56 protein-coding genes (1 of these 56 running past the window's edge) are annotated in these 57,296 nt (G+C 48.5%); 38 read left to right on the top strand and 18 right to left on the bottom strand.

The window, feature by feature from the left end; all coding sequences use genetic code 11:
* Positions 1-990 carry the 5' portion of an HDOD domain-containing protein gene (locus EHO60_RS11110; protein WP_135768451.1) on the bottom strand. Its footprint begins 492 nt before the window's first position, so the window shows 990 of its 1,482 coding nt (coding positions 1-990); the start codon lies at positions 988-990; its stop codon lies off the left edge, out of view.
* Here EHO60_RS11110 and EHO60_RS11105 point away from each other — a divergent pair.
* Together EHO60_RS11105 and EHO60_RS11100 are read left to right on the top strand one after the other, a co-directional pair.
* Positions 989-1,414 (top strand): hypothetical protein, encoded by a 426-nt coding sequence (locus EHO60_RS11105; RefSeq protein ID WP_135768271.1) that lies wholly within the window; start codon positions 989-991, stop codon positions 1,412-1,414. The genes EHO60_RS11110 and EHO60_RS11105 overlap by 2 nt on opposite strands.
* Before the next feature lie 82 nt (positions 1,415-1,496).
* Positions 1,497-1,742, top strand: coding sequence for a hypothetical protein (locus EHO60_RS11100; RefSeq protein ID WP_135768270.1), 246 nt, complete (start codon positions 1,497-1,499; stop codon positions 1,740-1,742).
* Positions 1,743-1,826: 84 nt separating this feature from the next.
* On the opposite strand, the gene EHO60_RS11095 is transcribed toward EHO60_RS11100, so the two are convergent.
* The 3 genes from EHO60_RS11095 to EHO60_RS11085 form a co-directional block, all read right to left on the bottom strand.
* On the bottom strand, positions 1,827-2,675 hold the full coding sequence (locus EHO60_RS11095) for a hypothetical protein (protein ID WP_135768269.1): 849 nt from the start codon (positions 2,673-2,675) through the stop codon (positions 1,827-1,829).
* A 179-nt stretch (positions 2,676-2,854) separates the two neighbouring features.
* Positions 2,855-3,211 (bottom strand): aspartate 1-decarboxylase, encoded by a 357-nt coding sequence (gene panD / locus EHO60_RS11090; RefSeq protein ID WP_135768268.1) that lies wholly within the window; start codon positions 3,209-3,211, stop codon positions 2,855-2,857.
* A gap of 13 nt (positions 3,212-3,224) precedes the next feature.
* The gene (locus EHO60_RS11085) at positions 3,225-3,758 is read right to left on the bottom strand and encodes a type II toxin-antitoxin system antitoxin SocA domain-containing protein (RefSeq protein ID WP_135768267.1); all 534 of its coding nucleotides are present in this window, start codon (positions 3,756-3,758) and stop codon (positions 3,225-3,227) included.
* 12 nt (positions 3,759-3,770) lie between these two features.
* On the opposite strand from EHO60_RS11085, the gene EHO60_RS11080 reads away from it, so the two are divergent.
* From EHO60_RS11080 to EHO60_RS11055, 6 genes are all read left to right on the top strand, one after another.
* Positions 3,771-4,433: a lipoyl protein ligase domain-containing protein gene (locus tag EHO60_RS11080; protein WP_135768266.1), complete on the top strand. Its 663-nt coding sequence runs from the start codon at positions 3,771-3,773 to the stop codon at positions 4,431-4,433.
* Between the two features lie 70 nt (positions 4,434-4,503).
* Positions 4,504-5,574 carry an LIC_12071 family protein gene (locus EHO60_RS11075; RefSeq protein ID WP_135768265.1) on the top strand — a complete coding sequence of 357 codons (1,071 nt, stop codon included), beginning with the start codon at positions 4,504-4,506 and terminating at the stop codon, positions 5,572-5,574.
* 6 nt (positions 5,575-5,580) lie between these two features.
* Entirely contained in the window at positions 5,581-6,327 is a 747-nt protein-coding gene (locus EHO60_RS11070; protein WP_135768264.1) for an STAS domain-containing protein, read from the top strand.
* Positions 6,328-6,336: 9 nt separating this feature from the next.
* Complete coding sequence (murJ, locus tag EHO60_RS11065) at positions 6,337-7,926, top strand: murein biosynthesis integral membrane protein MurJ (RefSeq protein WP_135768263.1); 1,590 nt, start codon at positions 6,337-6,339, stop codon at positions 7,924-7,926.
* Between the two features lie 23 nt (positions 7,927-7,949).
* Entirely contained in the window at positions 7,950-8,183 is a 234-nt protein-coding gene (locus EHO60_RS11060; RefSeq protein WP_135768262.1) for a DUF167 domain-containing protein, read from the top strand.
* Positions 8,180-12,847, top strand: coding sequence for an LA_1737 family protein (locus tag EHO60_RS11055; RefSeq protein ID WP_135768261.1), 4,668 nt, complete (start codon positions 8,180-8,182; stop codon positions 12,845-12,847). The genes EHO60_RS11060 and EHO60_RS11055 overlap by 4 nt, the downstream gene beginning before the upstream one ends.
* A gap of 62 nt (positions 12,848-12,909) precedes the next feature.
* Here the strand turns inward: EHO60_RS11055 and groL are convergent, their stop codons facing one another.
* Positions 12,910-14,547, bottom strand: a complete 1,638-nt coding sequence (gene groL / locus EHO60_RS11050; protein ID WP_135768260.1) for a chaperonin GroEL — start codon at positions 14,545-14,547, stop codon at positions 12,910-12,912.
* 21 nt (positions 14,548-14,568) lie between these two features.
* Complete coding sequence (gene groES, locus EHO60_RS11045; protein ID WP_135768259.1) at positions 14,569-14,856, bottom strand: co-chaperone GroES; 288 nt, start codon at positions 14,854-14,856, stop codon at positions 14,569-14,571.
* A gap of 297 nt (positions 14,857-15,153) precedes the next feature.
* On the opposite strand from groES, the gene EHO60_RS11040 reads away from it, so the two are divergent.
* Complete coding sequence (locus tag EHO60_RS11040) at positions 15,154-15,489, top strand: Mpo1-like protein (protein ID WP_135768258.1); 336 nt, start codon at positions 15,154-15,156, stop codon at positions 15,487-15,489.
* A 104-nt stretch (positions 15,490-15,593) separates the two neighbouring features.
* On the opposite strand, the gene EHO60_RS11035 is transcribed toward EHO60_RS11040, so the two are convergent.
* Positions 15,594-16,871, bottom strand: a complete 1,278-nt coding sequence (locus tag EHO60_RS11035) for an adenylate/guanylate cyclase domain-containing protein (protein WP_246028274.1) — start codon at positions 16,869-16,871, stop codon at positions 15,594-15,596.
* Between the two features lie 197 nt (positions 16,872-17,068).
* Here EHO60_RS11035 and EHO60_RS11030 point away from each other — a divergent pair, with 197 nt between their 5' ends.
* Positions 17,069-17,770 (top strand): oxidoreductase, encoded by a 702-nt coding sequence (locus EHO60_RS11030; protein ID WP_135768256.1) that lies wholly within the window; start codon positions 17,069-17,071, stop codon positions 17,768-17,770.
* A gap of 66 nt (positions 17,771-17,836) precedes the next feature.
* Here the strand turns inward: EHO60_RS11030 and lipL32 are convergent, their stop codons facing one another.
* Positions 17,837-18,661 (bottom strand): major surface lipoprotein LipL32, encoded by an 825-nt coding sequence (gene lipL32 / locus EHO60_RS11025; RefSeq protein WP_135768255.1) that lies wholly within the window; start codon positions 18,659-18,661, stop codon positions 17,837-17,839.
* A gap of 292 nt (positions 18,662-18,953) precedes the next feature.
* Positions 18,954-19,352 (bottom strand): ParB N-terminal domain-containing protein, encoded by a 399-nt coding sequence (locus EHO60_RS11020; protein ID WP_135768254.1) that lies wholly within the window; start codon positions 19,350-19,352, stop codon positions 18,954-18,956.
* Between the two features lie 197 nt (positions 19,353-19,549).
* On the opposite strand from EHO60_RS11020, the gene metK reads away from it, so the two are divergent.
* The 3 genes from metK to EHO60_RS11005 are packed head-to-tail and all read left to right on the top strand — an operon-like array spanning position 19,550 to position 22,046.
* Complete coding sequence (metK, locus tag EHO60_RS11015; RefSeq protein ID WP_135768253.1) at positions 19,550-20,710, top strand: methionine adenosyltransferase; 1,161 nt, start codon at positions 19,550-19,552, stop codon at positions 20,708-20,710.
* Entirely contained in the window at positions 20,710-21,669 is a 960-nt protein-coding gene (locus tag EHO60_RS11010; RefSeq protein ID WP_135768252.1) for a transketolase family protein, read from the top strand. Before metK ends, EHO60_RS11010 begins: the two co-directional genes overlap by 1 nt.
* A gap of 59 nt (positions 21,670-21,728) precedes the next feature.
* Entirely contained in the window at positions 21,729-22,046 is a 318-nt protein-coding gene (locus EHO60_RS11005; RefSeq protein ID WP_135768251.1) for an ATP-dependent Clp protease adaptor ClpS, read from the top strand.
* A 75-nt stretch (positions 22,047-22,121) separates the two neighbouring features.
* On the opposite strand, the gene EHO60_RS11000 is transcribed toward EHO60_RS11005, so the two are convergent.
* Entirely contained in the window at positions 22,122-23,300 is a 1,179-nt protein-coding gene (locus EHO60_RS11000) for a MaoC family dehydratase (protein ID WP_135768250.1), read from the bottom strand.
* A gap of 67 nt (positions 23,301-23,367) precedes the next feature.
* A complete protein-coding gene (lsa23, locus tag EHO60_RS10995) occupies positions 23,368-23,982 on the bottom strand; it encodes a surface adhesion protein Lsa23 (protein ID WP_135768249.1) in 615 nt (204 codons plus the stop codon).
* A gap of 102 nt (positions 23,983-24,084) precedes the next feature.
* Here lsa23 and EHO60_RS10990 point away from each other — a divergent pair, with 102 nt between their 5' ends.
* A complete protein-coding gene (locus EHO60_RS10990) occupies positions 24,085-26,049 on the top strand; it encodes a M3 family metallopeptidase (RefSeq protein WP_135768248.1) in 1,965 nt (654 codons plus the stop codon).
* 62 nt (positions 26,050-26,111) lie between these two features.
* On the opposite strand, the gene EHO60_RS10985 is transcribed toward EHO60_RS10990, so the two are convergent.
* Both EHO60_RS10985 and EHO60_RS10980 read right to left on the bottom strand, forming a co-directional pair.
* Positions 26,112-26,348, bottom strand: a complete 237-nt coding sequence (locus EHO60_RS10985) for a hypothetical protein (RefSeq protein WP_135768247.1) — start codon at positions 26,346-26,348, stop codon at positions 26,112-26,114.
* A 144-nt stretch (positions 26,349-26,492) separates the two neighbouring features.
* On the bottom strand, positions 26,493-27,146 hold the full coding sequence (locus EHO60_RS10980) for a glutathione S-transferase family protein (RefSeq protein ID WP_135768246.1): 654 nt from the start codon (positions 27,144-27,146) through the stop codon (positions 26,493-26,495).
* 165 nt (positions 27,147-27,311) lie between these two features.
* Here EHO60_RS10980 and EHO60_RS10975 point away from each other — a divergent pair, with 165 nt between their 5' ends.
* From EHO60_RS10975 to EHO60_RS10955, 5 genes are all read left to right on the top strand, one after another.
* The gene (locus EHO60_RS10975) at positions 27,312-28,088 is read left to right on the top strand and encodes an SDR family NAD(P)-dependent oxidoreductase (protein WP_135768245.1); all 777 of its coding nucleotides are present in this window, start codon (positions 27,312-27,314) and stop codon (positions 28,086-28,088) included.
* 30 nt (positions 28,089-28,118) lie between these two features.
* Complete coding sequence (locus EHO60_RS10970) at positions 28,119-29,330, top strand: sterol desaturase family protein (RefSeq protein WP_135768450.1); 1,212 nt, start codon at positions 28,119-28,121, stop codon at positions 29,328-29,330.
* A gap of 147 nt (positions 29,331-29,477) precedes the next feature.
* Positions 29,478-30,656 (top strand): acyl-CoA dehydrogenase family protein, encoded by a 1,179-nt coding sequence (locus EHO60_RS10965; protein ID WP_135768244.1) that lies wholly within the window; start codon positions 29,478-29,480, stop codon positions 30,654-30,656.
* A gap of 65 nt (positions 30,657-30,721) precedes the next feature.
* Positions 30,722-32,893, top strand: coding sequence for a 7TM diverse intracellular signaling domain-containing protein (locus tag EHO60_RS10960; RefSeq protein WP_246028273.1), 2,172 nt, complete (start codon positions 30,722-30,724; stop codon positions 32,891-32,893).
* A 111-nt stretch (positions 32,894-33,004) separates the two neighbouring features.
* Complete coding sequence (locus tag EHO60_RS10955; RefSeq protein ID WP_210409359.1) at positions 33,005-33,652, top strand: START domain-containing protein; 648 nt, start codon at positions 33,005-33,007, stop codon at positions 33,650-33,652.
* Positions 33,653-33,699: 47 nt separating this feature from the next.
* Here EHO60_RS10955 and EHO60_RS10950 read toward each other — a convergent pair whose 3' ends face one another.
* Positions 33,700-34,563, bottom strand: a complete 864-nt coding sequence (locus EHO60_RS10950; protein WP_246028272.1) for an LIC_11366 family protein — start codon at positions 34,561-34,563, stop codon at positions 33,700-33,702.
* A 127-nt stretch (positions 34,564-34,690) separates the two neighbouring features.
* On the opposite strand from EHO60_RS10950, the gene asd reads away from it, so the two are divergent.
* The 19 genes from asd (at position 34,691) to EHO60_RS10855 (ending at position 53,831) form a co-directional block, all read left to right on the top strand.
* Complete coding sequence (gene asd / locus EHO60_RS10945; RefSeq protein WP_135768241.1) at positions 34,691-36,913, top strand: archaetidylserine decarboxylase; 2,223 nt, start codon at positions 34,691-34,693, stop codon at positions 36,911-36,913.
* 6 nt (positions 36,914-36,919) lie between these two features.
* Positions 36,920-37,249 carry a DUF971 domain-containing protein gene (locus tag EHO60_RS10940; RefSeq protein ID WP_135768240.1) on the top strand — a complete coding sequence of 110 codons (330 nt, stop codon included), beginning with the start codon at positions 36,920-36,922 and terminating at the stop codon, positions 37,247-37,249.
* A gap of 177 nt (positions 37,250-37,426) precedes the next feature.
* Positions 37,427-38,497, top strand: a complete 1,071-nt coding sequence (gene fliN / locus EHO60_RS10935) for a flagellar motor switch protein FliN (RefSeq protein ID WP_135768239.1) — start codon at positions 37,427-37,429, stop codon at positions 38,495-38,497.
* The gene (locus EHO60_RS10930; RefSeq protein WP_135768238.1) at positions 38,494-39,279 is read left to right on the top strand and encodes a FliO/MopB family protein; all 786 of its coding nucleotides are present in this window, start codon (positions 38,494-38,496) and stop codon (positions 39,277-39,279) included. Before fliN ends, EHO60_RS10930 begins: the two co-directional genes overlap by 4 nt.
* A 113-nt stretch (positions 39,280-39,392) precedes the next feature.
* The gene (gene fliP / locus EHO60_RS10925) at positions 39,393-40,124 is read left to right on the top strand and encodes a flagellar type III secretion system pore protein FliP (protein ID WP_246028291.1); all 732 of its coding nucleotides are present in this window, start codon (positions 39,393-39,395) and stop codon (positions 40,122-40,124) included.
* Entirely contained in the window at positions 40,121-40,384 is a 264-nt protein-coding gene (fliQ, locus tag EHO60_RS10920) for a flagellar biosynthesis protein FliQ (RefSeq protein WP_135768237.1), read from the top strand. Before fliP ends, fliQ begins: the two co-directional genes overlap by 4 nt.
* Positions 40,385-40,393: 9 nt before the next feature.
* Complete coding sequence (fliR, locus tag EHO60_RS10915; protein WP_135768236.1) at positions 40,394-41,176, top strand: flagellar biosynthetic protein FliR; 783 nt, start codon at positions 40,394-40,396, stop codon at positions 41,174-41,176.
* A complete protein-coding gene (flhB, locus tag EHO60_RS10910) occupies positions 41,173-42,363 on the top strand; it encodes a flagellar biosynthesis protein FlhB (protein WP_246028271.1) in 1,191 nt (396 codons plus the stop codon). The genes fliR and flhB overlap by 4 nt, the downstream gene beginning before the upstream one ends.
* A 17-nt stretch (positions 42,364-42,380) precedes the next feature.
* Positions 42,381-44,498 carry a flagellar biosynthesis protein FlhA gene (locus EHO60_RS10905; protein WP_135768235.1) on the top strand — a complete coding sequence of 706 codons (2,118 nt, stop codon included), beginning with the start codon at positions 42,381-42,383 and terminating at the stop codon, positions 44,496-44,498.
* 31 nt (positions 44,499-44,529) lie between these two features.
* The gene (flhF, locus tag EHO60_RS10900; protein ID WP_135768234.1) at positions 44,530-45,804 is read left to right on the top strand and encodes a flagellar biosynthesis GTPase FlhF; all 1,275 of its coding nucleotides are present in this window, start codon (positions 44,530-44,532) and stop codon (positions 45,802-45,804) included.
* 39 nt (positions 45,805-45,843) lie between these two features.
* On the top strand, positions 45,844-46,752 hold the full coding sequence (locus EHO60_RS10895; RefSeq protein WP_135768233.1) for a MinD/ParA family protein: 909 nt from the start codon (positions 45,844-45,846) through the stop codon (positions 46,750-46,752).
* Complete coding sequence (locus tag EHO60_RS10890; RefSeq protein ID WP_135768232.1) at positions 46,749-47,240, top strand: hypothetical protein; 492 nt, start codon at positions 46,749-46,751, stop codon at positions 47,238-47,240. The genes EHO60_RS10895 and EHO60_RS10890 overlap by 4 nt, the downstream gene beginning before the upstream one ends.
* 127 nt (positions 47,241-47,367) lie before the next feature.
* Complete coding sequence (whiG, locus tag EHO60_RS10885; protein ID WP_135768231.1) at positions 47,368-48,168, top strand: RNA polymerase sigma factor WhiG; 801 nt, start codon at positions 47,368-47,370, stop codon at positions 48,166-48,168.
* Positions 48,169-48,290: 122 nt separating this feature from the next.
* Positions 48,291-50,276 (top strand): FapA family protein, encoded by a 1,986-nt coding sequence (locus EHO60_RS10880; RefSeq protein WP_135768230.1) that lies wholly within the window; start codon positions 48,291-48,293, stop codon positions 50,274-50,276.
* Positions 50,277-50,342: 66 nt separating this feature from the next.
* Complete coding sequence (locus EHO60_RS10875) at positions 50,343-50,648, top strand: hypothetical protein (RefSeq protein ID WP_246028270.1); 306 nt, start codon at positions 50,343-50,345, stop codon at positions 50,646-50,648.
* A gap of 70 nt (positions 50,649-50,718) precedes the next feature.
* Positions 50,719-51,885 (top strand): hypothetical protein, encoded by a 1,167-nt coding sequence (locus EHO60_RS10870; protein ID WP_135768228.1) that lies wholly within the window; start codon positions 50,719-50,721, stop codon positions 51,883-51,885.
* On the top strand, positions 51,885-52,166 hold the full coding sequence (locus tag EHO60_RS10865) for an extracellular matrix/biofilm biosynthesis regulator RemA family protein (protein ID WP_135768227.1): 282 nt from the start codon (positions 51,885-51,887) through the stop codon (positions 52,164-52,166). Before EHO60_RS10870 ends, EHO60_RS10865 begins: the two co-directional genes overlap by 1 nt.
* Complete coding sequence (gene gmk / locus EHO60_RS10860; RefSeq protein ID WP_135768226.1) at positions 52,167-52,730, top strand: guanylate kinase; 564 nt, start codon at positions 52,167-52,169, stop codon at positions 52,728-52,730. It abuts the gene before it with no gap.
* An 18-nt stretch (positions 52,731-52,748) separates the two neighbouring features.
* Positions 52,749-53,831, top strand: coding sequence for a DUF3089 domain-containing protein (locus tag EHO60_RS10855; protein ID WP_135768225.1), 1,083 nt, complete (start codon positions 52,749-52,751; stop codon positions 53,829-53,831).
* A gap of 22 nt (positions 53,832-53,853) precedes the next feature.
* On the opposite strand, the gene EHO60_RS10850 is transcribed toward EHO60_RS10855, so the two are convergent.
* The 4 genes from EHO60_RS10850 to EHO60_RS10830 all read right to left on the bottom strand — a co-directional run bounded on the left by EHO60_RS10850 (position 53,854) and on the right by EHO60_RS10830 (position 56,983).
* On the bottom strand, positions 53,854-54,210 hold the full coding sequence (locus EHO60_RS10850; RefSeq protein ID WP_246028290.1) for a TOBE domain-containing protein: 357 nt from the start codon (positions 54,208-54,210) through the stop codon (positions 53,854-53,856).
* A 35-nt stretch (positions 54,211-54,245) separates the two neighbouring features.
* Positions 54,246-54,887 carry a periplasmic-type flagellar collar protein FlbB gene (locus EHO60_RS10845; protein ID WP_135768223.1) on the bottom strand — a complete coding sequence of 214 codons (642 nt, stop codon included), beginning with the start codon at positions 54,885-54,887 and terminating at the stop codon, positions 54,246-54,248.
* Positions 54,888-55,045: 158 nt separating this feature from the next.
* Complete coding sequence (fliJ, locus tag EHO60_RS10835) at positions 55,046-55,615, bottom strand: flagellar export protein FliJ (RefSeq protein ID WP_135768221.1); 570 nt, start codon at positions 55,613-55,615, stop codon at positions 55,046-55,048.
* Positions 55,616-55,618: 3 nt separating this feature from the next.
* Complete coding sequence (locus tag EHO60_RS10830) at positions 55,619-56,983, bottom strand: FliI/YscN family ATPase (protein WP_135768220.1); 1,365 nt, start codon at positions 56,981-56,983, stop codon at positions 55,619-55,621.
* Positions 56,984-57,296 lie beyond the last annotated feature (313 nt).

Genomic DNA, 57,296 nt, shown 5'->3' with positions numbered 1-57,296 from the left:
ACTGGTGAGATTGGAGTGGTTCCAGACTTCCTGGAGCTTCGTGTATCTTCCCTCCATGATTTTTCTGACTCCGGAAACGTAGAGAAGATTCCTCACGTTCTTCAGGCCCACCACTTTTACGGCCTGCACGATTGTATTCACTTTATTCCTACTGGCAAAACCCGCGGAATTGGAAAGCTTCAGTAAGTCCGCGCTCAAAGCGGGATTTTTTTCTATTTCGTTTGCGATCACCCCTAGGTCGGAATCCGCGTTGTTACACAGACTGATGATCCGAGTCAGAGTGTTCGGTAGGGGGGGAATCCCTTCTATCTCCGTAAAGATCCGATCCTTCAACTTGGTAGTGACTTCCAGAGGGACGATCTGTTTCGGCACGACCAGGGTAGCCCGGGTAAGCTTTCCATCCGTCTCTATCTTGAATTTATCCATTCCGATTCCGGAGTTTTTCAGTAGGAGCTGTATGAGAACCAGACCGAGTCCTGCGCTTTCCTGGCTGTCCGCCATGGTTAAAAACGCTTCCGAAAGATCGTTGAATTTACTGGCGGATTCCAATCGGGCCTTGATCCGGTCCATTTCCTGGGGAAGGAGGGGGGCATCGTTTTCCACGAGGAAGATCAGATTCTGGTTCAAGATCTTGGCTCGCAATCTGACGGAAAAGTTCGAGCCTTTCAGGACGGATTCCTGCTCGTCCCATTTGTGGATGATCTCCTCCAAAAACCGCTTCATCCCCTTTTGGTACTGGGAAGGTTCGTTGATATTCAGACCTTCGGACAGAAAAAAGATCCGTTTGGCGTTTGCCTTATTCGCGTTCATCAGAAGCTCTTTCAGGATCGTGGAAATCACTTCCGTGAGGAAAAGACGGTCCAAATGACCTAGGATCTGTAAGAGCAGGAGGTAAATTTGCTGGTGGTCTTCGTCGGATAGGAATCGATATTCTATGTCGATTTCTTTCCCTGATGCAAGGGATTCCGCGGATTCGGGGACGTTCAACATGCCCTTCAAATGTAAGTCTCAACTCCTGATTCGCAAGAAAAAAATTTCCGCTCTGACCCTCCGACTTCCGAACCGTTTGTCCGGGAGCGGAGATATACTTACCGCTGTCCGGAGGTCGAAAGAGATGGAGATGGAACCGAACCGAGAGAATTCCAAAGGAAGATCTGCGGAAAATAAAACCGATCTAGGCCTCCAGGAGGAACTCCAGTTTTTTCTGGAAACGAGACTGAACGAACTCTTACGGGAAGCGGAAACGATGCGTACCGCCAAAAGCGTTCGGAAGGGAAGAAGGAAGAAATTCGGGGAAAAGGGACTTTCCGAAGGCAAAGAGCAGGAATACTTGCCTTTTCTGTGCCCTAGGCAGGAAGGAGAAAGTGAGGATCCCTCTTTTTCTCCGGCGGTAGGTCAGGGAAACGAAAATTGACCTCGGTCGGCGGTCTTTTTTATATTCTTATTTGTTAAATAAGGATAGACATTGCCGTGGAACCAGGATAAGCTTGAGAGGAATGGATAGCAGCTTCTACTACGAAGACGCCCCACAGGATGAACCTGAAAAACGCGATATTTTAGATATCATGGATTCCTACCGGTTCATGAATTCCTCCTATTTCTTCGATTTCCTGTCCGACGGCCGTTGGGACCACGGAAAAGGCTGGGTGGAAAAGAATATCAACCGAGACCAATGGGCCACCCGATTCGTACCGGGAACGATTGATCGTTATAAAAAGCCCAGAGATTCTTCCCCGTTTTAAAAAATTTCCCGCTTAGAGAGAGAGGATAGCAAAAAGGACCTCGTAGGAGGCCCTTTTCGTTGCTTACGAGCTTTCCTTCTTTCGTTAATCCACCAATTTCAAACCATCGATGTTGATGATCCGCCGGAAAACCAATTTGTTTTTTTCCTTTTGGGGATTGAAGATCAAAACAGCGATCTTGTTGAAAGTAAAATACCCCGGACGGTATTCCGTATAGTGGTGGGAAAAGATCGTAGTCTTGTATTTCGCGTTGTATATCGTGTAAGTGTGTTTGTTCAAGGAGTCGTGACGTTGCTTTTGCAGATCTTCTGCCGTCTGAGGAACGTAATTGCTGACGAGTACCTTATCCTTTGTCGGACCCGTCTCTCCGTATAGAGTGATCGGAAGAGCGGTTTGGGGATTGTTCGTCAGGTAATGCACAAGCTCGTTAAAGGAAGGGTTTCCTAGTTTCGCTTTTTCCCCTCTGGTGATCTTGTCGTCGTATTTCTTTTTGATTTCTGCGTAACGTTGGTCTCCCCAAACGGCCTTATTATCCAGCAGAGTCGGCATTAGGTTCTGGAAGTTAACCACCTTCGTATCATCTTCCAGGTCGTAGGTGCGCCATCTAGGAAACGGAACCAATTCGCGGTGTTCGTTCACTTTTGCAAGAGAGCTTTCGTTCACCGCAAGAATGTAAACCGAAAAATTCGCCGCATCGAAGTCGCGATTTTCCAGTTCGACCATTACGTCCACGAATTCCCCTTTTCCGTTGTCCGCGTGTCTGCGAAAGAAGGAGACTTCTTTTACGACCAATCGATCATCGTAATAGGCGAGAGGGTAGAACTCGACTCCCCCCTGGTTCGAAGCGGCCGGTTTTTCCGCATTTTGTCCTGATGCGGCGGTTCCCAAGATGAGTAGGAGTAGGGCGAAGGAAAGCTTTGCGAAGGATTTCATGCGTGTACTTGATCCCAATACGGTTCTTCTAAATAAATATCGACCGGAACCCCTCCAAACTTAGCCGGTCCGGAGGTTTTTTCGGGAAAAACCGCAAAGATTGCCGTTTTTCCAAGAACTGTCCGGGTATTGTCCTCCGAAAAGGCGGTTTTGTCCAGTCCTACCGAGGGAAAAGAGGACTATCCCTTTTTGATGTGGTTTTTCTCGTCTACGAGCACGACGTGGGGTTTGTATCCTTTCGGAAGGTCTTTTTCCTCCAAGGATCCGTAGGAGATGATGATGACTTTGTCACCCTTCATCCCGAGGCGAGCGGCGGCACCGTTCAGACAGATTTCTCCCGAACCGCGTTTGCCTTCTATCAGATATGTCTCAAACCGGGCCCCATTGTTTACGTTTACTACGGAAACTTTTTCATAGGGAAACATCCCTGCGGCATCGACCAGATCCATATCTACGGTCAGGCTGCCTTCATAATTCAGATCGGCGTCCGTTACCGTGGCGCGGTGTATTTTGCCCTTGCAAACTGTAATAAGCATGCTTTCGCCTTACCTACTCGCTAAAAAGTACCTTAAATATTTTGCCGGAGATATTCAAAAGCGTTTTTCTCTTAAAGAAATGGATTTTGGTATTCATCGTTTCCTTGCTGAATTTGATCTCGGAAAACAGGGGAGTGATCACGTAGTTCTCGTATAGGTTCGGATACACCCTGTTTTCGTCGTTTACGCTTCCTTTGAAATTCTCCAATACCTTTCGCAGGATTCTTTTTTCCTGACGGTTTAAATCGACTTCCTCTTCATGGGCCAGACCTACCCAGGTCAGGAGATATCCCGCGATTCCTTTGTCTGTCAATTTCGGCCGTACGTCTATTAGACGGTTTTCTTTCATATGAAGCAACGCTTGGTTCAGTTCCATCGCGTACGGAGAATCCTCTAAATGGATGTATTTTTGCCCGGTAATGATTTTGGCGTATTTTTGAAAGAATACTCCGTCCGCCAAATAAATCAATTTTGCTAGCTCTTGGCGGTTGCGGCCGTTCGGGGATTTTTGTAAGATAAAGGAGATGACTTCGAGCAGCTTTTCCATGGATTTGTAAGCGTGGTACCGTCGGTTTTCCTCAAACACCCCGTCCCGTATGAAAGGTACATTCTTTTTCAGGAGAAGGCCAGGACAAAAAGAAAGGAAACGATTCTATTTTTGGAACACCCTCCCACAATCACCGCGGGGATCAATTATAATATCGGCAATCTACTGCGGGATCCGGAATTCCTGTCCAAAAACGGAATTTCGTTGCATTATATCAAACGGGGAGGGGATTTTACGGCTCACGAACCGGGACAGATCGTGGCGTACTTGCATCTGGATTTGAAGGCCCGGAACCTGAGCATTGCCGATTTTCTACATGCGGTTTTGGGCTCCGCCGCGGAATCCTCCAAAAAAGTTTGGGACTTGGATTTGGTGCAAAAGAAGGAATCTCCGGGTCTGTATTTAGCCGACGATCCGGAAAGAAAAATCCTCTCCATAGGTGTTCTATTCAAATCCTGGTTCACGAGTTACGGAATCGCATTGAACCTTTCCAACGATTTTTCGGCTTTTCGGTGCATTCATCCTTGCGGGGGAGACTGGAGAAATATGACCTCCGTTTCGAAACTCGGCTTGGATACAGGGGAGGACAGACGGAGGGAATGGATGTCCTCTTTTGTGTCTAAGTTTTGGGAAAGAATTTTCGCCGGGAAATCGGAACTGGAGCCTATAAACTAGGCCTGTTCCCGCTTTTTCTCCTTTAGAGAACGGACCGAATCTACCGATTTTAAGGAAGAGAGGTCATCAGGTGCAGACTTTTAAAAACGTACTTTTCTTCCTATTCACTCTCCTGGTTTGCGAAGGAATCGCGATCGGCGCTTCTGCCTGGTCCTTTTTGGAATCCACCTCCGCATCCTTCGAACAATTGAAGATCTCTTCGGATCACAGAGCGAGAGATACGATCAGCTCCCTTTCCAAATCCACCGAGGCTAAATTGGATGTGGAAAAGCTAGCCGATCTGGATTTTACGTTCGCTAGGTTGGTCAAGGTCACTTCGGGAGATACGGACGGATTTTGGATCAAAGAAATTTCCCTGGTAGACGATAGAGGAGTGGTGCTCGCGTCTTCGGAAGAGGCATTTTTAGAAGATCCGGTTCGCAAGAGGAAGCCCGAGAATAAGTTTCTTTCTCCTACTTATACCTTCTCTCACCGTCTTAGAAAATGGCAGGTCGGGACTCCGGTTCTACTGGGGAGTAGGAAAGATCTTTCCGTTCACGAGCAACCTTTGCTGAAATATTTGGTTTCTTATTTTCCGGAGATCGGAGAACCGGACGTTCTACTTTCCATGGGAGTGTATCACCCGGAAAAATTGGAGCGGGTGGCTTCGCTGTTCATGACTTACGAGCGCGGGAATTTTACGAAATTTGTAAGTCATCAATCCGACCTGTTCTTTTGGATCACTCAGAACAACGCTTGGATCGCTTTGATTTGCGCGTTATTCATCTCTTTCATTCATCTGCTCATCAAGAGCGCCGGGCCTTCCTTTTCCGTCCGATCCGAGCCGGCTCGGCCTAGTACTTCTTCCGCCTCCCCTTCCGTCAGGCCCAGCGGTCCTCCGCCTCTGTGGGAAAAGGTGGATTTTACTTCCACCGACGGACCGGTTCGTTGGCAAGGAGGAACTCAAACTTCGGAAGCCTTGCCCGTAGCCTCCGAGCCTCCTAAATCCGTCGAGCCTGCACCCGTACCTAAAGCGATGCCTGCGAGTCCTGTGCAAACGGTCGCTCTCGAGCAGAAGGTCTCCGTCCCTCAGAATCCGGTTCTGGTCTCTTCGCAGAGATCGGAAAGGCCGGAGATTCTGGACGCAATTTATCTAGGATAATTCCTCTTGGAACTGAAAACATCCCGCATTCGTAATATTCTCAGAATCTCACCTGTGGGAATTCTGGATTCGCATTCCTCTCCGGATTTTTTGCGTTTCTTAAAGTCGCGCTGGGAAGAAGGGGAACGACTTTTTTTGGTCGTATGCGATTCGATTCCGTATCTGGAGGAGGAAGGAATCTCCTGTCTGTCGGAACTGAAGTCCTTTTTGAAGGAGAACGGTGGGCAAGTCGCGTTTTCGAATTGGAACAATGAGTGCAAACTGATCCTAGGGCTGTTCGGAATGAGTTCCTCTTTGCCGTTGTTTTCGGAGGAAAAGAGCGGAGTAGAATGGCTTTCTTCCTTAAAAATCGAAGATCGACGTTCGACCAAAAAGACCGCTTCCCTTTCCGAATTGCGGCAAACCAAACCTTTCCAGTTTTACTCTTCGTCCCAGTCGGTTTCTACGGAGGAGAAAACGTTTCCGGAGATCCGTTCTCTTCCGACGGTCGAAGAGGGATCTTCGGAAAACGTTGCCCCCAAAGAGCCGGAGAAAAGACGGGAAGAATCTTTTCCTGCGGAAAACAAGCTGGAACAATCCGTGGAAAGAATCCGATCTACGCAGGAAAGAATTCTGTACTGCGAGTCCTGCCACTCCCGTTTACGGATCCGGTTGCCGGGAAGATACAAGTGTCCTTCCTGCGGAATTCAGTTTGACTTGAATCGGATGGGCGGGGTTCGCTATCTGGAAAGACTCCTAGTCTCTCCGGAATAGAAGGAAACCTTGTCCAAAGCAGCTTCGCGTAGCTTCGCACTATCTTTTTACACGTTACTTTCCAGGATCCTCGGACTTTTTCGGGATCATTTCATGGCGGTTTCCTTCGGGACCGGAATGGTCGCCTCCGCGTTTTCCGTCGCTTATCGTTTGCCGAATATGTTTCGGAATCTTTTAGCGGAAGGAACCTTATCGCAATCCTTCATGCCTTTGTATTCGGAAGCCGGAAAGGAAGGGGAAGAGGCTGCGAGAAGAATGAGCGGTGCGGTGCTCGGATTCCTAACCGTAGTCCTTTCCGCATTCGTTTTGCTGATGTTTTCCTTTTCCCCATTTGCGATTCCTCTGCTTGTAGGCGGATCAGCGGAATATTCCGCATTAGTGATAGAGCTCACGTACATCCTATTTTTTCTGATCGTCACCGCCAGTCTTTCCTCCATATTCATGGCGATCTCGAACGTTAAGAACCGTTTCTTCGTACCCTCCCTTTCTCCCATCCTTTTGAACTTAAGTTATCTGGTCGTTTTTCTCTGCATTTTTCCTTTTATCGATTCCGATCTGCTCGGCAAGGTAAAGATACTCTGTTTCGGGATCATCGCCGGAGGAATCCTGCAATTGCTCGTTCAGGCATGGTACGTCGCCAAGAACGGAGAAGGTCCGATCTTTTCCTTGAATTATAGGCACCCTGCCATTCGAAAAATCTTTAAATTGATGCTTCCTGCCGCTTTGGGCGGAGGATTTTACCAGCTCGGATTGTTAGTGGATATCTTTCTCGCGAATATGGTGCAAAATGATCATCCCGGTTTGGGTGCCGTGGTCAGTCTGGATTATTCGCAAAGGCTCGTGCAACTGCCGACTGGGATCATCGGAGTGGCATTGGCGACCACTACCTTGCCGGCTCTACTCATCGCTTTAAAAGAAAACAGACATTCCGAGGTTCCGGACGAAATGTTAGGAGTCTTGGGCTTCGCTTCCTTTCTGACCGTTCCTGCCGCTTTGGGTATGGGTCTTTTAGCGGGCCCCATACTGGATTCGATTTATTACGGGGGAAAATGGGATCATATCGCGACCGAGACCGCCGTCCTTCCGTTGATTCTATATTCGGTAGCGGTCCCTTTTTACAGCATGAACAAGGTTTTGATTTCTTCCTTTTACGCGTTCCAGGATACCAAGACTCCGCTGAAAGTACAGGCGCTTTCCTTCGGCTTAAATCTGATTTTGAATTTTTCGTTGGTCCATTCGCTGCAACATTCCGCGATCGCCTTATCTTCGGCGGTATCCTCGATCGTTACTTGGTTGATCCTTTCTCGGAGTCTTACCAAACACGGGATCATTTTTCCCTGGTCCGGTTTCCTACGAAAGTCGCTCCGTTTGCTTCTTCCCTTAGCGGTCCTAGCCGCGATACTGATTTTGTACAGATCTTTCCTGCATGAGTCGGTCCTAAACGGACTTCAGGAAGAGGGTTTGGGATACGCGAACTCTTCCCGTCTTTCGCTTTTTTGTGCCATCCTTTTTGGAGGGGGTTCCTTTCTGGGAACGGCTCTCTTATGCAAATTGGATGAGATGAAATTAATCGCTGGAAAATTTAAAAGAAGACGGTAAACTCGTTCGGACTTGGATTTCCGGTGCGTATCGAGGTAAAAGTCAAACCCAATTCCAAAAAAACCTTCGTCCGACAAGAGGACGACGGTATTTGGACCGTAGCGGTTTCGGAACCTGCGATAGAAGGAAAAGCGAACGAAGCCGTAATTAAGGCGTTAGCCCGGGAATTCGACGTACCGAAACGTTCCGTGCGCCTCCTTCATGGAGAAAAGGGAAAAAATAAGTTGATCGAAATTTCCCGTGAAAGTTCCGTATGAATCCTCTTCGGAGCAAGTCTTTCTTCGGGTTCATTCTCGTCGCCTTTTCGTTGTCTGGATTCTTCGAGATTCGGGCGCAGTCCGGGGATTTTTTCGAAGACCTCACTTCGGAAAGAAAGCCGGTTTACGGAAGCGAAAAAGAGGAAAAGTATCCGATCAGAGCGATTCTGTTCAAAATGGAATCCTGGGAGGAGCATTTTTCCTGGGACGCGTTATTCGTTTTCGGGTACACACATTATCCGAAATTCAAAGAATACAATGCCTATCCTTTCTTTTATCACCTGAAGGATAAAAATTCGGATTCTTACCGAAGTTGGTCCCTCCCCCTTTATTTTAGCCAACGTATCGATAGAGGATCGTCCCGGGAAAGTTTTCATTTTTCCCTTTTTCATTCTTATTCCTACGAAGAGACTACGAATCATAGAAAGGAATCGATTCGCTTTCCTTCGTTTTTCCCCTTGGCGGGCAAGACTTCGGAGGATTTTGCCCACGGAAGTAAGAGTACTTTCAGTTACTTTCTTCCGTTTCTTTTTTTCAAGAAAAACGAGGAGGCTTCCGATTGGACTCATTTCCTACTTTTTCATTCTGGAGAGGACCGCGATTCCAAGTACGGCGCAGTACTTCCTCTGCTCTATTGGTCCCAAGGAAAATCCAAATCCCATCTTACCTTATTTCCTCTTTTTTCCTATCGTTCCGATCGGGATGGACTGGAAGGGAATTTTATCTCTCCCATTTTTTTCCGATCCTGGTCGGAGAACCCATCCCTGAACTCTTCCGAAACGAAAGTAGGCTTTCCTTGGCTCCTTTCCTTCCGATCGGAAAGGCGACAATCGGGGGAAGTGATGGAATCGAATTTCTTTAGCCCGATTTTTTTCCGGAATTATTCCAGATCGACCGGAACGAGCAGCAATCTACTGTATCTGATCGGGTGGAAAAGCGATCCCGAAAACGGATTGAAGTCGGCGTATTTCTTTCCTCTTTTGTTCTACCAGAAAGGCTCTCATTTTACGGCTTTCCCGTTTTATTTCTCCGGGTCCTCGGCGGATCGTTCTTACTGGAACATACTGGGATTGGCGGGAGCGGGAGACGACGGGAACGAGAGATATTCCTACGTTTTCCCTTTTTATTATAGAAGCGAATCTCCTTCGGAGAGGTTCGGCTTGTACGGTCCTCTGGAAATCGGCCAAACAGGATCCGCCTCTCAGCTGAATCTGCATCCTTTCTTTTATTCAGAGCGGTCCGATTCGAGTTCCTTTTGGAACGTTTTGGGGTTGGTCGGTCGGGGCAAAACCGGAACGGGGGAACAGAGATACGCGTACGCCTTTCCGCTCTATTTCCATAAAAACGGTGATTTTCGCGTATTCTTTCCTTTCTTTTTCCGTTTCGGATACGAGGAAGAGGAATATTCTTCTTTTGGAATATTCCATTATATTAAAAGATCTGCCGATCTGGACAGGACCTGGGCCTTGTTGTATTATTCCAAAGAGGACAGAAAGGAAAAGGAGACCGCGCGGATCCTGTTTCCGCTGTATTATTCTTGGGACACCCAAACTAGCAAAGCTTCCATTTTTCTTCCGTTTTATCTGAAATACGAGGAAGAGGACAAATCTTTGGACCTGAACCTGGCGGGGTTTTCTTCCTCAAAATCCTTGGGAACCCTACATGGTCTCACTTCGGCTTCGGTCGGAATCAACGATAAGGAAATCTACTTGGACACGGATTTTTCCTGGTTCTATAATCTGGTCCGGGTTTCGTACCGGGAGTCCCTTTCGAAAGATTCCCTCCTTTGGTGGAAAAGAAAGGTACCGGAGACGAAAGAAACCCTTCCATCCTCCGCTTCTCCCTCGGGAGAGGACGGACTTAGGAAATACAAGTCTTTATCCAGGGAAACTTCGAGGTCTTTTTTCGGGTTCAGTACCTTATTCGGGATTTTGAGTTACGAGAGAGGGGATGATCGCAGGCATTTCCGTCTTTTGCCTTTGGCTTGGTATTCCTGGTCGGAAGCCACGAAGGACCAGGTGACGGTTTGGTTATTGCCCCCCATTTTCAAAAGCAGGATCGGAGACCAGGAATACAATGTGATCTTTCCCTTTTATGCAAGGCAGGACGACGGTCCGGATTATCAGGAAGCCTGGATGATCTTGGGGTTCCAGAGGGGCAAAAAGGGGGAAACAAAGGACTACTCCGTTTTATGGCCCCTATTTCGGACCTATTTTTCCCCCGATTCCTGGGGATTCCGGGCCTTGCCCTTCGTGCTCCACGACTCCTCTCCGGAGAGAAGGAGAACGATTAGTATTTTGTATTATAATAATATTAAGATCTCTCCGGAGGGAGAGTCCTCCAGTTTTCACTCCCTTTTGCCCCCCTTGTATCATTCTAAGGCGAATACGAGAACTTTGGCTTCCGGGAATCAGAAATCCGACGGTTGGCAGTTTCTGTTTCCTTTCTTTTTCCGCACGTATGATTCCATGGAAGGGCCGGTCGGAGGGAACTCTCTTGTAGAGGTATATACGCTTTTATCCTATTACAGGAAATCCTCGGATATCGCGGGCGGATTCGATACTACGTTCTTATTTCCGCTTTACTATTACCGTCGGGCAAAGGCTCCGGGAGAATCTGCCGAACAGATCGAAAAAACGGATCTCGTCGTTCCGATCGGACTGTATTCCTGGAGAAAAGGGGAATCCAGTCGTTCCTTCTTTTTAGGTTATTACTCGGAACAGGATCCGGGAGTATCGTACGGAAATCTGTTAGGTATTTTCGCTTTTTCTAAAATAACCGCTCCGGATGCGGAATTCTCGGAGTCCAGGGTCTTTCCGTTCTTTTTTTCGGAATCCGCGGAAGCTCAGACCTACAGGAGATCGAAACTTCTCGTTCCTTTACTTTACAGTTCCCAATCTTCCGAGCTGAAGGACGGCACTTATTCGGTCAGGGAAATCCTTACCCCTTTGTATTATCGGTATCGTAAGACGGGAATTGCGGAACAGGAGGAAGAAAGATCGGATCTGATCCTACCGCTAGGCCTGTATTTTCATCGGGATTTTTATTCCAGTTCCCGGTTTATCCTAGGATATTATGCCAAGGAGAGTAGGGGTTTCTCTCATTGGTCCCTGTTCGGTCTGATCGCGTCGGAGAAGACGGAGACGGAAGCCCGGAGAAAAAAGAGCTTCAGGATCGCGCCTTTCTTTTTTACCGAGGAAAAGTCGGATTTGGAGAACGGTCAGGTCTACTCGAGTACCTTGGTTCCTCTGTTGTTCTATTATGATTTCACTCCGAGTTCCTATACATGGAACGTTTTGCTCCTAGGAAATCGCACGAAATCCGAAACCGAAAATTCTTTCGCGATTTATCCGTTCTATTCCTCTTCGGAAACGGACCTCTACGGAACGAAAAGTAAAACGATCTGGGGGATTCCGTTTTATTACGAACGAACGGAAAAAGAATCGGGTCTTTGGGATTCGTTTTCCGTTCATCCTTTCGGTGTGTTTTCGTCGGACGGCAAAGGCAAAGATCGAATGGATGAGAATTGGACGAACTTTTATTTTCTACCTCTTCCCACCTTGTACACTTCCGGATCTAGATCGGAAAGGGTCCTTTTTTGGTTGGGATTTTATTATCGTCGAACGGAACCGACCTCTCAGAGCGAGTCCCAAGAAATCAGCTTCCTGAAATTCTTGGCCTACAATCGTTCCCGATCCCAGAACGGAAGCTCCCGCGATTTTCGTATTTTCCCTTTGATTTCCTTTGGCGGAAGCGAGGGTACGGAAGACAAGGGAAGAACCGAGTCGACTACCAACTATATATTTCCGTTCTTTTTTTATCATAGAGAAGTTCGGCCTTCCGGAGGAGCCTTTCATCTAAACCTAGGGATCCTTTTCGATTTTGCGAGGGATTCCACGGTCGGATCCAATCGACTGATCTTAGGTCCCTTGTATTCGAGTTCTCGTCCGGACTCCAGCTCGTACGGACTGGTGCCTCTGTTTCTCAGGCATAGGTCCTCCGATTCGAATTTTTGGTTCGGCTTAGGGGCATATTCGTACGAGGACAAGGAAATCGATCGCTGGGGGTTCGCGGGAATTCTGGATGTAAATCGGGAATTGGCTCTACGCAAAAGAAACGTGAACGTATTTTTAGGATTGTTTCACGGAGAATACGAAGAGGCGAGGACAAGATGGGCGATTCTAGGCAGGTTGGTGGCGGGTTACGAATCGGATCGGGATAGCTTCGACACGAATTTTTTATGGCTCCGCTGGAAACGATCTCCGTCGGAAGGAATCGCGAATTTTCTTCCCTTGTATTATTATTATAGGGACGGCGGAGAAGTTTCCAATTTCATTCCTCCGGTTCTGGGATACTTTTCTTCCGGAAAGGACGGGAGATACGATATGGCCGGTTTAGGACTTTTGTACTACCGGAACGAATCCGTATCTGCGGGAGAAGACACGATGGTCGTGGCTTCCGGATTATTTTATTACCGAGTCCGCCCCGAAAGAGGCTACCGCTCCATGGGGGTATTGGCAGTACCTTGGTTAGGAGGATTACTTTGGGATTGGGAATACGAAACCCAGACGGATTACAGTAAATACTCCATTCTGCAAATCTTATATAGTAACACTACGAACGCGGGAAAAAATTACAGCAGGATCTTCGGCATCCGATTCTGAAGAGGACAAAAAAAAGCCGGAGACGAATCTCCGGCTTTCGGACTTTTTGAAAGAACGGGGGCTTACATCATGCCGCCCATTCCTCCCATACCGCCCATTCCTCCCATCGGAGGAGCGCCGCCGTCTTTTTCCGGTTTTTCGGTGATCGTGACTTCGGTAGTCAGGATCATGGAACCGATGGAAGCAGCGTTTTGGAGAGCGGAACGAACCACTTTTGCGGGGTCTACCACTCCGGCTTGGAGAAGGTCTTCCCAAACCATGGTCAACGCGTTAAAGCCTTCGTTTCCTTTTTTGCTTTTGGCTTGCTCTACGATCACGGAGCCTTCCAAACCGGCGTTGGAAGTGATCATTCGGATCGGCTCTTCCAAAGCGCGGAAGATGATCTTAGCGCCGGTAGCTTCGTCTCCTTCGAGCTTCAGGGCTCCTACCGCCTCTTGTGCTTTTAGGAGGGTCAGACCGCCTCCGGGAACGATCCCTTCTTCCACAGCCGCGCGGGTTGCGGAAAGAGCGTCTTCCACACGGGTTTTCTTTTCCTTCATCTCGACTTCGGTAGCGGCTCCTACGTGGATTACCGCGACTCCTCCGGCGAGTTTCGCCAGACGTTCCTGGAGTTTTTCGCGGTCGTACTCGGAAGTGGTGTCTTCGATCTGTTTTTTGATCTGACCTACACGACCTTGGATATCTTTGGAAGCGCCTTGTCCTTCGATGATCGTGGTGTTTTCCTTATCCACGACCACTTTTTTCGCACGGCCGAGTTGTTGGACGGTAGCGTTTTCCAACTTCATTCCGAGGTCTTCGGAAACTACTTGTCCGCCGGTCAGGATTGCTATGTCTTCCAGCATCGCCTTACGACGATCGCCGAATCCGGGAGCTTTGACCGCAACACAGGAAATGGTTTTACGGAGAGTGTTTACCACGATCGTAGCCAGAGCTTCGCCTTCCACTTCTTCCGCGATGATGACCAGAGGTCTTCCCGCTTGAGCGACTTTTTCCAGAACGGGTAGAAGATCTCTCATGGAAGCGATCTTTTTATCGTAGATTAGAATATAAGGATCGTTTAAAGTAGCTACCATCGCTTCCGGATCGGTCACCATGTAAGGGGAAACGTATCCGCGATCGAATTGCATCCCTTCCACCACGTCCAGCGTGGTCTCGATGGATTTCGCTTCCTCGACGGTGATTACTCCGTCTTTTCCGACCTTGTCCATAGCGTCCGCGATCAGATTTCCGATTTCCTTATCGTTGTTTGCGGAAATCGTCGCAACGTTCGCGATATCCTTTTTGTTTTCGATCTTAACGGAACGTTTTTTGATGCTTTCCACGGCGGAAGCGACTGCTTTGTCGATTCCGTGTTTGAGAGCCATGGGATTCGCACCCGCGGTCACGTTTTTCAATCCTTCGTTGATGATGGATTGAGCCAGGATCGTAGCGGTGGTCGTTCCGTCTCCTGCGACGTCGTTGGTTTTGGTGGAAACTTCCTTAACCATCTGGGCGCCCATGTTTTCGATGGAATCTTCCAGTTCGATTTCCTTAGCTACCGTTACACCGTCTTTCGTGATGGTAGGGGATCCGAATTTTTTGTCGATTACCACGTTTCGGCCTTTGGGACCCAGGGTAACTTTTACTGCATTCGCAAGTTTGTTGACTCCCTCTAGGAGTTTCCTTCTCGCTGTTTCGTCGTATTCAATAACTTTAGCCATTTTGATTTCCCTCCTGAGGAATTACTTCTTAACGATGGCGAGGATATCGCTCTCGCGGATGATCAGATATTCTTTTCCATCGGATTTGATCTCGGTTCCGGAATATTTTCCGTAAAGCACCACGTCTCCGGATTTCACTTCCAGAGGAACGAGCTTACCGTCTTCATAACGTCCGCTTCCGACCTCGACCACTTTTCCTTCTTGGGGTTTTTCTTTCGCGGTATCGGGGACGAAGATGCTACCGATTTTTTCTTCGGCTTCCTGTTTCGGCTCGACCAATACGCGGTCGCCTAATGGTTGAATCGCCATAGACTTTTCTCCTTTGAGATTTAAAATAATTCCTTAGCACTTTCTTGGATAGAGTGCTGGGGGTTCCGGTTCAGGAAAAATCCGTAGGGAAAGGTTGTCAAGCACTTTGATCGGGAGAGTGCTAATTTTTGTCAATCTGGCACAAATCGGCCCGGAATCTTTCATTTCCTCCGTTTCAAAAAACCGGGATTTGCGGAATTTTTAGGGAAATTCCCGATCGTAAAAGAGGAAGAAAGAGGATCGATTTAAGGTTGCGGGGTCGGGTCTTGGAGTGGTATGATGTGGACGGAGGAGTTCATGTCGGAAGAAATACAATACAATACGCTCGGGGAATTTTGGCCGTTTTACCTGCGAGAGCATTCCAACAAATTCAATCGCTTTCTGCATTTTGTCGGAACGTCCATCGCATTGGCGTGGATCCTTTCCTCCATCGTATTTTTAAACGCTTGGTATCTGTTAGGTGCCTTGTTCAGCGGTTATCTATTCGCATGGATCGGCCATTTCTTCGTGGAAAAAAATCGCCCGGCCACGTTCACCTATCCGGTGAAATCCTTTTTAAGCGATTGGAGAATGTTTTTCTACACCATTACCGGCCAATTGGGAAAAGAACTCCAAAAAGCTGGGGTGAAGTAGTTTCCTTTGAAAGCCTGCCTTTCATGATGCGAAACCTTTCACTTTCCTAGTGCGTCGTTCGGAGCACCACCGGACGACGCCCTTGTTTCGGAAACGGGACGAGCTCAGGCACCTACCGCGATCACGGTTACGAGTTTTTCTTTGCCTTTGACTTGAACGGGGGGCAAGGTCTCTCCGGTAAAATTTGCTCCGGCGAGTTTCCAAGTCTCTTCCGAAACTAAAAACTCCTTTCCGAAATTCTTCGTAAGCGATTCGATTCTGGAAGCGGTGTTGACCGCGTCTCCGATAACCGTAAATTCCGCTCTTTTGCTGGTTTCGATATTGCCGGAAAATACTTCTCCCGTATGGATTCCGATTCCTATGCTTAAGGGAGGAAATCCCTCCGAGACTCTTTGGTCGTTGAATTTTCCGAGTCTCTCCAGCATCCTTTTTCCGCAATGCAATGCTCGGATGGCGTCGGACGCGGGATCCTCCGAGGGATAAGGAGTTCCGAACGTAGCCATGACTGCGTCACCTATGTACTTGTCCAGGGTCCCCCCGAATTCAAAGACGCATTCCGTCAGAATTTCCCGGATCGAAGAGAGAAATTTTCCTAATTCTAAAGGATCCATATTTTCGGAAAGCGCCGTAAAATTACGGATGTCCGTAAACAGGATGGTCGCCGTCTGCCTTCTTCCCGCGAGCACCTCAGGATTGGACATCATTTCTTTTACCATTCCCGGAGAAAAATATCGGGAGAGAAGCCCTCGCTGTGCTTCCGCTTCCCCGATCCGACGGATCATGATCAGGGTACGAAGGATCCCGAAACAGAAAAAGAACGCTAGGACAAGGTAGATGAGCGGCCTTCCTGCCAGGGCATCTCCTAAAAGTAGATTCGGTCCCATCACGTAATCCAGCCAATCATGAGCGTACGTGATTTTTCCTAGAAGTTGAGCGTATATAAAGAAACCGAAATAGAAGAGATAATACAGTACTACGCTTAACAATACCAATCTAAGTCTGAATTGGACTAGAGAGAAAGCCAGGGGAAAATAAAAATAACTTTGGAGGGGGTTTTTGAGCGCAAAGCCCAAGTTGTCCGGACTCGCCAAATAGGTATAGGAAATCAGAACGGCCGAGATGATGGCAAAATCGGCAAAGAGAGAGATGTAAGAATACGCTGAAACGGCCCATTTGGGACAGGTCCGGATTACGATCGTATGTCCGACCGTGACCAACGCAAATAGTCCGATGCCGATTCCGTTGATCCACGGATCTCCCGTATGGAGATTTGCCAATATTTGAAATCCGAAAAACGCCAACAGCAGGTAGCGGAATCCGTTGGAGACGTAAGCGCCGATCAACTCTTCGTTTTCGATGACCCGGCGAGTGGATTCGTTCATTCGCGCCCGGTTCGTGTTTTCTAATATTCTGCATAGGAATTTAGGTAAATATTCGGGAAAAGGCATGGTAAGATCTTAGACTCGCACCGGAACCGATCAATTCTTTATCTTTCATGGAAAATTAAGATTCTCCGCAAAATTAATGTGTCGACGCGAGATCCTTTGCAGACTGCCCTTTAACGTAAATCGGAGAATATATGGATCATCGGGTTGCGATCGTTGCGGGAGGAACAGGTCTGGTTGGAGGGCATCTTTTGAAGGAGCTTTTGCTGGACCCGGATTGGGAAAAAGTATACGCTTTTACGAGGCGACCTCTGTCCCTGTCTCATTCGAAATTGGAAATCGTTCAGGTGGATTGGGATAGATTGCCCGATTTTCCGCCGGGTGTAACGGACGCTTTTGCGGCTCTTGGCACCACTATGAAACGGGCTAAAACTAAGGAGAATTTCCGTAAAACGGATTACGAATATACTCTTTCTTTCGCAAAGGCGGCGAAAGCGTCGGGGGTGTCGCATTTTTCCCTGGTCAGTTCCCTCGGGGCAGATCAGCATTCATTGGTATTTTATAATAAAGTAAAGGGAGAAGTCGAGGAGGCGGTGGTCGATTTAAAATTTCCCTATTGTGGAATTTTTAGGCCCTCCCTTTTGGAAGGGGACCGATCCGAATTCCGGTTCGGCGAAAAGATCGGATCTTTCTTGGCGCTTTTCATCAATCCTCTTCTCATCGGACCCGCACGGAAATATAGGTCGATTCAAGCTAGTACGGTGGCAAAAGCCATGGTGAACGCGGTCTGGGCAGGCCAAAAAGGAACTTACAGGATGGAATCGGATCGGATCCAGGAATTGGGCGCTTCTTCCGTCCGCCCGAATATTCCGGATCTTTTAAAGAAAATCAGCTAAAATATAAAAAAAGCCGCCTAAAATAAGGCGGCTTTTCCCGGGAATTTCCCGATTTTCTACAAACGATTATTTAGATCCGGAAAGAGCTTTTTTCAGAGCTTCTTCAGCAGCAATCGCTTGTTTTTGCAATTCTTCCGGGTTCGAATGAACGATCGGAGAAAGTCCTGGAGTTCCTGGAACGCCGAGAACACCGACAGTTGCAACGAAAGATCCTTTTACTTCACCTGGTTTGTAGGTGGTGAACGCGATTCTGTAAAGACCGCGAACTAAAAGTTTTTTCGTATCGATATTTTTCAGCTCATCCAAACTTTTGGGGATGGTTGGAATGGTGATTCTAGTCAAAGAGTTGTACTTAGCGTGACGCTCTTCGTGGTACGTATCATCACCGTCGTCATCGTCTTTGAGTTTTTGAACGGCAGGTTTTTTGGAAGCTGCGTCGATTTGGTCAGGCATAATCGCAGCCATACGCTCTACACGGATCCAAGTGTCGAACCAGTTCGGCATATTTTTTTCTTCCGGAGTGGCAGCTTTGAAGCTATCGCTTACGATATCGTGAGCGCCGGGCTCTCCGATTTCACCGGTCGGGGAAATCATACGCACGCCGATTTCAGCGACTGCAGCAGGAACCCAAACGTATAGGTAATACGCTTTTTTCTTTCCATCTACAATACCGTCGCTTTGTTGGCCCGGTTTGATGAATCCCCAGTAGTTTACGGTTTCGGAATACCCGAGGGTTGGCTTCGGAGCCGCAACTCCTGGAACGGACGGTGCGCTAATTCCCAAACCGGTATCAGGTAAGGGGATAGAGCTTTTAAGTGTAGGCAATCCGCCGGAACAAGCTACTAAACTTGCGATCATTGCGGAGCCTATAAGAATCGAAGACTTTTTCATTCGGGAGACTCTCCTTGTTATGGATTGCTCACACTAAGGAACCGTTTTCTTTTTGTAAATAGAATTAATAAATTTTTCTTTCCCGGTTTTTGGCGTCGCAAAAAAGGTTGGTCGGATCCAGAAAATAAAAAATTGAACGGTCTGTCGCTTTAAACGTTACATGTGTTTTTTTGAAAAAGGAAAAGAAGAGGCGTTTGCTTTTGATTCCGGAATTCTCTTTCGGAATCAAAAAAAGGAAGAAAATACGGGAAAGATCGGATCGGAAATTCGTTTTAACGCGATTTCGGATTTTTTATCTGTGCGAGATCCAGTTCCAGAACCAATCCCAGAGGTCCAGGAGCCAGGCCCAGAACCTTCCTAGGATCCCGGTATAAGAATAGCGTTTTAAAAGTTTTTTCACTCTTTCCTGTTCTTCTAAGGAAAACGGTAGGCGTACGTTATTTTCTTCGGCTTCTATCAGGACTCGTTCTTTCTTGCTTTGCACGTCTACGATGCGGACGTCCACATATTCCCAGCCTAGGGACTTGACGCATTCCAAGCGTCTTTCTCCCGAAACCAGTTTGTTATCTAAATCGATAATGATTGGGTGCAAAAGACCGAGGGTCTGGATTGAATTGCGAAGGCTTTGGAGTTCCCCCAAATCTTTACGAATTCGGTTTTTTACCTTGATATCGGAAACCCGAATTTTCATCTCAGAAAACCTTTTTCGCCGTGCTGAAATCCTACAAACCAATTTCACGGAAAGGCGGCTAAATTTAAATCAAAGCGGAAACTTGGCCTGAGTATGGGGGCGGATTCACTTGACAGTGTTGGGTTCCGGAGGTTTTTAGTTTTATGGCGGGATTATAAATCCCTTCGCCAAGATAGAATAACTAGGAATTAAACCGAATGTCCCTGAAAGACTTTATCTTTACTTCGGAATCGGTCTCGGAAGGCCACCCGGACAAGGTTTGCGATCAAATTTCAGACGCGATTTTGGACGCGTATCTGGCCCAGGACCCAAAATCTAGGGTCGCCTGCGAATCTTTGGTGACTACTAATCTCGTCGTGGTTGCGGGAGAAGTGACTAGCAAAGGCAAGGTAGACGCCGCCGAACTTGCAAGAGGCGTGATCCGCGATATAGGTTATACGGATATTTCCATGGGTTTCGATGCGGATTTCGCAGTCGTTTCCACTCACATCCACGCCCAAAGTCCTGATATTTCCCAAGGAGTTACGGAAGGAGAAGGATTGTTCAAGGAGCAGGGAGCGGGCGACCAAGGTTTGATGTTCGGCTTCGCCATCGACGAGACGCCGGAACTGATGCCCATGCCCATTTATTATTCCCACGAACTGGTCAAATTTCTTGCCCGACTGAGACACGATAAAAAACTGAGCTGGCTCCGCCCGGATGCCAAGTCCCAGGTAACCGTGGAATACAAGGACGGCAAGCCGGTGAGAGTGGATACCGTGGTAATTTCCACCCAACACACTCCCGAAGTGGCTCATAAAAAAATCGAAGAATCGGTCATCGAAGAGTGCATTAAAAAAGTGATTCCGGGAAATTTCCTGAAAGATACGAAATTCTTCATCAATCCGACTGGACAATTCATCATCGGCGGACCGCACGGTGATACGGGACTGACCGGAAGAAAGATCATTGTAGACACGTACGGCGGTTATGGCCGCCACGGAGGAGGAGCCTTCTCCGGAAAGGATCCTTCCAAAGTCGACCGATCTGCGGCATATATGGGAAGATACATCGCTAAAAACGTGGTCGCAGCGGGACTCGCTTCTCAGTGCGAAGTGCAATTGGCGTATGCGATCGGGGTTGCAGAACCTGTTTCCGTCCATGTGGACACGTTCGGAACCGGAAAATTATCCGAGGCGGAAATCGTAAAACGGATCCGTGCGAATTTCAAGTTAACTCCAAGAGGAATCACCGATTCCTTGAAGCTACTGGAACCGGGAAGAAAATACCGTGAGACTGCCGCTTATGGCCACTTCGGAAGAAGCGGAGAGACGTTTACGTGGGAAAAAACGGATAAAGCAGAGGCATTGAAAGGCTGATGGGTGCACCTTCTGTTTCCACTTCTGACCAAAAAGCAACCCGTGACGGTTACGGCGACGCTCTTCATGAATTAGGAGCAGAGCGGAAGGACATCGTGGTTTTGGATGCGGATTTGTCCGGATCCACGAAAACGAATAAATTCGCCAAATCCTACCCGGATCGATTTTTCAACGTGGGAGTTGCGGAGCAAAACCTAGTCGGACATGCGGCCGGACTGGCTCTAGCCGGCTACGTGCCTTTTGCTTCCTCTTTTGCAATGTTCCTTTCGGGGAGAGCCTGGGAAGTGGTACGGAACAGCGTAGTGTATCCGTTTTTGAACGTGAAATTAGTGGCATCCCATGGGGGTGTGACGGTGGGGGAGGACGGCGCTTCCCACCAGTGCATCGAGGATTTTGCCACGATGCGCGTGATTCCGGAAATGGTCGTAATCTGCCCCTCGGATTATAACGAAACCAAGCAGATCATCAAAACGATCGCCGAGTACAAAGGCCCTGTGTATGTTCGGGTGGGAAGACCTAATGTTCCCGTAATCCAGAGAGAGAATTACAAATTCGAAATCGGCAAAGCCGAGGTCATGCAGGAAGGGAAGGACGTCCTAATCATCGCAAACGGAGTTTTGGTGAACGAAGCGATGATCGCCGTAAAAGAGCTGGAATCCCGTCAGATGCACGCCACCTTATTGAACATGGCTACGATCAAACCCATTGATAAGGAAGCCATTCTGAAATACGCGAAACTTTGCGGATGCGTCGTGACTTGCGAAGAGCATAACGTAGTGGGCGGCTTAGGATCCGCGGTCAGCGAATTTCTTTCCGAAGAATACCCTGTTCGAGTCTTGAAACTCGGTATGAAGGATACATTCGGAAAATCCGGTACCTGGTCCGGACTTCTGGATTATTTCGGCCTAAGGGCAAAAAACATAGTAGAACTGGCAGAGAAAGCGATCCGGCTAAAATAGCCTTCCAGAGCGGAAATCAGAGGAATCTTTTCGAAATACTGCTTTAGGGAAGATCGAGAATGTCCCAAACACCCGTTATCGAAGAGACTAGAGTCGAGGATCCCTTAAAAACGGGAGGACCTTGGAAAGTAGTTCTCTGGGACGACGACGAACATACGTACGACTATGTGATCGAAATGCTGATGGAAGTCTGCGTCATGACTATGGAGCAGGCCTTTCATCATGCCGTGGAAGTGGATACGCAAAAGAAAACAGTGGTGTATTCCGGAGAATTCGAACATGCGGAGCATATCCAGGAATTGATTTTGGAATACGGACCGGATCCTAGAATGGCGGTGTCCAAGGGCTCGATGAGCGCCACTCTGGAAAAATCCTAAGAAAGGATGTTGCTCCGGAAAAAAGGAAGGAAGTCGACGAAAAACGAATTCTCCGCCGACAGAAAGGTGAGAGAATCAGCCTTTTCTCTTGACGATGATCTTTCTTTCGATCTCGAAGATTTTTTCCGGCAATTTTTCCTTACCGTGTTTCTTCTTATCGTTTTCCTTTAGGAAAAGTTCTTCTCCGAATTTCTCGAACGCATCGTTTGCCTTGATGTTTTTCAATCCGATGAATTGGATATGCACTTCTCCGGCCGGAATTCCGAAATCGGTTCCGCGATCCTTCACGGCAAGCACTCTGGAAATTGCGGTCACCGTATCTCCGCTGAAGGAAGGTTGGGTATGGTATCCTTCCGTAAATCCCAGATCCCAAAGAACGTTTTCGGTGGTATCGCGGGACGCAAGACCGCATAACCAAGCGAATACGAGTCCTCCATAAACTACGGGTTCGCCGCCCATCGGTCCGGAAATTCCGGCGGAATACAGTTTGTCGTAATGGAGAGGGTGGGTGTTCCCGACCCGGTACGTCCAAGGGAAGTGTTCGTCGGTGATGGTTCTTCCGTTCTGGTGGACGTAGATTTGTCCCGCTTCGAAATTTTCGAAGGTAGTGTCCGACCAAGTCGCGGTTTCGAACCCTTTCGGAAATTTCAGGTTCGGGAGTTCGATTTTCGGACTGTCCGTCTCGGGAAAGAACGCTTCTTTGACTACCGGCTTCGGAGTTCCTTTCGGTTTTCCATTGGATTGGTAGATCATGATCTTTCTTTCATATTGCAGAACCAACTCTCGGTTTTGGTTCAGGCAAATCGTGCGAACATGAACGATCCCTGGTTTATCCGGACCTTTGTCGTCCACTTTTAGCACTTTGGTTTTGGCGGATAACGTATCGCCGGGGTATACAGGTTTCAGAAATTGGACGTCATAGTATCCTAGATTCGCCAACGCTTTTTCGGAATCGTTTTGGACTCCCAAAGAGAGAGCTACGTTGAATACCATCAAAGGAGAAACCAGTAGGTCTTTAAATCCGTGAGCTTGGGCATAAGGAGCGGAAAGAAAAAGAGGATTCGCTTCCATAAAAGTGGTGGCGAACTCTTGGGCAAATGCCCTGTCTATGGTCAATTCCCTTGGGTGTTCGAAAATCGCGCCTTCCGTAAATTCTTCTAGATAACGTCCGTAAATCCCCTTTTTGACCTTACCGGTATCCACCGGAGTTTTCGGTGCAAGTTCCGCAAAGGGGTTTGTTGGGATTTGTGCCATGGAGCTCCTGCCTTTTTCCTTTAGTTTCTCCTAGGATTTTCCTTCGGGCCCCTCGGAAAAGGCTTTTTCAATTGTCTCCTCGGAAATAGCCGTCCAGAGATTCCCGCGAACCGTATCTGAGCTCCGTGTCCAGGATTTCCATTTTAGGTAACTGTGGATTCGTGTCCTTTTCCCCGAACATATGATTCCATGTGTTTACGAACAGGACGGGACGAAGGTTACGGAATTCCATTCTTGTAGGCTTTAATACGGAATCGTAGTGCCGGACCGGATCGCTTCGGAAAACTTGATCGTTAGAGTAGACGTTCTTCAAGTCGATTTCTTCCAAGTCTCCGTTCGCCTTCCACCTCACGAGTACGGATTCTATGTCCATGGTTCGACCGTACTTGAATTTTCTATAAATCCGATAGATCTTGTCCTTCCAAACATTCGGATGCGATTCGTCCCGAAATACGTACGAGATCCTCAGTTCGAAACCTTGGGGCGTTATGTCCGCTTTGCAATACGTAGCTAAGAGATCGTTGCCCGCGCGGATATCTTCTTCGGGTTGGACCAGGACGGGGAGGTTGTTACTTTGGCATGCTCCTTCTGAAACGGGAAATACCGGTAGGCTTGTCTCCGTGCAATCGTATTGCGATCCGAAGGCGAGGATCAATAGAAGTAGGAGTGGTCGTCGATTCATCGCTTCGATTTCCAGTCGGAATTGGAATGCATCTCGCTCTACTTGTCAAGAGATCCGCAAAAATGAGTGCGGCTTTTTACCGTTTCGGGAAATCTGTTCCCGATGGACAGACCCCTTCCTTTTCAAGAGTTTCCGAATGTGCCCTTGCGGGAGTTAGCCGATACCATTCGAGAAGAGGTGTCTCGGATTCGGGGAAAAGTATCCGATTTGTTGGCCCAAAAATCTCCCCGCTATGAAACCTTGGTTTCTCCCTTAAACGATCTTTTGCAAGAACTCCATCTGGACTTTACCGCATTGTCCCATTTGAATAGCGTAAAGAACGACGAAGAATCCAAAAAGAATTATTCCGAACTCCTTCCGGTAGTTACCGAATTTTACTCCGATCTGGGTCAAAACGAGGCATTGCATGAAGCCTATATGCAAATCTACGAGAAGGAAAAAAACGTACTGAGCCAACCTAGAAAGAAGGTCCTCGAAGACGGCATCCTTCATTTCAAGTTAGGCGGGGTAGGCCTTCCGGAGGACAAAAAGAAACGGTTGCAGGAGATCCAGCTGAGTCTATCCGATCTGGACAATCGATTTTCTCAGAATCTTTTGGACGCGACGAACGAATACGAATTGAAGATAGGGTCCGAGGATGATGTGCGGGAAATCCCGGAATCGGATAAGGAATTGTACAGAAATCCGGACGGGACCTACACGTTTACGCTGCAATATCCTAGCTATATCTCTTATATGACCTACGGCTCCAATCGGGAAAAAAGAAAGGATCTCTACAAAGCGTACGTCACTAGGGCTCCGCAAAACGGAAAGTTGATCGAGGAAATCCTAGCGCTCCGAGACGAGGAGGCGAAACTTCTAGGATATTCCGATTACGCGGAATATTCCCTCGCAACGAAGGTCGCGGAATCCCCGCGCAAGGTTCTGGATTTTCTGGAGGATTTGGGGAAAAAATCCAAGCCCTTTGCCGAGCGGGAATTTCGGGAATTGTCCGAATTCGCTGATACGTTAGGGATAAACGACCTTCAAGCCTTCGATATGGCGTACGTTTCCGAAAAATTAAAGAAGCGCCTCTTCGATTTCGACGAAGAGGAGACGAGACCCTATTTGGAAAAATCTAGGGTCATAAACGGGGCCTTTTCCTTTTTTCGCAAATTATTCGGCTTCGATTTCGAAAGAGTAGAGGCCGCCGTTTGGGATCCGAAGGTCGAAGTGTACTCCTTAAAAATCGGATCGGAAATCGTCGCCAGAATTTATCTGGATCTGGAAGCGAGAAAGGGCAAACAAGGCGGCGCCTGGATGAATCATTGGGCCACTCGCAATCGTCTTTCCGAGGGGGTCGTTTTGCCTTCCGCCTTCGTGGTCTGCAATTTTCCTCCTTCCAAGGACGATTCTCCTTCCCTGTTGAAACACGGAGACGTGGTGACTTTCTTCCACGAAATGGGTCACACTCTGCATCACATTTGCGCGAAAGTAGAGGAGCCTCCGGTTAGCGGGATTAACGGAGTGGAGTGGGATGCGGTGGAATTCCCTTCTCAGTTTCTGGAAAACTTCGCGTATGAACCGGAAGTTCTCCGCTTCTTTGCCGTTCATTACAAGACCGATCGGGAAATGCCGAAGAGCTTGGTCGAAAAACTGAAAGCGACCAAGAATTTCCTAGCGGGTCTCGGGGTCGTTCGGCAATTGGAATTCGGGATCTTCGATATGAGAATCCATTCCGGAAAATATTCGGAAGAGGAAGTGCAGAAAATCCTGGATCAGGTCAGGACAGAGGTCGGAGTTTTACGACCGCCGGTCTATAACAAATTTCAAAACGGTTTTTCCCATATTTTCTCCGGAGGATATGCGGCAGGGTATTACAGCTACAAATGGGCGGAACTCCTAGCTGCGGACGCGTTTTTCTCCTTTTTGGACAAAGGGATTTTTGATTCGAGTTTGGCCGCCGATTACAAAAGGGAGATTCTGGAAAAGGGCGGTTCGGAAAACGCGATGACTCTCTTCCATAAATTTTTAGGGAGGGAGCCCGAACCGGAGGCTCTGCTTAAATTGTATGACTTAACTGCTTGAAAGAATGGGATTCCGTTTCCAGGAATTTCCGGTTGCGGATCGATTGATAGAAAACGGAAAGTTTAGGAAAGATTCTTCCGAAAGTTTTGGAGCAACTGCTCCGTTCCCGAAAGAAGCAATTCGATCTGATCCAAATCTATATTATAAACCACGCTCGTTTTCAAAGAATCTTTGAAAGCGCCTGCGTCGATTTTTTTCTGATCGTAGCTATCCTTAAGGAAATTGTACCAACCTGCCAGGATCACTTTTAAGTGAGGAAGTTCTTTAATGGGGACGGAAATGACTTTCTCTGCTTCCATAAGGCCTCTCGAAGGTTAATTTTAGAACGACGAGAGTCAACCAGATTTTTTGAAAACGAATCCGATCGGAATTTTATATGCAAAATGTCTTTCGGATTCGGATCGCAGTGCACAAAACAAAAGGTTCACGGGTTTTCGAAGAATCTACTTTTTGCTTCTGCGTAACGCTCTCATGATCGTCGTTCTTGCTTTTTCGACCTTTGCCGGTCCCGGCAGAGAATTCATCATTTCCAGATACTGCTTCAATCCTGGCAGGTTTTCTACCGGACAGGGAGAGAGCCATTCGCTCACATTATCGATCACGAGAGGAAGGGTCGCAAATGCGGCACAGTCGGCGGCAGTCATTTCCGATCCCGCGATAAACGGAGAAAACCTGACGATTCTTGCCAAGGCTGCAGTTCCCCGTTCCATTTCGCGTTTTGCCTCCAGGATAGTCTCTTCCGGAACGGGCTTCCGTTGTAATCCGGGAGTATAGATTTTTCTCGCAGGTAGGTCGATGTAATTCTCGATAATGACGATCATCGAACGCACGAAGGCCGCTTCGAAAGGATCCTTCGGAAACAGTTTCTTGGATTCCGGAAAAGAGTCCTCGATCCATTGTATGATGGGACCGGATTCGAACAGGTACCTTCCATCCGATTCTAGAAACGGAATTTTTCCCATAGGACTCTTTTGTAAAAACTCCTCGTCTTGGGAATACGGGATTCGGATTTCTTCGAAATCCAAACCTTTTTCGAGTAAGAAGAGTTTCACCTTATTGGAGTAATTGCTGATGGGGTATCCGTACAGTCGTATCATACGCGATCGGATCCTTCCCTTTAAAACCGATTCGTAAAGTCTTTTTCCACCGTGATCGGATCGCTCGTTCCGTTAATTTTTATTCTTTCCCTATCCGTTGATTTCGCATAGTATTGCCCTCGCCTCCGGATAGATCCGGAGCGAAACGTTTAGGAGGCGGAAATCATGAAAAAAACGGCCGTAGTGACCGGGGCAAGCGCCGGGATCGGTTATGAAATCGCGAAATTAGCTGCGTCCGACGGTTATGACCTGATCCTTGTCGCTCGGAATTCCAAGGCTTTGACCAAAGTCAAGAAAGAGCTGGAGAGTATGGGCGCTCAGGCGGACATATTGGTTATGGATCTGTCCGATCCCAAGTCTCCGAAGAAGATTTACGAATTCGCCAGGAAAAAGAAAGCGATTGTGGATCTGCTCGTCAATAATGCGGGCTTCGGAACGAACGGCCGCTTCGATAAACTGGACTTGGAAGAGGAACTTTCCCTTATCCAAGTGAATGTGGTTTCTCTCGTGGCTCTTACCCATCTTTTTTTGAGGGATATGATAGATAGACATTCCGGAAAAATACTGAACGTTGCTTCCACAGCCGCGTTTCAACCCGGGCCGATGATGTCGGATTATTACGCGAGCAAGGCGTACGTTCTCTCGTTTTCCGAAGGAATTTCTGAAGAGTTGAAAAAGGAAGGCGTGACGGTTACTTGCCTTTGTCCGGGGCCGACCAAAACGGAGTTCTTTAAAAAAGCGGAAATGGATTCCTCCAAAATTCTAAACCACGTCCCGATGAGCGATCCGAAAGAGGTCGCGAGACTCGGATACGAAGGAGTGAAATTCGGAAAGGTCGTCGTCATTTCCGGTTTGGCGAACAAGGTTCTGGCCCAGTCCGTAAGAATTTCTCCGAGATTTTTGATCCGAAAGATCTCCAAATTCCTGAACGCAGCCAAGTAAAAAGGAATGCATCGTCCGACAGGAGGGCAAATGGGAGAATCTTTGATCGATGCGGCAGTGCCGTTTTTCCTGATTCTGATTCTTGTCGAGTCGTTTGTAGGGAAAAAAAGAAAGGTCTACAGATGGAACGATACGATCACGGATTTGGGAACCGGAATCCTTTTTTCCCTCACCGGAGTCTTCGTGACCGTAGCTGCTCTGTGGGTATACGAAGTCACCCGCACTCATTTTTCTCTCCAGAGTCTTTTCGGCGTTCCGGAAATACCGACAGGTTCTCCGTTTCACAAAGGTGCTAACGGTTGGGAATTCCTGCCTAAGGAGGCTTTTTCCTGGCTGATCGTCCTTCTCGCGGTGGATTTCATTTATTATTGGTTCCACCGGGCCACCCATGAAATCCATTTCCTTTGGGCCTGTCACGTTACTCATCATTCTAGCGAGGAATTCAATCTGTCCGTTGCCCTAAGGCAGTGTAGTTTTCAGAGGATCTTCGAATACGCTTTCAATCTACCTCTGGCGCTCGCGGGTGTTCCCTGGTGGATGTTTTTGGTCTGCCACGGAATCCTGAAAATCTATCAGTTTTGGGTGCATACTCGATTGATCGGAAAACTCGGATGGATGGAAAAATACCTGCTCACTCCTTCGCATCACCGGGTCCATCACGGAAAGGATCCGGAATATCTGGACAGGAATCATGGCGGGATTCTGATACTTTGGGACAAGTGGTTCGGCACTTTCGCTGAGGAAAAACAGGAACCGAATTACGGACTCACGACTCAATTGGGGACGTTCGATCCGATCTCCGCGAATCTACACGTCTATGCGGAGCTCTGGCGATTGACGGGACAAGCAGCTTCATGGAAGGATAAGATATTCGTACTATTCAAAAAACCGGATTGGAGACCGGATTCTATGGGGGGCCCGAGGAAGATCCCGCAAGTAAATCGGGAAACATTACGAAAATTTGATCCTCCTCTTTCGAAGTGGAGAAAGATCTACTCGATCCTTCAGTTCGTTTTGTCCGCGATTGCGGCGGTTATCCTCCTCAAGTTATTCAAACAGGATGCGATTTCAGCGGAATATTTTTCGGTAGTCGGTGCCTGGATCATTTTTTCTTTTTATTGCATCGGCCTTCTTTTGGAAGGGCGTAAGAACGCCTTAGCATGGGAAGGCGTCCGTCTGCTTTCCGTTCCTTTCCTTTTGGGATATTTTTTATTCCGCTCCGGAATTCTTTTCCGAGTTTAGTTCGTGTTTAAAACTAAATAGATTCCGATATTAACCGCTTCGAATCCGAATCGGAGGAAAGGCAACGACTTGCCTTGGAAGAGGGGAGCGAAAATACTTGGCCCGGTAGGGGACATTCCCCCGATCTAATCCAAGGAGACAAACCTCTTGCAATCTAAATTACAATTCGATCTTCCCGAAGAACTATTACAACTTCGAGATTTAGTCCGGGACGTAGTGCGTAAGGAAGTGGTTCCGAACCGCATGCATTATGATGAAAACAACGAATACCCGAAAGCGATTCTGCAGAAATTCAAAGAAGCCGGTTTGTACCAGGCCTTATTCGACGAAGAGCATGGCGGTCTTGGCTATGGAATGATGGGCGGAATCGTTCTTGCGGAAGAGGTGTCCTGGGGGTGCTTGGGTGTGAATACCGCTTTTACTTCCACGAAATTGGGAGCTCTTCCCATCGATGTCGGCGGTACGAAAGCCCAAAAAGACAAATGGCTTCCTCTTCTGGCCAGCGGAGAAAAGACCGCGGCTTTCGGTCTATCCGAGCCGAATGCAGGGTCGGACGTTCCGGCGATGGCCACCGTCGCGGTAAAAAAAGGGGACAGGTACATTCTAAACGGCACAAAGCAATGGATCAGCAGCGCCGGACAAGCGGACATCTATACGGTATTCGCGATGACGGACAAGGAAAGAGGGCCGAGGGGAATTTCCTGCTTCATCATCGAGAAAGGAACCAAAGGATTTTCTTTCGGTAAGAAAGAGGACAAACTCGGAATCCGTTGCTCCGAGACGAGACAGCTCATCATGGAAGATTGCGAAGTTCCCGAAGAGAACCTGCTGGGTGGAAAGGAAAACCAAGGATTCCTACACGCATTCAAGACTCTGATCCTTTCCCGTCCGGCGGTGGCGGCAGGCGCCGTGGGAGTCATGCAAGGAGCGTTCGACGCGGCCGTGGATTATGCCCGTCAGAGGGAACAATTCGGAACAACCATCGCTTCGTTTCAGGCAATCCAGCACATGCTCGCGGACATGGCGATCAAGATAGAAGGCTCCCGTTTGTTGACGTACCGCGCGGGCGTTTATGCGGAAACCATGCATAAGGACGCCGCAAAATTTTCCGCTATGGCAAAATGTTACGCTTCCGATTCTGCGGTTCAAGTGGCTTCGGACGCGGTGCAAATTTTCGGGGGATACGGTTATACCAAGGAGTATCCGGTGGAAAAATACTACCGTGACGCCAAAATCCTGCAAATCTACGAAGGAACCAGCCAGATCCAGAGAAACGAAATCGCGGCCGGTTTGATTAAAGAAGCTGCATCCAAAACGAAAAAATGATAATCTGAATTTGGATGGAGGCGGATCGGAGGAAACCGGTCCGCTTTTGCGCCGTCGGAGATAGTGTGAAAGGAATTTATAATAAGGGAAAACTAGGGAAAGGTCGTTCGTACTTTTTCTTTCTCTACTTCGTTCTTTTTCTCCACTCCGGCCCCAGTTTCGCTTTCGATACGGACAAAATTCCTACGGAAGGACTCTCTCTCGGCGGACAGGCGGAATTTTGGGTAGACTCCGGAGGGCAGACGGGCTTTGCGGAAGTTCTGAAAAAAAAGGACGATTTCAAACCGGTACTTTCTCCCTATTTCGGTTACGGCTCCTCCGTTTATTGGTTCCGAATCCGGCCGGAAAATGAAACGAGTTTTCCGGTCCCATGGGTTTTGGAAATCCAGTATCCGTATCTGGATCGGATCGAACTCTACAGGAGTTCCTCCGGATCGAATCCGATCTACAGCGCCGGGGATTCCGTTCCTTTTCGCGAACGCCCATTGTTTTATAGAAATCCCAGTTTTCCTTTGGAAATTTCCGGTCGTTCCCAGGACGTGATTTTTATCCGAGTCCAGACCACGAGTGCGATGAATTTTACCGCTCTGGCCTATAAGCGAGAGGACTTCTTTGCCAAGGCCAACTCGGAACAGATCCTGGAAGGTCTGTATTTCGGAGCGATCTTGGTCCTAGTCTTCTACAATTTGTTTCTCTTTTTATCCACGAAAGAGCGAGTTTACTTTTCGTTTTCGTGTTATGTAGGCGCGGGAATCTTTTTGCAATGGATCCTGCACGGTTACGGTTTCCAGTATCTTTGGCCGGAAGCTACGGTTTGGGCGAGCAGATGCATCGCACCTCTCGGTCTTTTGTCCATCGCGGCTGCCGCCGATTTTGGAAGAAGATATTTCGATGCCCGCTCTAAAAATCCCAGGATCCATGTTCTGGTTTTAGGTCTGATCTTTTTTTCCTTAGCTTCCGCTTTCGTGAGCGCTTTGTTGCCGGTTCGATTCGGGATGGCGTTGTATTTCCCCGTCGTTTTTTTCGGACTGGTTTGTCTGATTCTACTCGGAATCCAGAGCTTACCCCGGAATTTGAGGTCGACTTCCTTTTTCCTAGGTGCCTGGCTGGTCCTGCTTTTCGGAATCTTTTTATACGGTTTGAGATTTTCCGGATTTCTTTCGCGCACGGTTTGGGTTGCGACTTGGGGAATCGAATTGGGTTCCTTGCTTCACGTACTACTCATCGGCATGTCTTTGGCGGATCGGGTCAACGAACTTTCGAAAGATCTAACGAACCGGGTAGATGAATTGGATGCTGCGAAACATTCCATTGAGCAGTCCGAAATGAGGTTCCGGAATCTTTTCGAGGGAGCCCAGGAATTGCTCCTCACTCTGGACAAGGACGGTAGGGTTCGGGATGCGAATCGGACCTTATCTCGACTGACGGGATACAGGCCTTCCGAGATACAGGGAAAGAGCTTCTTGGATTTGATTTATTCCCCGGAAGGACCGGACGGGTCGTTAAACATTTATTTGGCGAAGGAAAAGTTGGAGGAACACCTCAAACTGCGGAAGACGGTGGATTTTCACTCGGAGTTCAGCCAAAAATACGTGATGGAACCGAGACCCGTCAAGATCCGTTTGCAATCCTTCGATACGGAAGGGGAAAGAATGGTCTTGGGAAAGGTATCCGAAATTTCGGAGGATATTCTTTCCCGATTTCTGCAAAGCGAAAGCATGCATTTTACAGTGAATAATTATCTTAGAAACGCGGACATTCTCAGCAGGCAATTGACTTCCAACCTGGGTCAGTTTACCGGATCCGAAGTCGTTACCGTCGTGCGGACCTGTCTCCGGGAGGTGCTGATCAATGCGATCGAGCACGGAAACTTAGGGATCAGTTTCGATGAGAAGACGGATGCGATCAAAGCCGGGAATTATATGGAGTTCATCCAAAAAAGACAGAAGGAGATATTTTACGGCTCCAGATCCGTAAAGGTGGCCTATTCCTTAAATTCGAACAGAATCGGATTCGAAATATACGATGAAGGAGACGGCTTCGATTTTAAGAAAGTTCTGAATATGGACGGCGAAAAGCTGAACCAAGAGAGCTATACCCACGGACGGGGAATCATGATGACTCGCAGAGTGTTCGACGTCGTCAAATTCAACGAAAAAGGGAACAGGGTCCTGCTCATCAAATATCTACAAAAACCCTTAAAATACAAACGGGAACCTTCTTCCTTCGACATTTAAGACATATCCCCGGAACGCCGGCAGATGTTGGTTTTCGGTTTTTCGAAAAGCAGTTGACTGGGTTTTCGTTTTCGGAAAAAATCCAACCCCTACTTGACGGACGGTTTTTTTATGATGTATCGGACTATTTTAGGAAGTTTGATTTTATGTCTGCCCTTTCAATTGTTCGGGTGGGAACTCGCGAAAGAAAAGAACGGCGTGACCGTTCATACCAGAAACGTCGAGGGCTCGGAGTTGAAGGAGTTCCGGGGTAAAACGAAAGTGAAGGCGAGCTTAAATTCAGTACTCGCACTTCTGGAAGATAACGCCGCTTATACAACCTGGCTCAAGGATTGCAAAAAGTCTGAAGCGATCCGGACCTTGAATTCCAAGGAGAAATACATATATATTTGGAACGGCGTGCCCTGGCCTCTGGACGATCGGGATTTTGTGGTGCATTCCGTTTTTTCCCAAGACAAGACCACCGGAGCCGTCACGTATACGATGAGGCCCGCCGAAAATGTTTTACCGGAAAAGAAAGGACTCGTGAGGGGAAAGATCAAAGGGTATTGGAAATTTTCCCCTAAAGGAGACGAAGTCGAGGTAACCTACCAGGTTCATAGCGAGCCGGGAGGAAGCATTCCTTCCTCGATCGCGAATTTTGTGGTAGTGGACATCCCCTATGAAACTCTCCGAAAAATGAAAGAAAAGTTGGAGGAGCCGAAATATAAGAACGCAGCTCCTTCTCCCTTGCTCGCGGAAAATCCAGCAGTCCACTGAGGGCTTATTTTATGCGGAATCGCGGTTTGCGGAGATTGATCCTAGCTTCAAAGTCTGTAGTTGACTCCAAAAAAAATTCCGCCGTAGGCCGACTGCATATCCAGTTTGCGGGAATACTGCTGGGATAGGAGTATATTCTGCTGGTTGGCGGATTCGGTCAAAGGGGAAACCCTGCCGTCCTGTCTAATATAAACACTTGACGTACTTCCGTTAAACGAACCATCAAAGGAAGCTATATTGATCCAGGATAGAAAGACTCCCGCGCTCAAGGTCACATGGTTCGTCACAGGAGTGGAGACGGACCCTTCCAGGCGGAATTCTATACCCGAACCGCTCAAGTTTCCGTTCTGGATGTAATAATCTTTTCCGTTCGTGGCATATCCTCCGGACACCCAGAGAGCCTTGGTATAGCCTCCTCCGAATCCGGCCTCCCAGTTTAAATACCGATTGATTCTTCCGTCCTGCCAGACCATAGCCAGCAAATATAGGCTTTCCATACCGAAATGTAATTTCGTATAGAACGGATCTCCGGTAATATTCGTGAGTCCGAAGTTCTGAAAATAATGAAAGCCTCCGATGACCCCGACTTTGAAATTTCCCGAAAATCGATTCCGGATCAGGATTTCTCCCTGGGTCATGGTCCTTTCGTTTCTCACCTTCGTTACCGTAAACACAGTCGGATCCAAGGAAGAGGTGAATCCTCCTAGATTGTGGTCGAATCGATCCATTCCCCGGATGCCCGCTCCGAACCTCGCTCCGAATTCCCATTTGTCTTCCGCAGGAGAGACTCTTTCCTGAGGAAGTTCCTTAAATTTCGGAATCGAGGCGTCTTCCGCGAAAATTAGGGTCGGAAATAGGAGTAAGCCGCTAAAAAGGGTTCGGAATCTTTTGGGAAGTCGCGTATAAGGCATTTCGGATCCAAAAAGGAGTGGTTGTTTGGCTCTGTTCGGGAAATCTTTGATCGAACCCGGCACACGATCACCGTTTTTCGGGGGCTTCCATTCTAAAAGTCTTTATTTGTAAGGAAACGCCGCAGGGATGACCGCTATCAAACTTTTTCCCTTTCTGGACTTGGACCTACTCAAGCCGTACTTTTACTTCCTTTTGTTCATCGGTTTTTATCTGACAATTCGGCTGAAGTTTCCCCAAGTTCGGTTTTTGTTTCTCGCGATAAAAATTTTTTCCGGAAACATGGATTACAAAGGGTCCAGAGGACGGCTGATTCATTCTCAGGCTTTTTTTGCGGGGACGGGTTCTTCCCTTTTGCCGGGAGCTGTATTGGGCTCCGCGCTTTCTTTGATCTTGGCCGGCCCGGGTGTGTTACTTTGGATCTGGCTTTCCACATTCTTAGTAATGCCGTTGCGTTTCGTATCTTCCACTCTCGCCATCCGGTTCCGGATTCGTCTGGAGAGCGGAAGGTATCTTTCCGGTCCCATGTATTTTATCGAAAAAGCCCTACGCGCGAGGTGGTTGGCCATCGCTTTTTCCCTGGCCGGACTACTGACGGTACTGGCCATGGGCGGGGCCATGCCTATATTAGGAGTTTCTTATTTAACTCAAAAAGGATTCGATATCCAGGGAATGACGATCCCTGCTTTGGTCAGCGTCGTCGTAGTGTTCGTAGTATTGGGCGGAATCCGACGGATCGGAAGGGTCTCCGGTTATCTCGCTCCGATCGGATTACTTTGTTTTTTTCTAGGCTACTTTCTACTATTCAGCGGACAGCTTTCCGGCTTCCTTCCGTTTTTGAACGTGGTAATTGCGGACGCCGCAAATCCGATCTCCCTTTTGTTCGGGGGGACGTATTCTTTGGTTCGGATTTTCAGCACGGGGACCGGAATGTTCTTCTTGTCTACGGAAACCGGAATCGGAAAGAGCGCCGGAGTTGCGGGAGTGGTGCGTACCGATCAGGCGGCAAAACAAGGGTTGGTCAGTATGCTGGCCACTTTTTTCGAAGGGTTTATCATCGCCACTTTGGTCATCTACGCGCTTTATTCCTTCGGAGTTAAGGACACGGAAGGAATCCTTTCCTTCGTTCGGATCGTAGTTTCCGGGCCGGCCGATCCCGCGCATATCCTGTTCATTTCCTCCTTTTTGCTCTTCGGTGTGGTGGCCATTTCCGGTTGGTTCTATACCGGCGAACAGAATGCGAGGTACATATTCGGGGAGAAATTCGCGAACGCGTACCGGATCCTTTTCATTGTGGCGATCCTCGGATCCGCTTATGCCTATTTGAAATTCGGAGAGGAATTCCTTCTCCAGGTGTTCGGAATCGGATTCTCCTTGGCCTTGATCACGGGTGTTCCGGTTCTCATCAGTCTCGTCCTTTTGGTAAAGGTGGCACAAACGGAATTGCGTAAATTCCTGGAGGGCGGAGCGCATTACGAAATCTTTAAGGACTTCTACCTTTTACTCCTCTCCATCCTTCCGAAAAATCTGGTTTCCCTGCTTTTCGGATTGTTGGCCGCTCTGAGATTACCCCGATTCATCATGATTCCGATCCTGAAGGCATTCGCGAAAGCGTACAAGATCAACTTGGACGAGGCAGCTTTGCATATCAGCGAATACAATTCCCTGAACCAATTCTTTACTAGAGCGTTGAAAGCGGGAGCGAGAATCATCGACTCGGAGGAGAACGCGCTCGTTTCCCCCGTCGACGCGAAGATCACCGGATTCGGAGATATAGACGATAAGGTGATTCTACAGGCAAAAGGCGTGGATTTCAGTCTCAAGGAATTGATCGGCGGGGAAAAATACCTCTCCCGTTTCCAGAACGGGAAATACATTACGTTTTATTTATCCCCCCAGGATTATCACCGGATCCATTCCCCGGCTTACGGTCGCATTCTGGGATACTACTACGAGCCCGGGAAATTATTTCCGGTAAACGAACTGGCCGTTTTCGGGATCCGAGGTCTTTTTCCGAAGAACGAACGCCTGATCACCTTCCTGCAAACCGAATACGGCTTGGTGGCCGTCATTAAGGTGGGAGCTTCCAACGTGGGTCGGATCAGAGTCACGTATGACAAAAAAATCGTCACGAATACTCTGATTCGAACCCCCAAAGAGGAGGATTACAAGGACGTATCCATCATGATCGATAAAGGCGCGGAACTGGGAAGGTTCGAAATGGGCTCGACGGTGATCCTGATCTTCGAAAGGGATACGTTCGATTTTTCGGAACTTGCGATCAATGAAAAGATCACGTACGGAACGACGGTGGGTCATTTTAGAAAAAAACTGATCCAATTGCCGAGGTAAATCCGGATGAATTTATCTTTAGCCGCGACCACCCCGGACGGGATCGAATTCGACGAGGAATTTTTACGAATTCGCTGGAAGGACGGAGCCGAGTCCGAATATTCCCTATTGGATTTGCGCAAGCGCTGCCCTTGCGTGGTTTGTAAGGGCGGACACGGAGGGAAAATCGGAGCCGCTACCGGCTCCATTCAGGACGCGAAGCTACTTTCCTTTTCCAAGGTGGGCCGTTATGCCTTGAATCTGGTTTGGGGAGACTACCACAATACCGGGATTTACAGCTTCGATTCTCTGCGCCTCCTCTGGGAAGGAAAAGAAGGGGATTTAGGAAGTCCGTAAGAATCGATAAGAAGAGAGCAAAAGGCCCTCTTTTTTCCTTGTTTTGCTCGCTGGTTCCCGGTAAAATTTGCGTGCCTCACATGCGCTTCCCTGTTTTTCCAGGCAAGAGAAAAAAGGGATCGACAAAAATCTTTTTATTATGTCTCCTTATCCAAAATTCATAGAGAGATCGTAGGTATGGGTGAAGGATCCCTTTCCCAAGAAGAAATAGATGCACTGTTAGCGGGTGCCAATGAAACGTTCGATCCCGGAAGCGCGGCAGCAGCTGGCGGATCGAAAGAAGTCGCGGGACTTTCTCCCGTGGACAGGGACCTCTTGTCGGATTTTCTTTCCCATTGCTTCCAAACAGCGGGCAATACTTTAGGAGCGATTCTCTCCAAAACCTCCAGTTTTCTGAATCCCACTACGGAAACGAAATCTCGTAAGGATGTGGAATCGGAGCTCAAGGCGAGCACTCTAATTTTGTATTCCACATATTCCGGCGGATTGAACGGTCGAGTAGTCTTGGCGATCGGAGCCGATAACGCCGCTAGAATCGCGAACATGATGATGGGCGGTTTCGATTCGGGGGGGCTGGACGAAGGACAACTGCAGACCCTCAAAGACAGCCTGACTCCCATCATGGGTGCGCTCCAATCCCAGATTGCGGCAAAAACCGGAGGTGGGGTCAACGGATCTCCTGCGGAAACCAGGCATGTGACTTCTCCAGCGGCGTTGGTTCTACCGGAAGGGGATCCGATCGTTCGCACGTTCTTTAATCTTTCTATAGAAGGACTTCCTTCTTTCCGTGTGCAGTTCCTGCTCTCCTTCGCGATGGCGAGCGACATTCTTTCTTTGTCCAAACGTTCCGGAGGCGGAGGAGCGGATTACGGCGGAGGAGGTTTTCAGGGAGGAATGGGCGGAGGTGGAGGAGCCGGCCAAGTAGGCATGCGCTCCGTGTCCTTTCCGAATCTCGCTACTGCAAGCGGTGCACAAGGCGCTCCCAATCTGAATCTTCTGATGGACGTACAAATGTCCGTCACGGTGGAATTGGGTAGAACCAAAATGTACATCAAAGACATTCTAGGCTTGGGAGAAGGTTCCATCATAGAGCTGGACAAGCTCGCAGGTGAACCGGTGGACCTTTTGGTGAACGGGAAATTGATCGCAAAAGGAGAAGTCGTCGTCATCGACGAAAACTTCGGTGTTCGCGTCACCGATATCGTCAGTCCGGCGGATAGAATTCGGCCGGAGCCAGGAGGCGGATGAACAGAAAATACATTTCATTCCAACCGCTGGTGTTTCGGTTCGGCTCCCTCGCTTTGGCGATCGGAGTCTTTTGTGTTTTATCGGGCCTTCCGAATCTGAGCGCTCAGGCTTCCGATCGGGAAACCATGGACGAACTTCTCAAAAAAGAACTGAAGGGAGAGAACACTCCGGAAAGTTCCAAACAAACTCCGGAAGCGAAGTCGGATCCCGCAAAAAATACCGGCGCAAAACAGGATGTGCAAAATCCGATCGAAGAACGGTATAGACCCGTTTCGGAAGGTTCCGGGTTGGGCTGGATTTTGTTTCGTATCGTTTTGGTACTGGGAATTCTCTGCGGCGGGATTTATTGGATTTTGCGGACCATAGCTGCTTCCCGAGATTCTAAACTGCCTGTTCGGGGTGAGATGAATCTTTTGGGGAGTTTGATTTTAGGGACGAACAAACAACTCCAAATCGTTGAGGTAACCGGGCAGATTTTCGTGCTGGGAGTGGCGGACAGTGGAATCAATCTCATCTCCGAGATTACGGATCCGGAAACCAAATCCAGATTGCAGAGAATGAAGGACGAATTCCAGCCGCCCGAAGGTGGATTCTTGGTTTCCGTTTTGGAGCAAATCAAGGATTTGAATACTAGAATCACAGGAAAGCCTTCGGCGGAAGAACCTCTACTAAAGCCGAGTCCAGGTTCCAGAAAAGAAAAACAGAAAAAGCTGAAGCAGAAGTTGGACGAAATCAAGAGAGAAAGGAATAACCTGGAAAACGGGTTATTCGATTTGAACTAGGGGGAAAATTGGCGGGAGCTCTTGAAAGTCTATTTCCGAAATCCGTTTCTTGGATAAAGAGACATAAAAAATTATTTTGGGCATTAAGCGGATCCGCAGCGGGAGCCTTTCTCTTGCTATTCTGCTTGGGAGGGGAGGTGTCCGCCCAAGCGACGCGTATCCCCATTCCGAATTTAGGAATCAACGTAAACGAGGCCAAGGGACCGAGAGAGACCAGCCTTTCTCTCATGGTTCTTTTTTTGGTAACGATTCTTTCTCTCGCTCCCGCCATCGTCATGTCTCTGACTTCGTTCACGAAAATCGTGATCGTTCTGGATTTCGTTAGGCGAGCTCTTTCCATACAGAACCTTCCGCCGAACCAAGTGATGGTAGGCCTGGCTCTCTTCATGACTTTTTTTATCATGGCGCCGACTTTGAACGTCGTCTACGAGAAGGCTTTGACTCCTTACATGAACGGAAAGATAGACACGAACGAATTCTTCGATAAATCCATGGTCCCCATGCGCGAATTCATGATCCGTCAGATCGGTCCGACGGGAGCAAAGGACGTGGCCCTGTTTCTGAAAATCGGTAAAGTCGAAAAGGTGGAATCCTTCGACGATGTTCCGAGCTACGTTCTGATTCCGGCCTTCATGCTTTCCGAGATCAAAAAGGCTTTTTGGATCGGAATCATCATATTCATTCCCTTCATCGTGGTGGATTTGGTCGTGGCTTCGGCCCTTCTCTCCATGGGTTTGAATATGCTTCCTCCAGTGATGGTAAGTCTTCCGTTCAAACTGATCCTTTTCGTTCTAGTCGACGGTTGGAACCTGATCGTCTACGAATTGGTGAGGAGTTATAAATGACGGAAGTGGACGCGATCACTCTGATCCGAGACGCGCTATTCATCACGTTGAAGTTGTCTTCTCCCATCCTGTTGACCGCCATGATCGTGGGTTTGGTGATCGGGATTTTACAGACCACGACTTCCATACAGGAGCCGACCATCGCCTTCGTTCCTAAGCTGCTTTCCATATTCGTAGTGATCGTGATCTTTGCGGGTTGGATGCTTCAGACAGCGACGGACTATACCAGGGATCTCTTCCTAATGATAGAGAAGTTTTAGGAAATTCGAATGGAATATTTCGTCGGGAACTTCCAGGTCTTTTTGCTGATCCTCGCTAGGATCGTCGGCTTATTGTCGGTAGCCCCCGTATTTTCCTTTGCATCCATCACTTTCGCTCATCGTATGTCCTTCGGTTTTTTGATCGCGGTGATTCTGTTTCCGGTCTCGGCGGGATTCGTCCCTCCGATTCCGGGGAATATGATCGATTACGGTCTAGTCGCGACGGGAGAAGTATTGATCGGAATTCTGATCGGGTTTTTGGTCGGATTGGTCTTTGCCGCTTTTCAGATGGCGGGGGAATTTTTCAACGTCCAATTAGGTTTCGGTTATGCGGAGATTCTGGACCCCATCTCCCAGACCAGTCTTCCCGTCATCAGCACCTTAAAGAATATGCTCGGAATGCTTTTGTTCTTAACCCTAGGTGCATATCGTTTTCTATTCGAAAGTTTGGCCTATTCGTTCGAGAAAATACAGATTCTGAAAATCGCTCCGGAAATACAGGACGGATTGTACCGTGCGATGGAGGGAGCGGTGGGCGCCATGTTTCTCGTGGCCTTTAAGATCTCCCTCCCCGTTTTGGGAGTTCTTTTCTTGGTCACGGTGTCCGAGGCCTTGATGGGAAAAGCCGCGCCTCAATTGAATATTCTGCAGTTGAGTTTTCCGATTAAAATCGCGATCGGTCTGATCGTTATGATTCTGATCGTTCCGTTTTTGGTCTCCCAGATGGGCTCGGCTTTCCAACTCTCTTTCGAAAAAGTGAATTATCTGTTAAGAGAATGGCCGGCGCAATGAGAATTACATTATCGGAAATTCTCCGCATCCTGGACCCGAGGCGGGCCTACCCGGTTTTTGAGCCCCCTTCCTCCGTCGGTCCGGCAGGATTCAAAATCGATCTGCAGTTGTTCGCTGCGGAGGACGAAGGACGTACCCAACCCGGTAGCGAAAGGCGTAGGAGAGAGGAAAGGGAAAAAGGGAACGTTCCGAAAAGCGCCGAAGTTCCGTCCGCGATCGTTCTCCTTGCCGGAGTCGTGCTCATGTATCTCATGGGCGAATATTTTTTCATGAAATCGTATTATCTTTTGCGAAAATACTTTTTCGGAATCCGCTCCGCCGACTCCGTCAGCCAGGAAGCGGTTTCTTCCCTGATGAATAACGCTCTCTGGGACATCACCCAGCTGCTTTTGCCCTTGATGGGGATCACCGTGATCGCTGCCATCGTAGGGAACGTTCTGCAAGTAGGTTTCTTATTCGCTCCTCGGGCGCTTGCTTTCAATTTCAGTCGGATCCGTCCGAATTTCCGGAGGATTCTCCCCAATCGCCAGACCCTATTCAACCTAGGTAAGTCGTTGGCGAAGGTTGCGATCATCGGTTGGGTATCCTATTTCGTGATCGAAAAGGATTTTTTCCGCATCCTGATGTTAGGAGATATGGGCCTGGAAGAATCCGTCACCTTGATCACGTTTACCGCGTTCAAGATCTTCGTAGTAGTAGGTATCCTCCTCTTAGCGATCAGCGTAGGGGATTACTTTTTTCAGAGATACGAATACGAAGAGTCCCTGAAAATGACTCCTTCCGAAGCGAAGCGGGAAATGAAGGAACAGGACGGAGATCCCTCTTTGCAGGCCAGAAGAAGACAGATGGCAAGGGACACGATCAAGAAAAGTAGAATGTTAACGGAAGTCCCGAAAGCGGACGTGGTCATCACCAACCCTACGCACTTTGCGGTGGCTCTGGAATACAAACCCGGTGTGCATAAGGCTCCGGTCGTGATCGCAAAGGGAGTGGACGATTTCGCGCTCCGGATCATCCGAGTCGCGAGATCCAACGAAGTCCCGACTGTGGAAGACAGGCCCATGGCCAGGATGTTGTACGACGAAGTCGAGATCGGCCAGGAAGTTCCGGCCAGATTCTACACGGCTCTCAGCGTTATCTTTACCAAACTCGAATCTTTCAGAAAGGCGTTCCGCAACGCGTCGTAGGCGATTAGGAGAAACTCATGGAAAAGAGATGGTACATGCAGTCGGATTTCATCCTGGGAGCGGGCGCGGTTGCGATCGTCGGAATGCTCGTCGTTCCTTTACCCGGAGTGATTCTGGACCTTCTGATCCTTTTCAGTCTAGCGATCAGTCTTTTGATCGTATTGACTTCCCTTTCGATTAAGGAGCCTGCGGAGTTTTCCATCTTTCCCAGTCTTTTGTTGATCACTACCATTTATCGTTTGGCGTTAAATGTTTCCACCACCAGACAGATCCTTTCCAAAGGGCCTGCTGTGAACAGTGCGATCATAGACGCTTTCGGTTCGTTTATTGTCGGGAGCGAATCGGGTTTGAGCAAATACGTGGTAGGGTTCATCATATTCCTGATCTTAGTGATCGTCCAGGTTCTGGTCATCACCAAAGGCGCCACCAGGATCTCCGAAGTGGCTGCAAGGTTCACGTTGGATGCCCTCCCGGGAAAGCAAATGGCCATCGATATGGAACTTTCTACGGGCAATATCAACGAGGAAGAGGCCAGAAAAAGACGGAAAAAAATCGAAGCGGAAGTCGATTTTTACGGATCCATGGACGGTGCGAGTAAATTCGTTCAAGGAGACGTTCGTGCAGGACTGATCATCACCGCGATCAATTTGTTGGGCGGGGTGATCATCGGGGCAAGTATCCGAGGAGAATCCTTCATTTCCGCCATAGAAACCTACGGCAAGTTCACCATCGGAGACGGTTTGGTTTCCCAGATCCCGGCGCTCCTGACTACGGTCGCGACAGGTATCATCGTCACCCGTTCCGGATCGGAATCCGATCTGGCAAAACAGTTCAAGACCCAGCTTTTCGCGAACTCCAAGGTCTTGTACGTGGTCGCGGCTTCCCTCGGACTCGGAGCTTTTATTCCAGGGCTTCCTTTTATTCCGATGGCGCTTCTTGCAGGCGGTCTTGCATACCTAGCGTACTCCATGGAAAAGACCGTTCAGGAACAGTTGGAAGTCCTGGAAAAAAAGGAAAAGGAATCGGTCACGGATCGAAAACCGCGGGACTATTACGACGAGCTTCGCATAGAACCGATCGAAATCGAATTCGGATACCACTTGGTCCCTCTGGTGGATACTTCCCAGGGGGGAACCTTGATGGACCAAATCTCGAATTTGCGGGCTAAATTCGCTAGAGAGAGCGGGATCGTGATTCCGCCGATTCGTATTTTAGATAATCTTGAAATACCTCCGGACCAATTCACCATAAAAATCAACGGCGTGGAGGTCGGAGCGAGTACGATCCGGCCGGACAAGTTGATGGCGATGCCTTCCGCCGAAAGCCAGGAGATCAGTTCCATAGAAGGGGAGTCCTTCATGGAGCCGGCATACGGACGCACCGCGAAATGGATTTCCGGGGATACGAAAGGGGATGCGGAGTCCAAAGGATTCATCGTGGTCGACTCTTCCACCGTGATCATCACCTATCTTAGGGAATTGCTTGCGACACACGCGGCAAGTCTGTTAGGGCGGGAAGAGGTGAAGAAACTTTTGGATCATTATCGTTCCCAGTATCCTACTCTCATTCAGGAATTGGAAGCGGACAAACCCGGAAATCTCGGGATGTTACAACAGGTGCTCCAGAATCTTTTGCGGGAAGGATTGGGGATCCGGAATCTGGTTCCGATTCTGGAAACTGTCGCGAACAAAATGTCCAAGTACCCGAATCCTTACGTGCTAACCGAATTCGTACGCCAAGCCATTTCGAATACGATCGTAAAAGACTATATGGTCGACGGAAAACTTCAAGTGGTCGTGGTGGAAGGAAGGGTTCTGGACAGGTTGAACAAGTCCCTCGCACAGGATCGTCTGGAAGGAAGAGATATACTCGTCTTACCGCCGGACTTTCAGAGAAGACTTCTGGAATCGGTGGCCGAGATGAACCGTAAGGTCCAGGAAAGCAGAGGCTTTCCGATCTACGTGGTCAACCGAGAGGTGCGGATGCCCTTCGCGTATTTCCTTGCTAAGGAATTTCCGCCCAGGAATTTCGCGGTCCTGGCTTTGGAGGAAGTCCATTCCTCCGTACCTACAGTCATCGTAGGAGAACTTCGGGTGACCCAGGCGCAAGCCGCTGAAGCCGTGGAAACGGTTTAAAAAAACGTAAAGAATACGAGAAGGAGTACGTATGGATTTCGCTAAGATCAGGGGAAAAGACCTACAGGACTGCTTGATGCAGATGAAAATGAAATACGGACCGGAAGCTCACGTGATCGAACACCGGATTTTGACGGAAGGCGGAGTTTTCGGAACCGGTCTGATGGCGAGAAAAGTCGTGGAAATCCAGGTAGGAATTCCCGAGAAAGCGAGCTCTCGGGAAAAGGTGGAAAAGAAATTACAGGACCTGAAGGAATTGCTAAAGCAAAAATCGGTCCAGGCGCCCGAAAGACGGAAACATTCGGAAGAGATTCCTTCCTGGGAAGAAAGGTCGAGACGGATTCCTTCCGTTACTTCTTTGCCCCAGGAATCGGAGTTGGATCCGCAATCGGAAGAGGAGAGACTAGGTCTTTCTTTCGCAAGGGAATTCGAACCCAGGATCGCAACGGTTCGAAAGCCGGAAGCCGATACCCATTTGAATCGACTCAAGGAAAGGTTGGTCCAGGAGGGAATGACCTCCCGGTATGCCGAGGAGATCGCTTCCACAGTCGAACATAGGCTTTCTCCTTTGGATCGATCCAGAGCCGCTTCCGTTAATGAAAAAGCGGTCCAGGTCCTTTCCGAAAGGGTCAGTTCCGAACCGGATATTTTCAAGGGAACGGGAAGGGGGCAAAGAAAAGTCGTATTTTTCGTAGGTCCGACAGGAAGCGGTAAGACTACTAGCATTGCGAAACTTGCGGCAAAATACCACCTTCATATGGGGAAGGCGGTTTCCTTATACACCACCGACAATTACCGGATTGCAGCGATCGAGCAACTAAAACGTTACGCGGATACCATGGAAATGCCATTCTATGCCGTAAAGGATCTGAAACGCTTCCAGGAAACCTTGGCTAGAGACGGCTCGGAATTGATCCTGATCGATACTGCCGGATACAGTCATAGAAATATGGACCAGCTCGGTAAAATGTACGGTTATTTGTCCGCGTTCGGGGAAAAAGACAGCGTCGAAAATATCCTTGTATTATCCTCTACCTCATCGTATCATCATTCCCACTCGGTGATGAAAGCCTACGAGCCTTTGGGGTTCCGCAGAATTTTATTAACCAAACTAGACGAAGCGGAATTTTTAGGTGGATTTCTGGAATTGGCCGATACACTTAATAAGGGTTTCACCCATTTGAGCGTCGGTCAGGAAGTGCCTTTTGATATGATCCCTGCGGAAAAGCATCTACTTGCCGAGTGTGTGGTAAATCCTGAAAGAATCAAAGACATCAAAGGCGAAATCTTTTCCACCGCGGGCTGAAAAATTCCGCGAAGAAGATTGTTCGAAGAAGAGGTTAGGATGGACCAGGCGGCCCAACTGCGGAAACTCACCGAGGGGAATACGAGTCTTAAGCTCGTTTCTTCGACCAAACCGATGACCAAAATAATCGCGATTGCTTCCGGAAAAGGCGGAGTAGGAAAGAGTACGATTTCCGTAAACCTGGCTATCTCCATGGCCAAGGCGGGGCAGAAGGTTCTAGTTTTCGACGGGGATTTGGGACTCGCCAACGTAAATGTGATATTGGGGATCATTCCAAAATACAACTTATACCATGTTGTTAAGGGACATAAGAGTTTAAAGGACATCATCATCCAGGCGCCGGAAGGGGTGGATATCATCGCGGGAGCGAGCGGATATTCCCAATTGGCCAACTTGAACGACACACAAAGAAATAATTTGATCAAGGGATTCGGGGATCTGGATTCCTACGATTATATGATCATAGATACGGGAGCCGGGATCAGCTCCAATGTGATCGGACTTACTCTTCCTGCAGACGATGTAATCGTAGTCACCACGCCCGAGCCTACCGCGATCACGGACTCCTATGGCCTGATCAAAGCCATCGTTTCCCAAAGTCGGGATAAAAATCTGAAAATGGTCGTGAATCGGGTCCGATCGGCTATCGAAGGCAAGAAGGTTGCCGACCGGGTCATAGACATTTCGGGACAATTCCTGGAAGTTCGGGTCGAAAATCTCGGATTTATCTTTCAGGACGACGAGGTGGAAAAGAGCATCCGGGAACAAAAGCCCTATATCATCCACTCTCCGAAAAGCAAGGCGGCTGCCTGCCTCAATCGGATCACATACTCCCTTCTGAACCAGGAAATGGAGGCTCAGGAGGATTCCGGAATCGGAGGCTTCTTTAAGAAATTCTTTAATTTCGTGGATGTCCGCGAGAAGCAGCAGAGTCTGGACGACAATTGAACCTTCAGATCGTATTTCTCGCTTTTTTCGCTATTTTGGGACTGTTGATCAGCTCCGTCTGCGGATTTTTAGCGGGAAATTACGTGACTCACGTCTTATTCATTACTTTACTTTCCACGATCGGAATGGCCGGATTCGGATTCGGGGTCTATACGATTTTGGAGATGAAGGTTCCCGAGTTCCTGGACTTCCTCCGGAATCTGACCGGTTCCTATTCCTCTTCCCATGAGGAGACCGGAGGCGAAGGTGGAGCGAACAACCTGTACGGAGAAAGATTGGACGGAGACATGTCCTCTGTAAATTTCGAATCGGCAGGCGGTGGTGACGAGGGTCGGGCGGCGGCCGTGGCAGGGATCCCGCGTAGAAAAACGGAAAAGTTCGGCGACCATATCATGGTGGAAAATATCGCCATCAAAAACGAACCGAAATTGATGGCGGAAGCCATTCGTACGATGCTCGCCAAAGACGACGGCGGGTCCGAAAAGTAGGATCCACCAGCATTTCCTAATGAGACAAAAAACTGCTTGATTTCCCGTTTTTTGCGACAAAAAATGCTATTGCAAATCGGTTTGGTCCTCGACACTCTTAATCGAGGGACCTTCCCAGTCCGATGTTATGTCCAAACTTTTTGATAAATATAATAATACGGATGAAACGGAACTGTGGAAGTCCTATCGGGACACCAAAGACCAAAACATACGCAGTTATCTCGTAGAGAAATATTCTCCCTTAGTCAAGCACGTGGCCGGTCGTATTGCGATCGGGATGCCCCAAAATGTGGAGTTCGACGACCTGGTCTCGTACGGAGTATTCGGACTTCTAGATGCGATCGAAAAGTTCGACCCGGACAGACAAATCAAATTTAAGACGTACGCGATGACCCGGATTCGCGGTTCGATTTTCGACGAACTGCGTTCCATCGACTGGATTCCCCGCTCAATCCGACAAAAAGCCAAGCAGTTGGAGCAGATTATCGGAATGCTGGAGAACAAAGAGGGCGCTCATGTGGAAGACGAGGCCATCGCAAAAGAGATGGGAATCTCCGTGGAGGAATTCAACTCTCTTCTTACGAAAATCAGCGGCACTTCTCTCGTTTCCCTAAACGATATCTGGTTCCTCGGCGACGAAAACGACGAAGTCTCCTTCATGGAAACGTTAGAATCTCCCATGAATATGAATCCGGATACGATCATAGAGAAGGAGGAGATCAAGAACGTCATCGTCGAAGCGATCAAGACCTTGCCGGACAAGGAAAAGAAGGTCATCGTACTCTACTATTACGAGGATCTTACCTTAAAGGAGATCGGGGAAGTGTTGGAAGTGACCGAGTCCAGGATCTCCCAGCTTCATACCAGAGCCGTCGCCAGATTAAGAAGCAAACTGGGAAAAGTAAAATCGGTCATTACGAAGAAGTAATCCCTTCTTTAGGAGTTCTATATGAGAATTTCCTTATCTACAGAAACGATTTCCGCAAGTGGTCCGTCGGTATCCCCGATTTCGGATCTATCTACCTTTGAGTCCTAACTGAGCCTTTTATCATGTCTTCCTTAACCTCCTTCCTCAAAGACCAATCCAAAGAGTTGGACAAACTCCAAAACGAACAAGTGGAGGTCCTTGCCGAGACTTTGGAAAAATGTCTACAGTTGGCGGCTTCTCATCTGAGAAGGAAGGTCCACGAAATCGATTATATCGTGATCAAACGCGGCAAGAAAAAACTCTTCGGTTCCGAACCTTGGCATATTCGAGCTTCCCTCATTCCCGAAGACAATTTTTTGGACGAGCTGTCCGAGTTGGACAAGAAATTGACCGGAGGTTCCGGGAAATTAGTTTCCAAGGATTTGAAGGAGTTCCTGCAACCTAAGGACAGGGATGGTCGAGCGCTCGTTCAGATCCTAAGAAATGGGGCCTACCTGACCGTCTTTCCGCCTGCGGGAGAGGGAAGAGCGGTCGAGCTTGTCGAAGTTTCCAAAAAACTTTCCTATAGGGGAGTCGGGCAGCTGGACGAAGACCAGATTCGGAAATTGGTCAAGGAAGCCAAGGGCGAACCGATTTTCATCTCCAATGCCAAACCTCGCCCGGGAATGGAAGGAAAGCTCGTACTAGATATCGCGCCCGACAGAATGAGAGCGAAGGTGACGTTCGTTCCTCCCAAACCTGGGGGACGAGATTTGGAAGTCAAAGACGTGATCAATTATCTGAAGAACGCCGGTATCAAATACGGGATCAAAGAGGACGAGATCAAACGCCGTCTTGAGGAAGAATACTATACCCAGCCGTTTACCGCAGCAGAAGGGGACCAGCCAGTTAACGGTAAAAATGCGACCATTATCTATCGTGTCCGTACCCAAAAGAACGTGGTCTTCCGCGAAGACGAATCCGGTCGTGTGGATTATAAGGATTTGGATCTGATCGAAAACGTGGTCGTCGGTCAGTTACTGGCGGAGAAGGTTCCCGCCGAGAAAGGCAAATACGGTCGGTCCTTATTCAACGAACTCTTGCCCGCCAAGGACGGACTTGATACGGAACTGAAACAGGGAAAGGGAACCATCCTCTCGGAAGACAGAACCAAGCTGACTGCGGAAGTGAACGGCCAAGTCGTATACGCAGCCGGTCGGCTTTCCGTAGAGACCGTGTACCGAGTCAACGGAGACGTAGGCATCAAGACAGGGAACGTAACGTTCCTCGGCTCCATCATTATCACCGGGAATGTGGAGGACAACTACTCGGTCAAGGCGGCCGGAAACATAGAGATCTATGGAACAGTACAAAAGGCGAATATAGAAGCCGACGGAGATATCATTATCCGCCAAGGGGTTTCCGGACGGGACGAGGCGCGTATAGAATCCACGGGCGGAAACGTAATCGCTAAATTCATACAGAACGCTACCGTGATTACCGAAAAGGACGTGATCGTCCAGGAAGGAATCCTGCATTGTTTTATCAGCGCCGGAGGAAAGGTCGTATCCAACGGAAAGCGGGGCCAAATCGTAGGCGGGACCATTCGTGCAGCGGAGATGATCGCCGCCAAGGTGATCGGTTCTTCCGCCAACCCGCCCACGGAATTGGTCGTCGGAACCGATCCGAAAGTATTGAAACAGATCGCGGAATATGAGGAAAAACTGGCTGAGAACCAGGAGAAGTTCGAGCAACTTACGAAAAGTTTAAAGACCTTAAAGGCGCGCAAGGAAAGCGACCCTGCTTCCTTTACCCAGGACCAGGAACAGCAATTGTCCAAAACCGCCAAGGCAGTGGAAAAGCTGGAAATTCGGATCCGGGAATACGAGAACGAAATCCAAAACCTCCGCAACTACATAGAGGAAAAAGCCGCCAACGGAATGATTTCCGTGGAAAAAACCCTTTTCGGCGGTGTTACTCTCAAGATCAGAAATTCCGACTTTAAGACCCGGAACGAGATCAAACATAAGACCTTTGTGGAAGAGAACGGAGTTATCCGACAACTTCCGTACCAAGATCCCGAGCCGGATAAAAAAGACTGGAGAAAAAATCGGTCTCGAGTAAAATAAGAGGCTATGAGGCTGAACGAACCCCTTTCGGGATATGGAGCCGCAACGGATATCCTTCGCCGGACCATGGTGGAGAATCCGCACACTCTCACCAACGTAATCGCTCAAAACGAAAAGTCGGTCCGGGAGTACAATGTAGATAAAAAATATGCAGTACAGATGTACGCGGAGATTTTTTCCCTGTCTCCGGAATATAGGGAAAGGCTGAGGACGTCTTACGTTCAAAAGATCGGGGAAATCGAAAAAGAGATCCGCTCCTTTAAAGGACCTCGTCCGGAAGGCGGCAAGGATAAGATCGTTTCCTACGACCAATCGGGAAGAAAGATAGAATACAAAACCGCTTCCCGAACCAATCTGGACGTTCTAGCCTAAACGAAACCGATGCAATTCTAAATTCCTCCGAAGGGATGTTGTTGGAAACTTCCACCCGGAGGTCGGATGCATGGAACTGTTCGCAGTGATTTTTTTAAACCTCGTCCTCGGCGTAGGTCTGTACATAGGCATCACCGCCCAAGTTACGAAGAGGATCCGGTCTCACATGATCCGACGGATCAACGAGGAAGTGCGGACATTGGTCGACGAGATTCAATCCGAAACGGAAAACCATATAGAATTATTGAATTCTAAAGTACAAGCCTATAAGATCCTGGTGCAGAAGACGGATTCTTTGGAAGAGAAATTGAAGTCCATCCTGAAAAAGGTGGAGGAACTTCCGGAACGGATCGGAGAAATCTCCGACCTTCCGCTTGAATTCGGAAGCCTCCCGGCGGAGAAAACAACGCCTCGAAAGGAGGAATTTTCCTCCTTAGAGCAGGTCGGTTTGGAGGAAGTCGCGTCCGAAGAACGTTCCTTCAAGGAAGAGTACCTTACCTTGATCCGCGAAAAGCAGAAGGAAATGAAAAAATCTCCGGAAGCGGCAGAAGAGAAGCGAACGGACCTCGCTTCCAAGGCAGGCCGCGGCGTGGGTCATTTGTACAAACAAAATATGCCGGAAGATATTCCCGGGATGGAAAATCTCAGAAAAGCCTCTTCGGAAAAAATCGAAGAGCCTGCCGATTCGGGGACGATCGGGATCCTGAAAAATTTCGGAAAACGAATCAAGGATTCTCTAGGTTGGAAGGATCCTCAAGAGTTGTTGGCGTCTCCTTCTCCCACCAGACCTCCTCAACCTATGTACAATCCTAGTTCCACTTTCGATATTTCTCTAGACGGAGATCCGTTTTCGCAGGGGCTTCCTTGGAACGCGGAAGCGACCGGTGGAGGAAGCCTTCGGTCACAATCGGAGTATGTTCCTGAGACAGGGCAGATCGAAAAAGCGTTTCCTGTCAGACCGAAAATACGAGACAATAAGATTCCTGTAGAACAGGATTTTGGTCGGTTGCTCGAACGGAAAATCGCAGGGTTCGAGCCGCAAAAATCCGACCGGGTAAAAATTTCTCCCGAGGCCATTCTGAAAGATTTACCTGTCGGTACGACAAAGATAGAGAAGGTGGTTTTCCTCTTGAAAAAAGGATATTCTCATGAGGATATTTCAGAAGCACTGGATCTGGCGACCGGTGAGGTGGATATCATCGAAAGGTTCAGGTTGGAAAGAAACCGGAGGGTCTAATGTCTCAATTTAGCGTCCTGAACGTTGGTTTCGGAAATATCGTAATGGTTTCGAAGATCGTCGGCATCATTCATTCCGATTCCGCTTCAGCAAAAAGGATTCGGAACGAAGCAAAAAGCAATAATAGTCTGATCGATGCCACTCAGGGGAAAAAAACCAGATCCATCATTATCACGGACTCCAATCATTTGGTCCTTTCCAATCTACGAGTCGAGGCGCTGACTCGACGGATCGAGAGCCGAGACAATTCCGTAGCCGAAGAAGAGGAAGAAAAAGACTAAGTGTCTTCTAAACTTTTCGTCCTTTCTTCCGTAGCTGGGGGAGGAAAATCCACTCTGATCCGCTTGGTTCGGGAAAAACACCCCCAAATCGCTTTTTCCGTTTCTTGCACGACGAGACCGCCGCGTCCGGGAGACGAAGAAGGGGTCACATATTTTTTTTTAACTCCCGAGGCCTTTGAGCGCGGGATCCGAGAAAACGAATTTCTGGAATGGGCCAGGGTTCACGACCATTACTACGGCACTCCCCGAAAATACGTCGAGGAATGTCTTGCGAGCGGAAGGTCGGTCATTATGGACTTGGACGTTCAGGGCGCGGCGCTTTTGAAGCGGAAATTAGGGGAGACTGTTGTTACGATCTTTATCCTTCCTCCGAGTGAAGAAGAATGGGAAAGAAGGTTGCGAGCCCGGGGAACGGATTCCGAAGAAAGCATAACGAAAAGGATCCGGAACGGAAAACAGGAACTGTCCCACCGGAACGAATTCGATCATGTCATTCTGAACGACGACTTGGATCGCACATTGTCGCAACTCGAATCCATATTGCTTTCCTCCGAAAAACATTGAGTTTGGATCGTTTCTCGCATGAAAGAAATTCTTAGTTCGTCTTTCTTATCCGTTCTTCCCGCGTTTTTTCGTTCCTTCTTTTTATTTTTCCTCTGCGTTTCGAACGCCTCCTGCCTTTATCTGTTGAAGCCTAGGGAGAATTTCGAGAGTAGTAAAACCCTTTCCCGGCCGGATTATTCCGATTTGAAATCTTGGGCGTCCCATCCCGCGAAAAAGGATCCGGGCGACGAAGTCCCGAAAGACTCGGGGTTTATGGATAAGCAAGCGACTGCAGAGGCGGACGTTTTCTTTGTACATCCGACTACTCTGATCGTGGCGGGAAAATATTGGAACGGGGACCTGGAGGACGAAAGTTTGAATCGGAAAACTGAGGAAGGACCGATTCGCTCGCAAGCAGGCGCTTTCAACGAATGTTGCAGGGTGTACGCTCCCAGATATAGACAGGCCGCTTTTTACGTTTTTATGGAGGATACTCCGGAAGGGCAGAAGGCCTTGGACTTCGCGTACGAAGACGTAAAGAGTGCATTTTTATATTATATGAAATATCTAAATCAGGGACGGCCTTGGATTTTGGCGTCCCACAGTCAGGGTACCCGTCATACGGTACAGCTTTTGAAGGAAATCGTGTCTGCATCTCCGTACAGGAAGAATCTAATCGCGGCTTATTCCGTAGGATATCCTTATTCCCCGGAGGAAACCGGACTTTCACCTTGCCTTTCCCCGGATTCACTAGGTTGTGTGATCAATTGGAATTCCTTCCTGTGGGGAAGTAAGCCAGTCCGACTTTCGGAAAGATTCGGCAAATCTCTTTGTGTAAATCCTTTGTCTTGGACGGTCGACGAATCGTACCAACCGAAAGAATCGAATCCCGGAAGCGTTCCGATACGGTTCTACCGTGCCTTACCCGGAATCGCGGACGCCAAATGTGAATCGGGGATTTTATGGGTGCACAAACCGGAGAGTAGAGGGTTCCCGACTCTAGGAAAAGACGATACCTATCATTTGGTGGACTATCACTTGTTTTATACGAGCATCCGGCGAAACGCCAAAGCTAGAGTGGATCGGTTCCTTTTGGGAAAAGGAAAAAGATCAGTCGATTAGCAGATTGTGAACCGAAATCCGTTCAGTTCGAACAATAGGGTTGTTCGACGACGATGGAAGGCATGTCCGTTCTCTTACCGTCAAGTTCCAGCTTTTTGTTCTTCAGATAAAAACCGCAGACTTCCACATAAGTTCCTACGGCAACTCTGCTGATCAGCCCGGAATCGTCGGAATCCAGGACCACGGGCTTTCCTCCGAATTGGAGAACGAAACGGATCGAGTTCCCCTTGTACAAAACGTGGGAAACGTTTCCCGTTAAACGAACCGTCTCCCCGACCGCTTTCGAGGGATTCCTTACCAGATCTTCGCCGCTTACAACCTTCCTTTTCTTTTCTTTGGCAAGGATTTCCGATCCGGCGGAAAAAAGAGTCGCGAGCATGATTAAAGGAACGATCGATTTTTGCGTAAAGGTCATTATAACTCCTCGGACTCGGGCGATGATTCTGGCGCACGGATCGTGTCCGAACGGGAAAGCCATTTATTCGTTATGGCCGCTCTTCTTTCCGCGGGAAAGAGGGTCAGCAGATATGTGGTAATGGTCTGACGCCCATCCTGTTCCGCATCCTGATCCATCTGGATAAATACGTCAATGATATCCTTATCCGGCCAGTTAGTCAGCATCTGGACCGCATTATCGGGCGGCATATTCGCTACTTTTTCGGCCAGAACTTTCACAAGTTTATTCCGACTGTTTTTTTCCGATTCTGCGGATTTCAGTTCGTTCTCTTTGGCGGTAAGGCCCCGTTTGAGTTCGGAGATTTTTTCCAGCTCCGCATCGAGCTTTTCTCTTTCCTTCCGAATATCATCTTCCTTCTGTAGAATCTCGTCCCTATCCTTGGCAAGCCGCTCCATCTCCTTTCGGAATTCCAGCTTTTCAAGTTCCGAGGGAGATTCGGAATCCGCGTTTACCAGTCCGGGTTCCTTGCGTAAAAACGGGAAGTATTCTGCCGCGTCTATGAGCTGAAAGTAATCAAACGCGAAAAATCCGATCAAAAGCAGAAAGAAAATCAGTAAAACGAGATAAACGGCTCTCGCTTTGTCGGTAAGGCTTGCCATATTTTTTTTATACCCGAACGTCCAGGCGTGATCCGGAGATCTTTTTCTCCAGTCTTTCCGCCTTTGTTTCTAGGTCGGTAATTTTTTCGCGTAGGTTAACCATAGAACTGATCGTCGAATCCGCATTTCCCGACTTTTTAATCTCTAAAAAGGGGAGTTCACTTTTTATAACGCTCGTAAAGCTTTCGGAGTTCAGAAAGTCCCGCATCTTCCGAACCGGAACGCTCGACGCCTCCCGTATCATAGGTAAAAGTCTTCGGATCCCGTCCAATTTGCTCGATTCCATCTTGAGCTCCCCTCGTTTTCGAAAAGTATCTGCTTAGGAACAGTTCTTCCGACGTTTGCTGTTCCCTTTTCTTATAATGATGAATGTATTCCGAATAGCGCTTCTCTTTGAGAAGCTCCATAACTTTTTTGTCCTTTCGCGCCTCGTTTACTTCGAGTCTCTTCTTTGCGATAGGTTCGTCGAATGTGCGGATTTCTTCCGTTAGTTCCGAGTTCTTCGTCAAAAGTTGACGAATATAAGTTTGAAGATAGGAATATTCCCGTAAATCGTATGTCTCCGAGGGCTTGGAGGTAAGGTTCGCGATTTTGGTTTCGTTATTTTCGATTTCGGAACTACGTCGGTTGATCTCCGCAACGAGCTCGGAAAGTTCCTGCAGCTTTTTTTCTTCGGCGATTTTTTTGAGACGAAGTACCGGCTCGAGCCTGAATCTGAATCTTTTCATCGATTAAAATTCCTCCTCTTCCCGCTCTTCCCTGAGGATGTCCCGTAACGAACTCATCGTATTCGGAAACGGGCTTTTTTCCATGAGTTTTTGGCGTAAAAACGAGTCTATCTTCTCCTTTTTTCGAATGGCCAAATCCACTTTCGCGTCGGAACCTTTAACGTAGGCATTTAATAGAATCAATTCCTCTACGGAATTATATGTGGAGATCAATTCCCGTATCATTCCCGCCCGCATGAAATGGTCCTCGTTTGTGATGGTCTGCATTACCCTAGAGAGGGAAGCGGGCACATCTATTGCGGGGAAATGGTTCTTTTCCGCGAGTTTTCTGGAAAGGACGATATGTCCGTCTATATAACCTCGGACGGCGTCGGCCACCGGATCCTCCATCTCGTCCGTATCGGTCAATATGGTATAGAATCCCGTTATGCTTCCTCCGGATTTGGAAGTTCCGGATCTTTCCACCAATTTTGCGAGTTTACTGAAGACGGAAGAACTGAATCCCCTCGTGATCGGAGGTTCGTTATTGGAAACGGAAATTTCCCGGTTCGCATGAGCAAAGCGAGTCAAAGAGTCCATCATTAAGTTTACGTGAAGTCCTTTTTCGCGAAAATACTCCGCGACTGAAGTCGCAAGAAACGCGCAGTTGACTTGCTCCATTTTCGGAGAATCGGAGGTCGCGGCAAATACGACGGACTTTGCGAGACCTTCTTTTCCCAAGTCACGTTCGATAAATTCGTTCACCTCCCGTCCGCGCTCGCCGACCAGAGCGATGACGTTGATGTCCGCATCCGTAAATCTGGCGATCATTCCCAAGAGACTCGACTTACCGACTCCCGATCCCGAAAAGATCCCCAATCTCTGCCCGCGTCCGACGGTTAGGATCCCGTCGATGGCTCGCACTCCCGTAAGAAGAACGTCCCGGATGATGGGGCGATCCAGCGGATTGATGCTTTCTCCTTCGGGTGATTTTTCCTCCGAAGTGATGATGATTCCTTTTTTATCGATGGGTTTTCCGACCCCGTTCAGAACCCTTCCTAAAAGTTCGTTTCCCACGGGAACGTTCAGGCGACGACCGGAAGAAAATACGAAGGCATCCGGATACACTCCTTCCACCGGTCCGAGAGGCATTAGGGTATAAACGTGATTCTCGAAACCGACGATCTCACACTGGAGATACCCTTCGATCCCGGCCTTTTCCACATCCATAATTTCGCCTATCTTGGAATCCGGAGGACCCTCCGAATAGATCACATTTCCAGAGACTCGAACCACTCTTCCGGATTTACGGATCGTTTCCGTCCTGTCCAGGATGAGAAAATATTTAGAAATAACGTCTACTTTCTCGTAGAATTTCTTTTCGATCATTGCCTGGATCCTTGGAACCCGAAGGATAGGTTCCGAAAAAAAATCTTCCGAGTCAAGTTATAATGCGAATATAATGGAATTATGTCGCTTGACGACCTAATTGGAGAAGAATTCGGAAGAAAGGAGAGAAGATGTTCCCTGTGGCTTGTAGGAGTTCCTGCAAGAGAAAGGCCCGGAAAAAGGTTGGCAAAAAGGAGGAAAATCGAATAGGACGGACTCTGCACGGCAGCGAACGGGTACCACCGCACCGGCCCCCGCCCAGAGAGGGTGGGGCCCCGGCCCCCCGGGAACCGCCCCCCCAAACCAGCGACAC

It is taken from the genome of Leptospira fletcheri, from assembly GCF_004769195.1.
GTDB lineage: Bacteria > Spirochaetota > Leptospiria > Leptospirales > Leptospiraceae > Leptospira_B > Leptospira_B fletcheri.
This window is presented reverse-complemented; position numbering and strand designations above follow the sequence as displayed.

What these genes read in the sequence shown, in the direction of transcription:
- metK (WP_135768253.1), top strand. Translation starts at nt 19,550, where the DNA reads ATGTCCCTGAAAGACTTTATCTTTACTTCGGAATCGGTCTCGGAAGGC.
- EHO60_RS10830 (WP_135768220.1), bottom strand. Translation starts at nt 56,983, where the DNA reads ATGATCGAAAAGAAATTCTACGAGAAAGTAGACGTTATTTCTAAATAT.
- EHO60_RS10940 (WP_135768240.1), top strand. Translation starts at nt 36,920, where the DNA reads ATGAATTTATCTTTAGCCGCGACCACCCCGGACGGGATCGAATTCGAC.
- EHO60_RS10930 (WP_135768238.1), top strand. Translation starts at nt 38,494, where the DNA reads ATGAACAGAAAATACATTTCATTCCAACCGCTGGTGTTTCGGTTCGGC.
- EHO60_RS11030 (WP_135768256.1), top strand. Translation starts at nt 17,069, where the DNA reads ATGGATCATCGGGTTGCGATCGTTGCGGGAGGAACAGGTCTGGTTGGA.
- flhF (WP_135768234.1), top strand. Translation starts at nt 44,530, where the DNA reads ATGGATTTCGCTAAGATCAGGGGAAAAGACCTACAGGACTGCTTGATG.
- EHO60_RS10905 (WP_135768235.1), top strand. Translation starts at nt 42,381, where the DNA reads ATGGAAAAGAGATGGTACATGCAGTCGGATTTCATCCTGGGAGCGGGC.
- lsa23 (WP_135768249.1), bottom strand. Translation starts at nt 23,982, where the DNA reads ATGAATCGACGACCACTCCTACTTCTATTGATCCTCGCCTTCGGATCG.
- lipL32 (WP_135768255.1), bottom strand. Translation starts at nt 18,661, where the DNA reads ATGAAAAAGTCTTCGATTCTTATAGGCTCCGCAATGATCGCAAGTTTA.
- fliR (WP_135768236.1), top strand. Translation starts at nt 40,394, where the DNA reads ATGGAATATTTCGTCGGGAACTTCCAGGTCTTTTTGCTGATCCTCGCT.
- EHO60_RS11035 (WP_246028274.1), bottom strand. Translation starts at nt 16,871, where the DNA reads ATGAACGAATCCACTCGCCGGGTCATCGAAAACGAAGAGTTGATCGGC.
- EHO60_RS10870 (WP_135768228.1), top strand. Translation starts at nt 50,719, where the DNA reads ATGGAACTGTTCGCAGTGATTTTTTTAAACCTCGTCCTCGGCGTAGGT.
- EHO60_RS10895 (WP_135768233.1), top strand. Translation starts at nt 45,844, where the DNA reads ATGGACCAGGCGGCCCAACTGCGGAAACTCACCGAGGGGAATACGAGT.
- flhB (WP_246028271.1), top strand. Translation starts at nt 41,173, where the DNA reads ATGAGAATTACATTATCGGAAATTCTCCGCATCCTGGACCCGAGGCGG.
- EHO60_RS10875 (WP_246028270.1), top strand. Translation starts at nt 50,343, where the DNA reads ATGGTGGAGAATCCGCACACTCTCACCAACGTAATCGCTCAAAACGAA.
- EHO60_RS11010 (WP_135768252.1), top strand. Translation starts at nt 20,710, where the DNA reads ATGGGTGCACCTTCTGTTTCCACTTCTGACCAAAAAGCAACCCGTGAC.
- EHO60_RS10975 (WP_135768245.1), top strand. Translation starts at nt 27,312, where the DNA reads ATGAAAAAAACGGCCGTAGTGACCGGGGCAAGCGCCGGGATCGGTTAT.
- EHO60_RS10850 (WP_246028290.1), bottom strand. Translation starts at nt 54,210, where the DNA reads ATGCTCGCGACTCTTTTTTCCGCCGGATCGGAAATCCTTGCCAAAGAA.
- EHO60_RS11085 (WP_135768267.1), bottom strand. Translation starts at nt 3,758, where the DNA reads ATGGAAAAGCTGCTCGAAGTCATCTCCTTTATCTTACAAAAATCCCCG.
- EHO60_RS11020 (WP_135768254.1), bottom strand. Translation starts at nt 19,352, where the DNA reads ATGAAAATTCGGGTTTCCGATATCAAGGTAAAAAACCGAATTCGTAAA.
- panD (WP_135768268.1), bottom strand. Translation starts at nt 3,211, where the DNA reads ATGCTTATTACAGTTTGCAAGGGCAAAATACACCGCGCCACGGTAACG.
- EHO60_RS11000 (WP_135768250.1), bottom strand. Translation starts at nt 23,300, where the DNA reads ATGGCACAAATCCCAACAAACCCCTTTGCGGAACTTGCACCGAAAACT.
- EHO60_RS10880 (WP_135768230.1), top strand. Translation starts at nt 48,291, where the DNA reads ATGTCTTCCTTAACCTCCTTCCTCAAAGACCAATCCAAAGAGTTGGAC.
- EHO60_RS11040 (WP_135768258.1), top strand. Translation starts at nt 15,154, where the DNA reads ATGTCGGAAGAAATACAATACAATACGCTCGGGGAATTTTGGCCGTTT.
- whiG (WP_135768231.1), top strand. Translation starts at nt 47,368, where the DNA reads ATGTCCAAACTTTTTGATAAATATAATAATACGGATGAAACGGAACTG.
- EHO60_RS10950 (WP_246028272.1), bottom strand. Translation starts at nt 34,563, where the DNA reads ATGCCTTATACGCGACTTCCCAAAAGATTCCGAACCCTTTTTAGCGGC.
- EHO60_RS11005 (WP_135768251.1), top strand. Translation starts at nt 21,729, where the DNA reads ATGTCCCAAACACCCGTTATCGAAGAGACTAGAGTCGAGGATCCCTTA.
- EHO60_RS11100 (WP_135768270.1), top strand. Translation starts at nt 1,497, where the DNA reads ATGGATAGCAGCTTCTACTACGAAGACGCCCCACAGGATGAACCTGAA.
- EHO60_RS11095 (WP_135768269.1), bottom strand. Translation starts at nt 2,675, where the DNA reads ATGAAATCCTTCGCAAAGCTTTCCTTCGCCCTACTCCTACTCATCTTG.
- fliJ (WP_135768221.1), bottom strand. Translation starts at nt 55,615, where the DNA reads ATGAAAAGATTCAGATTCAGGCTCGAGCCGGTACTTCGTCTCAAAAAA.
- EHO60_RS10980 (WP_135768246.1), bottom strand. Translation starts at nt 27,146, where the DNA reads ATGATACGACTGTACGGATACCCCATCAGCAATTACTCCAATAAGGTG.
- EHO60_RS10865 (WP_135768227.1), top strand. Translation starts at nt 51,885, where the DNA reads ATGTCTCAATTTAGCGTCCTGAACGTTGGTTTCGGAAATATCGTAATG.
- fliQ (WP_135768237.1), top strand. Translation starts at nt 40,121, where the DNA reads ATGACGGAAGTGGACGCGATCACTCTGATCCGAGACGCGCTATTCATC.
- EHO60_RS10845 (WP_135768223.1), bottom strand. Translation starts at nt 54,887, where the DNA reads ATGGCAAGCCTTACCGACAAAGCGAGAGCCGTTTATCTCGTTTTACTG.
- EHO60_RS10955 (WP_210409359.1), top strand. Translation starts at nt 33,005, where the DNA reads ATGATGTATCGGACTATTTTAGGAAGTTTGATTTTATGTCTGCCCTTT.
- EHO60_RS10985 (WP_135768247.1), bottom strand. Translation starts at nt 26,348, where the DNA reads ATGGAAGCAGAGAAAGTCATTTCCGTCCCCATTAAAGAACTTCCTCAC.
- EHO60_RS11105 (WP_135768271.1), top strand. Translation starts at nt 989, where the DNA reads ATGCCCTTCAAATGTAAGTCTCAACTCCTGATTCGCAAGAAAAAAATT.
- EHO60_RS10970 (WP_135768450.1), top strand. Translation starts at nt 28,119, where the DNA reads ATGGGAGAATCTTTGATCGATGCGGCAGTGCCGTTTTTCCTGATTCTG.
- EHO60_RS10855 (WP_135768225.1), top strand. Translation starts at nt 52,749, where the DNA reads ATGAAAGAAATTCTTAGTTCGTCTTTCTTATCCGTTCTTCCCGCGTTT.
- EHO60_RS10990 (WP_135768248.1), top strand. Translation starts at nt 24,085, where the DNA reads ATGGACAGACCCCTTCCTTTTCAAGAGTTTCCGAATGTGCCCTTGCGG.
- fliN (WP_135768239.1), top strand. Translation starts at nt 37,427, where the DNA reads ATGGGTGAAGGATCCCTTTCCCAAGAAGAAATAGATGCACTGTTAGCG.
- groL (WP_135768260.1), bottom strand. Translation starts at nt 14,547, where the DNA reads ATGGCTAAAGTTATTGAATACGACGAAACAGCGAGAAGGAAACTCCTA.
- groES (WP_135768259.1), bottom strand. Translation starts at nt 14,856, where the DNA reads ATGGCGATTCAACCATTAGGCGACCGCGTATTGGTCGAGCCGAAACAG.
- asd (WP_135768241.1), top strand. Translation starts at nt 34,691, where the DNA reads ATGACCGCTATCAAACTTTTTCCCTTTCTGGACTTGGACCTACTCAAG.
- EHO60_RS11055 (WP_135768261.1), top strand. Translation starts at nt 8,180, where the DNA reads ATGAATCCTCTTCGGAGCAAGTCTTTCTTCGGGTTCATTCTCGTCGCC.